This is a genomic window from Pseudomonas sp. GW821-FHT11G12, from assembly GCF_058808055.1.
In genome coordinates this window covers 225,519-281,430 of the sequence record NZ_JBXARH010000009.1, presented here as the reverse complement: position 1 = coordinate 281,430, position 55,912 = coordinate 225,519, and the positions used below count along the sequence as shown (strand labels likewise).

General features: G+C 60.6%; 55 protein-coding genes, 1 tRNA gene and 1 pseudogene (2 of these 57 only partly in view). 20 read left to right on the top strand and 37 right to left on the bottom strand.

All coding sequences use genetic code 11. The features are described from left to right. Positions 1-403: the 5' portion of a GNAT family N-acetyltransferase gene (locus AC1RR7_RS24560; RefSeq protein WP_096819359.1), read on the bottom strand. 722 nt of this gene lie to the left of the window's left edge; the window shows 403 of its 1,125 coding nt (coding positions 1-403); the start codon lies at positions 401-403; the stop codon falls past the left edge of the window. A gap of 280 nt (positions 404-683) precedes the next feature. Here AC1RR7_RS24560 and AC1RR7_RS24555 point away from each other — a divergent pair, with 280 nt between their 5' ends. After that, positions 684-2,015 carry a putative porin gene (locus AC1RR7_RS24555; protein WP_493158624.1) on the top strand — a complete coding sequence of 444 codons (1,332 nt, stop codon included), beginning with the start codon at positions 684-686 and terminating at the stop codon, positions 2,013-2,015. 135 nt (positions 2,016-2,150) lie between these two features. Here the strand turns inward: AC1RR7_RS24555 and AC1RR7_RS24550 are convergent, their stop codons facing one another. From AC1RR7_RS24550 to aceK, 5 genes are all read right to left on the bottom strand, one after another. Next, positions 2,151-2,387 (bottom strand): anti-sigma factor family protein, encoded by a 237-nt coding sequence (locus tag AC1RR7_RS24550; RefSeq protein ID WP_096819361.1) that lies wholly within the window; start codon positions 2,385-2,387, stop codon positions 2,151-2,153. After that, entirely contained in the window at positions 2,381-2,995 is a 615-nt protein-coding gene (locus AC1RR7_RS24545) for an RNA polymerase sigma factor (protein WP_102620240.1), read from the bottom strand. Before AC1RR7_RS24545 ends, AC1RR7_RS24550 begins: the two co-directional genes overlap by 7 nt. An 80-nt stretch (positions 2,996-3,075) precedes the next feature. Beyond that, complete coding sequence (locus AC1RR7_RS24540; protein WP_096819363.1) at positions 3,076-4,197, bottom strand: beta-ketoacyl-ACP synthase III; 1,122 nt, start codon at positions 4,195-4,197, stop codon at positions 3,076-3,078. A gap of 318 nt (positions 4,198-4,515) precedes the next feature. Further along, positions 4,516-8,427, bottom strand: a complete 3,912-nt coding sequence (gene hrpA, locus AC1RR7_RS24535) for an ATP-dependent RNA helicase HrpA (protein ID WP_493158623.1) — start codon at positions 8,425-8,427, stop codon at positions 4,516-4,518. 189 nt (positions 8,428-8,616) lie between these two features. Continuing rightward, positions 8,617-10,338 (bottom strand): bifunctional isocitrate dehydrogenase kinase/phosphatase, encoded by a 1,722-nt coding sequence (gene aceK, locus AC1RR7_RS24530; protein WP_102620238.1) that lies wholly within the window; start codon positions 10,336-10,338, stop codon positions 8,617-8,619. A 417-nt stretch (positions 10,339-10,755) separates the two neighbouring features. Between aceK and AC1RR7_RS24525 the strand changes: the two genes are divergently transcribed. After that, positions 10,756-12,381 (top strand): methyl-accepting chemotaxis protein, encoded by a 1,626-nt coding sequence (locus tag AC1RR7_RS24525; RefSeq protein WP_493158622.1) that lies wholly within the window; start codon positions 10,756-10,758, stop codon positions 12,379-12,381. An 84-nt stretch (positions 12,382-12,465) separates the two neighbouring features. Beyond that, on the top strand, positions 12,466-13,374 hold the full coding sequence (locus AC1RR7_RS24520) for a DMT family transporter (protein WP_096819367.1): 909 nt from the start codon (positions 12,466-12,468) through the stop codon (positions 13,372-13,374). A 57-nt stretch (positions 13,375-13,431) separates the two neighbouring features. On the opposite strand, the gene AC1RR7_RS24515 is transcribed toward AC1RR7_RS24520, so the two are convergent. Next, on the bottom strand, positions 13,432-14,295 hold the full coding sequence (locus AC1RR7_RS24515) for a DMT family transporter (RefSeq protein WP_493158621.1): 864 nt from the start codon (positions 14,293-14,295) through the stop codon (positions 13,432-13,434). Positions 14,296-14,630: 335 nt separating this feature from the next. Between AC1RR7_RS24515 and AC1RR7_RS24510 the strand changes: the two genes are divergently transcribed. Beyond that, positions 14,631-14,888 (top strand): hypothetical protein, encoded by a 258-nt coding sequence (locus AC1RR7_RS24510; RefSeq protein ID WP_493158620.1) that lies wholly within the window; start codon positions 14,631-14,633, stop codon positions 14,886-14,888. A gap of 59 nt (positions 14,889-14,947) precedes the next feature. Here the strand turns inward: AC1RR7_RS24510 and AC1RR7_RS24505 are convergent, their stop codons facing one another. Beyond that, complete coding sequence (locus AC1RR7_RS24505) at positions 14,948-15,886, bottom strand: aspartyl/asparaginyl beta-hydroxylase domain-containing protein (protein ID WP_096819371.1); 939 nt, start codon at positions 15,884-15,886, stop codon at positions 14,948-14,950. A 187-nt stretch (positions 15,887-16,073) separates the two neighbouring features. After that, entirely contained in the window at positions 16,074-17,048 is a 975-nt protein-coding gene (cysK, locus tag AC1RR7_RS24500; RefSeq protein WP_493071902.1) for a cysteine synthase A, read from the bottom strand. 128 nt (positions 17,049-17,176) lie between these two features. Here cysK and AC1RR7_RS24495 point away from each other — a divergent pair, with 128 nt between their 5' ends. Continuing rightward, positions 17,177-18,253 (top strand): DUF748 domain-containing protein, encoded by a 1,077-nt coding sequence (locus AC1RR7_RS24495; RefSeq protein WP_493158619.1) that lies wholly within the window; start codon positions 17,177-17,179, stop codon positions 18,251-18,253. 4 nt (positions 18,254-18,257) lie between these two features. On the opposite strand, the pseudogene AC1RR7_RS24490 reads toward AC1RR7_RS24495, so the two are convergent. Further along, positions 18,258-18,515, bottom strand: a pseudogene (locus AC1RR7_RS24490) (DUF2442 domain-containing protein); the annotation flags it as partial. 225 nt (positions 18,516-18,740) lie between these two features. Here AC1RR7_RS24490 and AC1RR7_RS24485 point away from each other — a divergent pair. After that, a complete protein-coding gene (locus tag AC1RR7_RS24485; RefSeq protein ID WP_007911294.1) occupies positions 18,741-19,586 on the top strand; it encodes an AAA family ATPase in 846 nt (281 codons plus the stop codon). A 12-nt stretch (positions 19,587-19,598) separates the two neighbouring features. Continuing rightward, complete coding sequence (locus tag AC1RR7_RS24480; RefSeq protein WP_007956512.1) at positions 19,599-20,777, top strand: vWA domain-containing protein; 1,179 nt, start codon at positions 19,599-19,601, stop codon at positions 20,775-20,777. Positions 20,778-20,881: 104 nt separating this feature from the next. Here the strand turns inward: AC1RR7_RS24480 and AC1RR7_RS24475 are convergent, their stop codons facing one another. The 4 genes from AC1RR7_RS24475 to AC1RR7_RS24460 all read right to left on the bottom strand — a co-directional run bounded on the left by AC1RR7_RS24475 (position 20,882) and on the right by AC1RR7_RS24460 (position 24,597). Further along, complete coding sequence (locus AC1RR7_RS24475) at positions 20,882-21,799, bottom strand: 5-oxoprolinase subunit C family protein (protein ID WP_493158617.1); 918 nt, start codon at positions 21,797-21,799, stop codon at positions 20,882-20,884. After that, positions 21,796-22,500, bottom strand: a complete 705-nt coding sequence (pxpB, locus tag AC1RR7_RS24470) for a 5-oxoprolinase subunit PxpB (RefSeq protein ID WP_493158615.1) — start codon at positions 22,498-22,500, stop codon at positions 21,796-21,798. The genes AC1RR7_RS24475 and pxpB overlap by 4 nt, the downstream gene beginning before the upstream one ends. Further along, positions 22,497-23,249: a 5-oxoprolinase subunit PxpA gene (locus AC1RR7_RS24465; RefSeq protein WP_096819376.1), complete on the bottom strand. Its 753-nt coding sequence runs from the start codon at positions 23,247-23,249 to the stop codon at positions 22,497-22,499. Before AC1RR7_RS24465 ends, pxpB begins: the two co-directional genes overlap by 4 nt. Positions 23,250-23,310: 61 nt before the next feature. Further along, complete coding sequence (locus tag AC1RR7_RS24460; RefSeq protein ID WP_096819377.1) at positions 23,311-24,597, bottom strand: MFS transporter; 1,287 nt, start codon at positions 24,595-24,597, stop codon at positions 23,311-23,313. 145 nt (positions 24,598-24,742) lie between these two features. Between AC1RR7_RS24460 and AC1RR7_RS24455 the strand changes: the two genes are divergently transcribed. Beyond that, the gene (locus AC1RR7_RS24455; protein ID WP_493158614.1) at positions 24,743-25,657 is read left to right on the top strand and encodes a LysR family transcriptional regulator; all 915 of its coding nucleotides are present in this window, start codon (positions 24,743-24,745) and stop codon (positions 25,655-25,657) included. A 4-nt stretch (positions 25,658-25,661) separates the two neighbouring features. On the opposite strand, the gene AC1RR7_RS24450 is transcribed toward AC1RR7_RS24455, so the two are convergent. The 3 genes from AC1RR7_RS24450 to AC1RR7_RS24440 are packed head-to-tail and all read right to left on the bottom strand — an operon-like array spanning position 25,662 to position 27,512. Further along, the gene (locus tag AC1RR7_RS24450; protein WP_493158612.1) at positions 25,662-26,204 is read right to left on the bottom strand and encodes a DUF2937 family protein; all 543 of its coding nucleotides are present in this window, start codon (positions 26,202-26,204) and stop codon (positions 25,662-25,664) included. A gap of 14 nt (positions 26,205-26,218) precedes the next feature. Then, the gene (locus AC1RR7_RS24445) at positions 26,219-26,995 is read right to left on the bottom strand and encodes a class II glutamine amidotransferase (protein WP_003222625.1); all 777 of its coding nucleotides are present in this window, start codon (positions 26,993-26,995) and stop codon (positions 26,219-26,221) included. Positions 26,996-27,011: 16 nt separating this feature from the next. Further along, positions 27,012-27,512, bottom strand: a complete 501-nt coding sequence (locus tag AC1RR7_RS24440; RefSeq protein ID WP_096819380.1) for an MFS transporter — start codon at positions 27,510-27,512, stop codon at positions 27,012-27,014. 99 nt (positions 27,513-27,611) lie between these two features. Between AC1RR7_RS24440 and AC1RR7_RS24435 the strand changes: the two genes are divergently transcribed. Together AC1RR7_RS24435 and AC1RR7_RS24430 are read left to right on the top strand one after the other, a co-directional pair. Then, positions 27,612-29,666 (top strand): S9 family peptidase, encoded by a 2,055-nt coding sequence (locus AC1RR7_RS24435; RefSeq protein WP_493158610.1) that lies wholly within the window; start codon positions 27,612-27,614, stop codon positions 29,664-29,666. A 108-nt stretch (positions 29,667-29,774) separates the two neighbouring features. After that, entirely contained in the window at positions 29,775-30,248 is a 474-nt protein-coding gene (locus AC1RR7_RS24430; RefSeq protein WP_096819382.1) for a cyclic nucleotide-binding domain-containing protein, read from the top strand. Here AC1RR7_RS24430 and AC1RR7_RS24425 read toward each other — a convergent pair. Next, entirely contained in the window at positions 30,245-30,529 is a 285-nt protein-coding gene (locus AC1RR7_RS24425; protein WP_096819383.1) for a hypothetical protein, read from the bottom strand. The genes AC1RR7_RS24430 and AC1RR7_RS24425 overlap by 4 nt on opposite strands. 79 nt (positions 30,530-30,608) lie before the next feature. Between AC1RR7_RS24425 and AC1RR7_RS24420 the strand changes: the two genes are divergently transcribed. From AC1RR7_RS24420 to AC1RR7_RS24405, 4 genes are all read left to right on the top strand, one after another. Continuing rightward, a complete protein-coding gene (locus AC1RR7_RS24420) occupies positions 30,609-31,295 on the top strand; it encodes a spermine/spermidine synthase domain-containing protein (protein ID WP_493158609.1) in 687 nt (228 codons plus the stop codon). Between the two features lie 49 nt (positions 31,296-31,344). Beyond that, complete coding sequence (locus AC1RR7_RS24415) at positions 31,345-31,716, top strand: YajD family HNH nuclease (RefSeq protein ID WP_007944009.1); 372 nt, start codon at positions 31,345-31,347, stop codon at positions 31,714-31,716. Between the two features lie 208 nt (positions 31,717-31,924). Further along, on the top strand, positions 31,925-32,395 hold the full coding sequence (locus AC1RR7_RS24410) for an RNA methyltransferase (RefSeq protein WP_007958066.1): 471 nt from the start codon (positions 31,925-31,927) through the stop codon (positions 32,393-32,395). Positions 32,396-32,476: 81 nt separating this feature from the next. Continuing rightward, positions 32,477-32,854 (top strand): YgaP family membrane protein, encoded by a 378-nt coding sequence (locus AC1RR7_RS24405; RefSeq protein WP_096819384.1) that lies wholly within the window; start codon positions 32,477-32,479, stop codon positions 32,852-32,854. 3 nt (positions 32,855-32,857) lie between these two features. Here AC1RR7_RS24405 and AC1RR7_RS24400 read toward each other — a convergent pair whose 3' ends face one another. Continuing rightward, positions 32,858-34,087 (bottom strand): hypothetical protein, encoded by a 1,230-nt coding sequence (locus AC1RR7_RS24400; protein WP_493158607.1) that lies wholly within the window; start codon positions 34,085-34,087, stop codon positions 32,858-32,860. A gap of 81 nt (positions 34,088-34,168) precedes the next feature. Further along, the gene (locus tag AC1RR7_RS24395; RefSeq protein WP_025110643.1) at positions 34,169-34,618 is read right to left on the bottom strand and encodes a YcgN family cysteine cluster protein; all 450 of its coding nucleotides are present in this window, start codon (positions 34,616-34,618) and stop codon (positions 34,169-34,171) included. 282 nt (positions 34,619-34,900) lie between these two features. Here AC1RR7_RS24395 and AC1RR7_RS24390 point away from each other — a divergent pair, with 282 nt between their 5' ends. Then, a complete protein-coding gene (locus AC1RR7_RS24390) occupies positions 34,901-35,494 on the top strand; it encodes a nitroreductase family protein (RefSeq protein ID WP_085605592.1) in 594 nt (197 codons plus the stop codon). 61 nt (positions 35,495-35,555) lie between these two features. Here AC1RR7_RS24390 and AC1RR7_RS24385 read toward each other — a convergent pair whose 3' ends face one another. From AC1RR7_RS24385 to AC1RR7_RS24370, 4 genes are all read right to left on the bottom strand, one after another. After that, entirely contained in the window at positions 35,556-36,488 is a 933-nt protein-coding gene (locus AC1RR7_RS24385; RefSeq protein WP_096819386.1) for a D-2-hydroxyacid dehydrogenase, read from the bottom strand. Between the two features lie 106 nt (positions 36,489-36,594). Continuing rightward, positions 36,595-36,888: a YcgL domain-containing protein gene (locus AC1RR7_RS24380; RefSeq protein ID WP_096819387.1), complete on the bottom strand. Its 294-nt coding sequence runs from the start codon at positions 36,886-36,888 to the stop codon at positions 36,595-36,597. Further along, complete coding sequence (rnd, locus tag AC1RR7_RS24375; protein WP_096819388.1) at positions 36,885-38,018, bottom strand: ribonuclease D; 1,134 nt, start codon at positions 38,016-38,018, stop codon at positions 36,885-36,887. Before rnd ends, AC1RR7_RS24380 begins: the two co-directional genes overlap by 4 nt. 131 nt (positions 38,019-38,149) lie before the next feature. Beyond that, positions 38,150-39,799: a phosphoethanolamine transferase gene (locus tag AC1RR7_RS24370; protein WP_493158605.1), complete on the bottom strand. Its 1,650-nt coding sequence runs from the start codon at positions 39,797-39,799 to the stop codon at positions 38,150-38,152. A 309-nt stretch (positions 39,800-40,108) separates the two neighbouring features. Between AC1RR7_RS24370 and AC1RR7_RS24365 the strand changes: the two genes are divergently transcribed. Both AC1RR7_RS24365 and AC1RR7_RS24360 read left to right on the top strand, forming a co-directional pair. Then, complete coding sequence (locus tag AC1RR7_RS24365; RefSeq protein WP_493158604.1) at positions 40,109-41,293, top strand: cyanate transporter; 1,185 nt, start codon at positions 40,109-40,111, stop codon at positions 41,291-41,293. A 212-nt stretch (positions 41,294-41,505) separates the two neighbouring features. Further along, complete coding sequence (locus tag AC1RR7_RS24360) at positions 41,506-42,441, top strand: LysR family transcriptional regulator (protein ID WP_096819391.1); 936 nt, start codon at positions 41,506-41,508, stop codon at positions 42,439-42,441. 3 nt (positions 42,442-42,444) lie between these two features. On the opposite strand, the gene AC1RR7_RS24355 is transcribed toward AC1RR7_RS24360, so the two are convergent. The 7 genes from AC1RR7_RS24355 to AC1RR7_RS24325 all read right to left on the bottom strand — a co-directional run bounded on the left by AC1RR7_RS24355 (position 42,445) and on the right by AC1RR7_RS24325 (position 49,287). Next, positions 42,445-42,810, bottom strand: a complete 366-nt coding sequence (locus AC1RR7_RS24355; RefSeq protein WP_096819392.1) for a 5-carboxymethyl-2-hydroxymuconate Delta-isomerase — start codon at positions 42,808-42,810, stop codon at positions 42,445-42,447. 53 nt (positions 42,811-42,863) lie between these two features. Then, positions 42,864-44,072, bottom strand: coding sequence for a low temperature requirement protein A (locus AC1RR7_RS24350; protein ID WP_493158603.1), 1,209 nt, complete (start codon positions 44,070-44,072; stop codon positions 42,864-42,866). A gap of 62 nt (positions 44,073-44,134) precedes the next feature. Further along, positions 44,135-45,055 carry a LysR family transcriptional regulator gene (locus AC1RR7_RS24345; protein WP_096819394.1) on the bottom strand — a complete coding sequence of 307 codons (921 nt, stop codon included), beginning with the start codon at positions 45,053-45,055 and terminating at the stop codon, positions 44,135-44,137. A 73-nt stretch (positions 45,056-45,128) separates the two neighbouring features. After that, positions 45,129-47,225, bottom strand: a complete 2,097-nt coding sequence (locus tag AC1RR7_RS24340) for a DUF6311 domain-containing protein (RefSeq protein WP_493158601.1) — start codon at positions 47,223-47,225, stop codon at positions 45,129-45,131. Further along, positions 47,222-47,605: a GtrA family protein gene (locus AC1RR7_RS24335; RefSeq protein ID WP_219737340.1), complete on the bottom strand. Its 384-nt coding sequence runs from the start codon at positions 47,603-47,605 to the stop codon at positions 47,222-47,224. The genes AC1RR7_RS24340 and AC1RR7_RS24335 overlap by 4 nt, the downstream gene beginning before the upstream one ends. Then, entirely contained in the window at positions 47,605-48,315 is a 711-nt protein-coding gene (locus tag AC1RR7_RS24330) for a class I SAM-dependent methyltransferase (RefSeq protein ID WP_493158599.1), read from the bottom strand. Before AC1RR7_RS24330 ends, AC1RR7_RS24335 begins: the two co-directional genes overlap by 1 nt. A 3-nt stretch (positions 48,316-48,318) precedes the next feature. Next, positions 48,319-49,287 carry a glycosyltransferase family 2 protein gene (locus AC1RR7_RS24325; protein ID WP_096819398.1) on the bottom strand — a complete coding sequence of 323 codons (969 nt, stop codon included), beginning with the start codon at positions 49,285-49,287 and terminating at the stop codon, positions 48,319-48,321. Between the two features lie 278 nt (positions 49,288-49,565). On the opposite strand from AC1RR7_RS24325, the gene AC1RR7_RS24320 reads away from it, so the two are divergent. After that, positions 49,566-49,757, top strand: a complete 192-nt coding sequence (locus tag AC1RR7_RS24320) for a YegP family protein (protein ID WP_064383113.1) — start codon at positions 49,566-49,568, stop codon at positions 49,755-49,757. Between the two features lie 87 nt (positions 49,758-49,844). Here AC1RR7_RS24320 and ppk2 read toward each other — a convergent pair whose 3' ends face one another. The 6 genes from ppk2 to dapA all read right to left on the bottom strand — a co-directional run bounded on the left by ppk2 (position 49,845) and on the right by dapA (position 54,560). Next, entirely contained in the window at positions 49,845-50,669 is an 825-nt protein-coding gene (ppk2, locus tag AC1RR7_RS24315) for a polyphosphate kinase 2 (protein ID WP_493091650.1), read from the bottom strand. 201 nt (positions 50,670-50,870) lie between these two features. Continuing rightward, a tRNA-Ser gene (locus tag AC1RR7_RS24310) sits at positions 50,871-50,960 on the bottom strand. 83 nt (positions 50,961-51,043) lie between these two features. Next, positions 51,044-51,757 carry a phosphoribosylaminoimidazolesuccinocarboxamide synthase gene (purC, locus tag AC1RR7_RS24305; RefSeq protein ID WP_025110658.1) on the bottom strand — a complete coding sequence of 238 codons (714 nt, stop codon included), beginning with the start codon at positions 51,755-51,757 and terminating at the stop codon, positions 51,044-51,046. Positions 51,758-51,785: 28 nt separating this feature from the next. After that, entirely contained in the window at positions 51,786-52,544 is a 759-nt protein-coding gene (locus AC1RR7_RS24300; protein ID WP_096819404.1) for an MBL fold metallo-hydrolase, read from the bottom strand. Positions 52,545-52,548: 4 nt separating this feature from the next. Further along, the gene (gene bamC / locus AC1RR7_RS24295; RefSeq protein WP_096819405.1) at positions 52,549-53,664 is read right to left on the bottom strand and encodes an NlpB/DapX family lipoprotein; all 1,116 of its coding nucleotides are present in this window, start codon (positions 53,662-53,664) and stop codon (positions 52,549-52,551) included. Positions 53,665-53,681: 17 nt separating this feature from the next. Continuing rightward, positions 53,682-54,560, bottom strand: a complete 879-nt coding sequence (dapA, locus tag AC1RR7_RS24290; RefSeq protein WP_096819406.1) for a 4-hydroxy-tetrahydrodipicolinate synthase — start codon at positions 54,558-54,560, stop codon at positions 53,682-53,684. 312 nt (positions 54,561-54,872) lie between these two features. On the opposite strand from dapA, the gene AC1RR7_RS24285 reads away from it, so the two are divergent. Then, the gene (locus AC1RR7_RS24285) at positions 54,873-55,433 is read left to right on the top strand and encodes a glycine cleavage system transcriptional repressor (protein WP_096819408.1); all 561 of its coding nucleotides are present in this window, start codon (positions 54,873-54,875) and stop codon (positions 55,431-55,433) included. A gap of 10 nt (positions 55,434-55,443) precedes the next feature. After that, on the top strand, positions 55,444-55,912 hold the 5' portion of the coding sequence (locus tag AC1RR7_RS24280; protein WP_096819409.1) for a peroxiredoxin. 5 nt of this gene lie beyond the right edge of the window; 469 of the gene's 474 nt are visible here — the first part of the coding sequence; it begins with the start codon at positions 55,444-55,446; its stop codon lies off the right edge, out of view.

The following is a 55,912-nucleotide window of genomic DNA, read 5'->3' as shown; positions in this document are numbered from 1 at the left end:
CTTCGATTTGCAGATAGCCCGGCAGGCTCTTGAGCAGTTCGAATCCGTCCTCGACGTTCGCCGCCAGCAACCGCGGACCACTGACCGGGCTGAAGGGCACGGCGCTCAGAAACTTGGGGTAGTAATCAATGCCGGCGCGGGCGCAGGCGTCGGCCCAGCCGTGATCGAACACGTATTCGCCGTAGGAATGCCACTTGCGGTAACCGGGCAGCGCCGCGATCAGACGACCGTCTTCGACATGCAGCAAATGCTCCGGCTGCCAGCCGGTGTGCGGGCCGACACTGCCGCTGTCTTCCAGCGCGCCGAGGAAGGCATGGCGCAGAAACGGCTGGTTGTCCGGCACCAGTGCATCCCAGAGCGCCGGTTCGATTTCCGACAGTTTTTGCAGGCGCTGCAACGGCATTTTCCTCTCCACATCCGGGCCTGAAAGCCTCGCGAGTATCGCCCATCGCCTTGATCTTGCACACGACCAATTGCGCGACAGCGCTCTAAATCAATAGTTCACGGAAGTTTTGTATCGTCATCAACCTGCCATCACCGTGCCACTGCTCTGTCATAAACCATCGCGATACTGGCGCCTGTTTTTAGAGCGCCGGGTTCTACCCGGACACAGTTTTCCGACGTTCAAATCGTCGGTTGTGCCCAGGATGGTTCAGCCATCCCTCTCATCTTCGGAGATTGCTATGCGTCTTGCTTCCACGAAAACTGCGGCAGCCCTGTGCGGTGGCCTGTTGCTGGCCATGAGTGTTCCGGCCAGTGCCGCAGTCGACGCCAAACTGCTCGAAATGCTCAAGGCCAACGGTTCCATTACCCAGGCGCAGTACGTAGAACTGCAAACTGAACTGGCCCAGGATCAGAAGGCCCAGCAAATCGCGCAGCAGGCGCAGCAAGAGACCAACGAGCAGATCGCGGCGACCGCGAAGAAAACCAACGAACTGAGCACCTTCGACCAGAAACTGGCCTGGGCTGCCAAGACCCAGTTCAAGGGTGACGTGCGTTTCCGTCAGGAAACCGTCAAGAACGATGGCGTACCGAACGCCAAGGACCAGGACCGTCAGCGCATTCGTGCCCGTCTGGGTGCCTACACCGAAATCAACCCGCAGGTGGACACCGGTATCCGTATCGCCACCGGCAGCAGCGACGACGCCCGCTCCACCAACCAGGACCTGAACAACTACTTCGACAAGAAGCAGATCTGGCTCGACCAGGGTTACGTCGACTACCACCCTGACGCCATCAAGAACCTGCACCTGATCGCCGGTAAAATGAACCAGCCTTGGGTGAGCATGGGCGACATCATCTGGGACAGCGACATCAACCCGGAAGGCCTGGCCGTCACCTACAAGTACCCGCTGAACGGCAGCGCCGAACTGTTCGGTAGCGCCGGTCACTACACCCTCAAGGACAACGTCGATGGCGAAGGCGTGCAGTTCAAGCACGACCTGCGTCTGTACGCCGGCCAGTTGGGCGGTCGTTTCGCACTGACCGACAGCCTGAAACTGACCCTGGGCGGCAGTATCTATTCCTACGACAACGACAAGGACAGTGCCTGCCCGACCTCCGGCACCGTGACCGCGCCATGCGCCCTGGCCGTCAACGGCAACAGCCCGAACGAAACCTTCAAACTGTATGAAGGCTTTGGTCAGCTGGACGTCGCCAACCTGCCAGTACCGCTGTCGATCTACGGTCAGTACGTCAACAACAACGACGCCAGCAACGACCAGGACACTGGCTGGCTGGCCGGCGTCAAGACCAAGGTTTACGGCTTCGGGATCGACTACAACTACCGCGACGTACAGCGTAACGCTGTGGTGGGTGCCTTCACCGACTCCGACTTCGCCAACGGCTACACCGGTTCGCGCGGCAGCAAGCTGAAAGTGAGCTACGAGCTGGACAAGAACTTCACCCTGGGCGCCACGTATTTCATGGCTAACTCGGACTACACCAACGCCAGCCTCAAGAAGACTGACTCCGACATCAACACCCTGCAACTGGATGCCGAAGCCAAGTTCTAAAACAGCAATGCCAGGCTTCAAGCCGCGAGTGAATGCCTCACTTGTCGCTTGAAGCTGCTTTTCTCCTACAGCCCGGCGCAGCAGCAGCGATCCCCATCATCCGTTCGCCGCTGTTGTGCCGGGCTGTTTTTTGCCTCAGGAATTGTCTTTTCGTCGCTGCTCGGCCAAGCGCTCGGCCAACGCGTCCAGATCCCCTTCCGGTTTCTCCGGCATCTTGCGCAACGTCGCCTGCATCAGCCGCATCTGGCGAATGAAACGCCGGCAATTGGGGCAGAACATCAGGTGATGACGCACCATCAGCTTCTCGCGAAAGCTCAACTGGCCATCGAGATAATCGCTGGATCGTGCCACTTGCTCCTTGCAGGTCAACATTCGCCGGTCTCCTCAAAATGTTCCACGGTCGCGAAGACCTTCAAGCGTGCCCGATGCAACAGCACACGGACATTGGAGAGCGAGATCTCCAGAAGATTACAGATCTCTTCCAGCTCCAGGCCCTGACGCTCGCGCAGCAACAGCACACTGCTTTGCAGTTCTGACAGGCTGAGCAGCGTGTGCTCCAGGCATTCGCGCAGTTCATTCTCGGTGAGCAGCGCTTCGGGCGTGTCCTGATGCCAGGCGAACGGTGCGACCAGCCAGTGACCGTCGCCGGGAGAAAAACGGTCGTCGTCGATGGTGCCGTGGGGCGACGGCAGATCATCCATCAGCACTTCCCGGCGATTCTGCTTGTAGCGACCCTTGGCCGAGTTGGCGGTGATGGTCAGCAGCCAGGTCTTGAGACTGGAGCGGCCTTCGAAGCTGCCGATATGGCGCACCACCGACAGCCAGGCGTCCTGCACCACTTCTTCGACGTGGCGCTGGCCGACAATCGCATAGGCCACCGCGCGCATGGCGCTCTGGTAGGTGGTGACCAGTTCCTTGAAAGCCTTTTGCTCGCCAGCCAGCAGGCGTTCGAGCAATTGAGTGTCATCCGTTGCAGCCATCGATACCTCACGGGCAAAAAAAATCGCAGCCTGCGACGGCTCCCGAAGAAGCGCGCAGGCTGCGATCTTTTAACACGGTCTCAGCGTTTGCGCAGAATCACGCTACCAATCGAATAACCGGCACCGAACGAGCTCAGTACCGCCAGCGAACCGGCCGCCAGATCGTCCTGGTACTTGTGGAAAGCGATCACGGAACCGGCGGAGCTGGTGTTGGCGTAGGTGTCGAGAATCACCGGCGCTTCTTCTTCGGTGGCTTCGCGGCCCAGCAACTTGCGCACGATCAGGTGGTTCATGCTCAGGTTGGCCTGGTGCAGCCAGAAACGCTTCACGTCGCCAACGTTGAGCTTGTTCTCTTCCAGATGCTCGCCGATCAGCTCGGCCACCATCGGGCAGACGTCCTTGAACACCTTGCGACCTTCCTGCACGAACAGTTTGTCGCGGGCACCGATGCCCTCTTCCGCCGCGCGGTTGAGGAAGCCGAAGTTGTTACGGATGTTGTTCGAGAACTTGGTCAGCAGTTTGGTGCTGACCACGTCGAACTGGTGTTTCGACGTCGCCGTATCGGCACGCTCGATGACGACGGCGGTAGCAGCGTCACCGAAAATGAAGTGGCTGTCGCGGTCGCGGAAGTTCAGGTGACCGGTGCAGACTTCCGGGTTGACCATCAGGATCGCCCGGGCCTGGCCCAGTTGCACGGTGTTGGCGGCTTGCTGGATGCCGAAGGTCGCCGACGAGCAGGCGACGTTCATGTCGAAACCGAAACCCTGGATGCCCAGTGCTTCCTGGACTTCGATGGCGATGGCCGGGTAGGCGCGTTGCAGATTGGAGCAGGCGACGATCACACCGTCGATATCGGCGGCGGTCTTGCCGGCACGCTGCAGGGCTTGTTCGGCGGCACCGATGGCCATCTGGCAAAGCACCGACCACTCGTCGTTGGAACGCTCCGGCAGGCGTGGCGCCATGCGCGCAGGGTCGAGAATGCCGTCCTTGTCCATGACGAAACGGCTCTTGATGCCTGAGGCTTTTTCGATGAACGCGGCACTGGATTCGGTCAGGGCCTGGATTTCACCGCTGGCGATGGCGTCAGCGTTGTCGGCGTTGAACTGCGCGACGTAGGTATTGAAAGACTGCACCAGCTCTTCGTTGGAGATGCTGTTGGCCGGGGTGTACAGGCCGGTGCCGCTGATGACGACGTTATGCATGGTCGTTTCTCTAATCTGTTCAGGCAGAAAGTGCTGGCACCGACGTGCCAACACGCAAAGGGTCTATTCCCATAGAGGGGACGCAAAAACCTGGCATCGCTTTATTCCGACCTCGCCCGCGGCTGACAAGGCTCAAAACCGCGGGGCCGGCGTTTATAGGCGCGAAGTTTGCCATAAACCTTGGCATTTGGCGCCTTTTGCTGATCGTTCCCACGCTCTGCGTGGGAATGCAGCCAGGGACGCTCTGCGTCCCAAAAGCGGACGCAGAGCGTCCGGGGAAGCGCTACCACGCAGAGCGTGGGAGCGATCAGGCACTCGCTAGGGTTCGACCTGTGTCCACTGTTTGTTCAGGCGCTTGTCGGAGATCGGCACTTTCGTCCCCAACTGCTGGGCGAACAGCGAAACCCGATACTCTTCCAGCCACCAGCGATACAGCTCGAGCTGCGGATCGCGTTTGCCTTCCTGCGCGTGTTTGGCCGCGCGCGTCTGGTATTGCGTCCAGAGCCCGGCGAGTTCGCCGCTCCAGACCCGATCCTTCTGCACCTGCGCGCCCAGTTTTTCGAAACGTTGCTCGACAGCCTTCAGATAACGCGGCAACTCCTTGAGCCACAGCATCGGCGTTTCGCGGACGAAGCCCGGATACACCAGATGGCTGAGCTGCAGCTTGATGTCGTTAAGCGCCACCGCCTGAGCCAGGTCGATCTTGCCCTTGAAGCGTTTTTGCAGACCGTGCCAGAGCTTGAGGATTTCCAGGGTCAGACGCGCCACCCGTTCGGCGTGCTCGGTCCAGCTGCCACGCTTGCGCTCGGCCAACGCGGCCAGCCCTGCGCCGTCACGAGGCAACGGATCTTCGCCATCAAGAATGCAGCTATCGAGGCTGGCCAGCAGAATGTCTTCCACCAGCGCATCGACCCGGCCCAGTTCGCGGTACAACAAGCCCAGTTCGGTCAGGCCCGGCAACTTGCCGCGCAGGAACTTGGCCGGTTCGGCCAGTTGCTGCATCAACAGTCGCTGCAAGGCGCGGCGATGCTGGAACTCGGCTTCGGCCGGGGTCGAGAAGCGACCTTCCTTGACCGTACCGCCCTCCTCCACCAGCGCCGGATAGACCGTCATCGACAACCCGGCAATCTTCTGCTGAGTCTTTTCCGCCACCGCTGCGAAGACCTTGGCTTCCACCGGTTGCTGGCTTTTCGCGCTCTGCGGCACAGCCAATGCAGCTTGGCTGGCTTCGGCGAAACGTGCCGTCAGCTCCGCCAGATCACGCCCTTCGCCAAGGAACTTGCCCTGGCCGTCGACGATTTCCAGGTTCATCCGCAGATGGCTTTCGACCTGTTGCTCAGCTTCCGCCCAGGCTTCGTCGCTGACCCGCGCACCGGTCATGCGCAGCAATTCACGGCCCAGCGCTTGCGGCAACGAACCTTCGGCAAAGGTCATGCGTTGCAGCGCAGCCTTGATGAAGTCCGGCACCGGCACGAAGTTCTTGCGCAAGGCCTTGGGCAGGTTACGCACCAGCGCAATGCACTTGGCCTCGATCAGCCCCGGCACCAGCCATTCCAGGCGTTCCGGCGGCAGCATCGGCAACAGCGGCGCCGGTACGCGCAGGGTCACACCGTCGCGCGGGTGATTCGGTTCGAAGTGATAATTCAGCGCCAGTTCCAGGTCGCCGATGTGCAGTGTGTCCGGGTAATGCTGGGCGGTGACTTCGCTGGCTTCGCGGGCCAGTACGTCTTCCTCGCGCATGATCAGCAGTTGCGGGTCTTTCTGGCTGTTGACGCGATACCAGCTGTCGAACGTCGCGGTCTGGTGGATCTCCGCCGGCAGTCGCGCATCGTAGAACGCGAACAGGGTTTCCTCGTCGGCCAGAATGTCCCGGCGGCGAGCCTTGGCTTCCAGTTCGTCGAGCTGTTCCAGCAGTTGCTTGTTGGCCGTCAGGCATTTGGCCCGGGACTGAATCTCGCCACGCACCAGGCCTTCGCGGATGAACAGCTCCCGCGAGACCACCGGATCCACCGGGCCGTAATGCACCGGTCGACGACCGACCACGATCAGGCCGAACAGAGTGATCTGTTCGAACGCGACGACCTGGCCGCGCTTCTTCTCCCAGTGCGGTTCGAAGTGGTTCTTCTTGATCAGGTGCCCGGCCAGCGGTTCGATCCAGTCGGCGTCGATCTTGGCCACCATCCGCGCATAGAGCTTGGTGGTTTCCACCAGTTCGGCGGTCATCACCCACTGCGGGCGCTTCTTGCCGATGCCCGACGACGGGTGAATCCAGAACCGCCGCTGACGGGCGCCAAGATAGTCGCCGTCCTCGGTTTTCTGACCGATCTGGCTGAGCAGACCGACCAGTACCGCTTTGTGCAGCTTCGGATAGTCCGCCGGCTCTTTATTGAGGCTCAGCTGCAAGTCGCGGCAGATCAGGCTCAACTGACGATGGGAATCGCGCCACTCGCGCAAGCGCAGGTAGTTGAGGAAATTCTTGCGGCACCAGTTGCGCAGCGGGCTGGCGGTCAGCGCCTGGCGCTGCTCTTCAAAACCGCGCCACAGATTGACCAGCCCGGCGAAGTCCGAATCGATGTCCTTCCACTGGGCGTGGGCCTGATCGGCCGCTTGCTGACGCTCCGGCGGACGCTCGCGCGGGTCCTGAATCGACATGGCGCTGGCGACGATCAGCACTTCCTGCAGACTGCCAAGCTTGGCGGCTTCGAGCAGCATGCGGCCCATGCGCGGGTCCACCGGCAGGCGCGCCAACTGGCGGCCGAGCGGGGTCAGCTGACTGTTGCGATCCACCGCCGACAGTTCTTGCAGCAGGTTGAAACCGTCGCTGATCGCCTTGCCGTCCGGCGGCTCGATGAACGGGAAATCCGTGATCTCGCCGAGGCGCAGATGCAGCATCTGCAGGATCACCGCCGCAAGGTTGGTGCGCAGGATTTCCGGATCGGTAAATTCCGGGCGACCGAGGAAATCCTCTTCGCTGTACAAGCGCACGCAGATACCCGGCTCGACCCGGCCGCAACGACCTTTACGCTGGTTGGCGCTGGCCTGGGAAATTGCTTCGATCGGCAGCCGCTGGACCTTGGCGCGGTAGCTGTAACGGCTGATGCGCGCAGTGCCGCTGTCGATCACGTAACGGATACCCGGCACGGTCAACGACGTTTCGGCGACGTTGGTCGCCAACACCACGCGACGGCCCGGGTGAGACTGGAAGATCCGCTGCTGTTCGGCCGGCGACAGGCGCGCGTACAGCGGCAGGATTTCGGTGTGTTTGAGCTGAGCTTTACGCAGCATGTCGGCGGCGTCGCGAATCTCGCGCTCGCCGGGCAGGAACACCAGCACGTCGCCGGGACTGCGACGCTCGCTGCGCTCATAGGCGGCGATTTCGTCGAGGGTGGCGAGGATCGCCTGATCCACGGTCAGATCGTCCTCGACGCGGTTGCCCTCTTCGTCCTGCTCCAGGGTCAGCGGGCGATACCAGGTGTCCACCGGGAAGGTGCGGCCGGACACTTCGACAATCGGTGCATCATCGAAATGCTTGGAGAAACGCTCCAGATCGATGGTCGCCGAGGTGATGATGACTTTCAGGTCCGGACGACGCGGCAGCAGGGTTTTCAGGTAACCCAGCAGGAAGTCGATGTTGAGACTGCGTTCGTGGGCTTCGTCGACGATGATCGTGTCGTAGCGTTCGAGGTAGCGGTCGTTCTGGGTTTCCGCCAGCAGGATGCCGTCGGTCATCAGTTTGATCAGGGTGTTGGAGTCGCTCTGGTCTTCGAAGCGCACCTGGTAGCCGACCAGTGCGCCCAGCGGCGTACCGAGTTCTTCGGCGACCCGGCTGGCCACACTGCGCGCCGCAATTCGACGCGGCTGGGTGTGGCCGATCAGGCCATGTTGGCCGCGACCGATTTCCAGACAGATTTTCGGCAACTGCGTGGTTTTACCCGAGCCGGTTTCGCCGGCGATGATCAGCACCTGGTGCTTTTCCAGCGCCTTTTTGATTTCGTCACGCTTGGCTGCAATCGGCAGGCTGTCGTCGTAACGGATCACCGGCAGGCTGGCCTTGCGCGCCAGCACCTGATCGCAGGACGCCTGCATGCGCGCCACCCACTGGGCCAGTTTGGCCTCGTCAGGTTTCTTGCGCAGCTCAAGCAACTGCCGCCGCAGCCGGTGGCGGTCGGCGAGCATGGCGTGATCGAGGTTTTTCAGCAGTTTGTCGATGGAGGGCGATTCGTCGGTCATCGGGTACGCAATTCGGTCGTCTAGTGGCGCAAGGACGCGATTGTCGCAGATTTGGCTTCTACTGTGGCGAGGGAGCTTGCTCCCGCTCGATTGCGCAGCAATCGCTGCCCGGACTGGCAGGTGGTTCCAGGGCTGCTTTGCAGCCCTGCGGGAGCAAGCTCCCTCGCCACAGAGTATTCGCTCGCAGAGTTATTCGTTATCGAGGCCCTTGCGCCGATACGGAAAGACGTCGATAACCTTTCCGGCCCGGATCGCCTCCTGCAAGCCCTTCCAGTAATCGGCGTTGTACAACTCGCCATGCAACTGATCGAACAGTTTGCGCTGCGCTGCATCAGCAAACAGGAACGGCGGAAACTCTTCGGGGAACACATCCAGCGGACCGATCGAATACCACGGCTCGGAAGCCATTTCGTCCTCCGGCGTGCGCGGTGCCGGGATATGACGGAAGTTGGCTTCGGTGAGAAAGCAGATTTCGTCGTAGTCGTAGAACACCACCCGGCCATGGCGGGTGACGCCGAAGTTTTTCAGCAGCATGTCGCCGGGGAAGATGTTGGCCGCCGCCAGTTGCTTGATCGCCAGACCGTAATCCTCCAGCGCTTCGCGTACCTGGGCTTCGTTGGCGTTGTCCAGATAGAGGTTCAGCGGGGTCATCCGGCGTTCGGTCCAGCAGTGGCGGATCAGCACGGTTTCACCTTCGAGCGACACCGTGGACGGCGCAACCTCCAGCAACTCCGCAAGGCAGGCCGGATCGAACTTGCTCAGCGGAAAACGAAAGTCGGCGAACTCCTGGGTATCGGCCATGCGCCCGACGCGGTCGACGCTTTTCACCAGTCGGTACTTCTCGATCACCGTGGCGCGGTCGACGTTTTTCGACGGCGAGAAACGGTCCTTGATGATCTTGAACACGGTGTTGAAGCCCGGCAACGTGAACACGCTCATGACCATACCGCGCACGCCCGGTGCCATGATGAATTGGTCATCGGTGTTGGCCAGGTGGTTGATCAGCGCGCGGTAGAACTCCGATTTACCGTGCTTGTAGAAACCGATCGAGGTGTACAGCTCGGCGATGTGCTTGCCCGGCAGGATGCGCTTGAGGAAGCCGATGAACTCCGCCGGCACCGGCACATCCACCATGAAATACGAACGGGTGAACGAGAAGATGATCGATACATCGGCTTCGTCGGTGATCAGCGCGTCGATCTGTATCCCCCGCCCTTCGCGGTGCAACAGCGGAATCACCAGCGGCCACTGATCGTCGTTGGTGTAGATGCGTCCGACCAGATAGGCACCCTTGTTGCGGTACAGCACCGAGGAAAACAACTCGACGCTCAGTTCCGGGTCCTTGCACACCCAGTCCGGCAGGTTCTCGCGCAGTTGCGCTTCCAGACGCTGCAAGTCGCGGGGCAAGTCGGCATATGCCTCGCTGAAACGGTAATCGGCAAAGATGCTCGCGAGCATGCCCGACAACTGCCCTTGCGGCTTGTAGGTACGGGTCTGCGCAGCCCGGGCGCGACGCAGGCTCGGCCGGGTGGTGTGGATGAACATGCAGCCGTCGCTGATCAGGTCGTGGCTGAACAGGCCGCAGAAAATCGAGTTGTACCAGGTCTCGGAGAGCTCATCGTCGAAGCGCAGGTCGATGATGCTGATGTAGGCGCTTTTCACCAACGGCCAGCAACTGACCTCCATCAGCGTGTCCGGCTCGAAATACTCGCGCAGGCGCGCGATGGTTTCGTTGACCTTGTCTTCGTAGAGGTTGATCCGCGCCGCCGACGCGGTTTGCGTCTCCTGCCAGCGCGCCTGCTCGAAGCGTTCCCGGGCGCCGTCGGTGATCCGCCGGAAATGCTCGCGGTAATCGTCAAAGCCATCGAGGATCATGCGGGCGATGTCGGTGGCTGGCCATTGCTGCGGCATAGATGAGACCTCTGCGGGAATTGAAGAATCTGCGCTCGAAGGCCTGAGCTTAGCCACGGAAGCGGGGGCAGGAGAAGTGCAATTTCTGCCAAATCCTCGACCGGGTTGTACAACGACACAGTTTTTATCAAAGTTTTTTGAATCGACCGTTCGGTCAGTAAACATCCCGAATGGCACTTCCCCCTGCACGGCGCCAGCCCGCGTTTTCTCTGGGTTTCGGATCCAATTTATCAACGACATCTCTAGTCCGCGCCTTTGCTCGACGTGTTCACGCCTGTCCACTCCTTGCGGCGTCGGTCAAAAACGGGCCTTACCAAGATACTGGCACTTTGATATACAGCCCGCCATCACCCGCCTCACAACAAGATCCTCGGCCCACGAGGACGACCTCTCCCCCAATGCCCAAGGAGCACATTGATGTCTATCCGGAATCTGCGCATAGGTTTGCGCGCCAGTTTGAGTTTTGCCGTTCTGGCCAGCCTGCTGGTGGTGGTTGGCCTGTTCGGCCTGGGACAGATGAAAACCCTGCGCGAGAGCGCGGCGGTGATTGAAGAATCGTGGATGCCCAGCATCGAAAGCATCCATGACGCGGCAGCGAACATCGCCAGCATCCGCCTCGAATCCCTGCGCCTGATCACCAGCACCCAGGCGGCCATTCGCGAACGAAGCAAAGGCATTCTCACCGCGCAACGCCAGGAATTGCTCAAACGCCTCGACGACCATAAAGCCCTGATCGCCAACGATCAGGAACGGGCGATGCTGGAAGGTCTGGGCGCCGACACGGCCAAGTACCTGAGCATCCTCGACCAGATCCTCAAGCAGATCGACGCCGGACAGAACGATCAGGCCTACGCGCGCCTGACCAATGAACTGGCGCCCCAGGGCACGGTGCTCGACAAGACGCTGGAGCAAATGATCAGCCTCAATCAGCAAGGTGCGGATGCCGCTGCCAGGTCTGCGGCGGCGATGTACCAGCAGGCGCTGTGGATCGTCGCCACGATCATCGTCATCGCCCTGATCGCCACGCTGCTGCTGGCCTGGCTGCTGACCCGCAGCATCACCGCGCCGATCAATCAGGCGTTGAACGTGGCACGACGCATTGCCTCGGGAGACCTCAGTGGTCGCATCGACAGCGAGGGCCGGGACGAAGCCGCGCAGTTGCTCAGCGCTCTGGCTGAAATGCAGGGCAATCTGCGCTCGACCATCCGCGGCATCAGCGAGTCAGCCCAGCAACTGGCCTCCGCCGCCGAGGAAATGAGTTCGGTGATGGAACAAAGCACCCGCGGCCTGCAACAGCAGAACGACCAGATCGAACAAGCCGCCACCGCGGTTACCGAGATGAGCACAGCGGTCGATGAAGTGGCCGCCAATGCGGTGTCCAGTGCCGAAGCGTCCGAAGCCTCGAACGAAGACAGCAAGCACGGGCACGTGCAGGTCAGCGAGACCATCAACTCGATTCAGGAACTGGTCAGCGCGGTGCTCGGCGCCTCCGAACAGGCCGAGGGCCTCGCGACCCAGGCTCAGGACATCAGCAAGGTGCTGGAAGTGATTCGCGGCATCGCCGGGCAGACCAACCTGCTGGCACTCAACGCCGCCATTGAAGCGGCGCGGGCCGGGGAGGCAGGACGTGGATTTGCAGTCGTCGCCGACGAAGTCCGTTCGCTGGCGCAACGCACGCAAAATTCCACCGAAGAAATCGAGCTGATGATCAGCAGCATCCAGCAAGGCACCGGCGCCACCGTCGGCGCGTTGCAAAGCAGCGCCGAACAGGCCAGCCAGACCCTGCGCCGAGCCAACAGCGCGGGCCATGCACTGGAGAAAATCACCGCGTCGATTTCGCAGATCAACCAGCGCAACCTGGTGATCGCCAGCGCCGCCGAACAGCAGGCGCTGGTGGCCCGGGAAGTCGACGAAAACCTGGTGACCATCCGCGACCTGTCGACCCAGACCGCCGCCGGTGCGACCCAAACGTCTGCCGCCAGTCAGGAACTGTCGCGCCTGGCCGTCGACCTGAACGGCCTGGTGACGCGCTTCGTGCTCTGACGGGAAAATTAAATGCCCGTTTAGCGGTTGCCATCGTCAGGGCGCTCGGCAACACTCTCGTCCCCATCAAGGAAGGAGTTGCCCGTGAGCCCTGTCGATATTTTCCGCATGTTGTCGCTGGCCGCGATCTGGGGTGCGAGCTTCCTGTTCATGCGCATCATCGCCCCCACGATCGGCACCGTTCCTACCGGATTTTTCCGGGTCTCGATCGCGGCGGTCGGTTTGCTGGTGATCCTCGGCCTGATGCGCATCAGCTGGGACTTCAAAGGCAAACTCAAGACCGTGATGCTGCTGGGCGTGATCAACTCCGGCGTTCCGGCCACCTTGTATTCCGTCGCCGCCCAGGTGCTGCCGGCCGGGTACTCCGCAATCTTCAATGCCACCACACCGCTGATGGGCGTGTTGATCGGCGGGCTGTTCTTCAGTGAAAGACTCACAGTGGCCAAACTGGCCGGGGTTTTCCTTGGCCTGCTTGGTGTGGGCGTGCTGACCCGCGCCGGCCCGGTCGCGTTCGACCTGCCGCTGTTGATGGGCGCTGTTGCCTGCCTGCTCGCAACGACCTGCTACGGCTTCGCCGGGTTCCTCGCTCGACGCTGGCTGGATCAGGCCGGCGGGCTCGACAGCCGTCTTTCGGCTTTGGGCAGTATGCTTGGCGCTACCCTGTTCCTGCTGCCACTGTTTGGCTACAGCGTCATCACCCAGCCGCCGGTGAGCTGGGGTGGCTGGAATGTCTGGTTGTCGCTGTTGGGCCTGGGTCTGGGCTGCACCGCATTTGCCTACATCATCTACTTCCGCCTGCTGAGCTCCATCGGGCCGGTGAAATCGATGACGGTGACCTTCATGATCCCGCCGTTTGGCGTGCTGTGGGGCGCGTTGTTTCTCGATGAACCGCTGTCGATGGCCCACGTGTATGGCGGGGTATTGATCGCGATTGCGCTGTGGCTGGTGTTGAAGCCGGCGGCGGTGAAACCGGTAGAAGTCGCGACTCGCTGATCGGCAGATGTAAAAAGGCCCGGGAGTTTCCTCCCGGGCCTTCTTCATGCGCGTTTCTTATGCCGATTTACGGAAGACAAATACCAGACCGACGATGATCAACAGCATCCCCAACACGCTCAACGCCGCCAGGCGATTGCCGAAGATCAGGTAATCCATCACCGCCGTCACCGCTGGCACCAGATAGAACAGACTGGTGACATTCACCAGATTGCCCCGGGCGATCAGGCGGTACAGCAGCAAGGTCGCCAGCACCGACACCACCAGTCCCATCCACAACACCGGCACGATGAAGCCGGCGCTGTGCTCGAAGTGAAAAGGCTGGAACGGCACGAAGATCCCGCACAACAACAGCCCCGCCAGATACTGCACCGGCAGCGTGCCGAGAGGATTGTCGGTGATGCGCTTCTGCATGATCGAGCCGAACGTCATGCTAGCCAGTGCCAGCAGACCGAACAGCATTCCCGCCAAAGACATCCCGGCCAGACCAATGCCCTGGTAAACCACCATGATCAGACCGGCCAGTCCCAGCAGCAGACCGAAAATGCGGCTCGCCGAGCGCTGACGCTCCATGATCACCACCGTGAGAATCGGTTGCACACCCATGATGGTGGCCATCACGCCGGGGGTGACCTTCAGGTCCAGCGCCAGCAGATAGAAGATCTGGTAAGCCCCCAACAACACCACTCCGGTGGCCATCGCATACAGCATCGGCCTGCCACCCTTGGGCAGTTTCAGCTTGAGCAACGGCACCAGCAGCACCAGCCCGCACAGGGCAATCACAAAACGGATCAGCAGAAAGGCAAAGGGCGAGGCGTGGGCCAGCCCCCACTTGGAGAAGATCGCCCCGCTGCTCCACAGCAGAACGAACAGGCTCGTGGACGCCGCCGCGAGCGCGGACTTTTTCGAAAGGACAAACATGAATACCACCTGTAGTCAGGCAAATAGCCAACTCAGCCGAAGCTGAAATTCAGTAGGTTTTTTCAGGCGGGCACAGGGGTCAGCAGAAAACGCTGATCAGCCCGAAACGCCAACGCCCGGCGGTGATACGACTGCGCACACCGGCGTGCTACTGACAGGTGGGGGGTAATGACTGATCTGCACAGGCTGCTGATTCCCGCACGGCACGACGCCAGCGTTGACCGCTGAATCGACTACCACGTTGATGAGGGATGCAGGCATTGGGCTGATCTTTTTTGAAGGGTTGAAAGGTGAGCCGTAGAACTCACGAGCGCCGACTATAACCAGCCCGCGACATGGATTGCAACGACTTGGGCAAAGGGCCGCTAGCGACGGATGGACAAGAGCTGAATAGGCTGTTGAGCAACGGCTACATCCACTACGAGGGCGGGCTCATGCGTAAATCTGTGAAAAAATCCCCCACTAAGAAAAGATCAATCAAAACGGATGAAAAGCTTATTTCCTCTGAGCCATCAACCAATCAGCAGCGCTTTCTTCAGCTACTGATTACGGGCATCGAAGACGAGCCCGACGTTCTCGCCGGACGGCGCTGACTCACAGACAATAAAAAACCGCTCACAAGGAGCGGTTTTTTATTGTCTGGGAGTCAGCCTCAACCAAACAGCCAATATCCCAGCAACGTCAACACCACCACCGCCAGCACCGGCCGCATTACGCGGTAGGCCTTTGGATTGCGGCGTTTCCACTGTTTGACCACACCGCTGAACCGGTCGCTGAAGTTCTTGGTCCAGGCATAAGCCTGGTTGATCCCGCCGACGCGTTCGTCGTCGAGGTTCTGCGGTGCGGTGGCGCGGCCCAGCCAGGCGCTGATGAAGCGGTTGATGCGTGTCATCAGGCGGTTGCTCAGCGGACGCTCGATGTCGCAGAACAGGATGACGCGGGTCTTTTCGGTTTCGTTCTTGACCCAGTGCACGTAGGTCTCGTCGAACATCACATCTTCACCGTCGCGCCAGGCGTAGACCTGACCGTCGACGAAGATCCGGCAATCGTCGGAGTTGGGCGTCGACAGGCCGAGGTGATAGCGCAGGGAACCGGCGAACGGATCGCGGTGCGGATTCAAATGGCTGCCGCCCGGCAACAGCGCGAACATCGCACCCTTGACGTTGGGGATGGCACTGACCAGTGCCACGGTTTTCGGGCACAGGGTTTCGGCCGATGGCAGCGGTTTGTCGTACCACTTGAGGTAGAAACGCTTCCAGCCCTTCTTGAAGAACGAGCCGAAACCGGCGTCGTTGTTCTTCTCGGCGGCGCGGATGTAGCCCTCGTCGAACAGGTGCATCGCTTCGTCGCGGATGGTTTCCCAGTTGTCGCGCAGCACGTCCAGTTCCGGGAATTTGCTGCGATCCAGATAGGGCTTGGACGGCACGCCGGAGAACAGGTACATCAACGCGTTGTACGGAGCGAACAGCGCCGAATGGTTGACGAACTGACGCAGCACCGGCAAACGCGCCTTGCCGCGCAAATGCACGTAGAGGATGCTGCCCACAAACAGCAGCAACACCGACACCTTGGCGGCTAACGAAAAGGTCATCAACAACTCCTTGAAAAAAGACAACGCCACGCAATGTCATTTACCCGACATGGCGGCCGGCCATGATAAACACTACCGGCTCCGGGAAAAACCCGCCCGACCCAAGATTCAGTGTTAAGAATTGCGCAACAAAGCATTAATTAACATAACGGTCCTGAACCCTGGCTGACCTGAATCAACGGGACGCTTACTGCTGGTTTTCCTGATCGGTGAACAGATCGCTGAACAGCATGCTCGACAGATAACGCTCACCAGAGTCCGGCAGCACCACCACAATGGTCTTGCCCTGCATTTCCGGGGTTTCCGCTAGGCGCACTGCAACGGCCATCGCGGCACCGCAGGAAATGCCGCACAAAATCCCCTCTTCCTGCATCAGGCGCAACGCCATGACCTTGGACTCTTCATCGGTCACGCGCTCGACCCGGTCGACCATCGACAGATCCAGGTTCTTTGGTACGAAACCGGCGCCAATGCCCTGAATCTTGTGCGGGCTCGGCTTGATCTCTTCGCCGGCCAGCGCCTGAGTGATCACGGGCGAAGACACCGGCTCCACCGCCACCGACAGAATCGGTTTGCCCGCCGTATTCTTGATATACCGCGATACACCGGTGATGGTTCCGCCGGTGCCGACGCCCGCCACCAGTACATCGATCGCACCGTCGGTGTCGTTCCAGATTTCCGGACCGGTGGTTTTTTCGTGGATGGCCGGGTTGGCCGGGTTGTCGAACTGGGACGGCATGAAGTATTTGCCCGCGTCGCTGGCGACGATCTCGTTGGCCTTTTCGATTGCGCCTTTCATGCCTTTGGCGGGCTCGGTCAACACCAGCTCGGCACCCAGCGCCTTGAGCACCTTGCGCCGCTCGATGCTCATCGAGGCCGGCATGGTCAGCATCAATTTGTAACCGCGAGCGGCCGCCACAAAGGCCAGGCCGATGCCGGTGTTGCCCGAGGTCGGCTCGACGATGGTCATGCCCGGCTTGAGTTTGCCGCTGCTTTCGGCGTCCCAGATCATGTTCGCGCCGATCCGGCACTTCACCGAATAGCCCGGGTTGCGACCTTCGATCTTGGCCAGGATGGTCACGCCACGAGGCGCAATGCGGTTGATCTGCACCAGCGGCGTATTGCCGATGGAATGGGCGTTGTCAGCAAAAATGCGGCTCATGGCTGGGTCCTTATGCAGCGTTGAATTCAGCTCTCCAAGGTAAGCCTGTTGCTCCTGCCAGTCCAGTCGGGTCGAACGTCTGCTACAGGCGGCAGTCCATCGCTTAACACCGTTCGGGAATTGCCGCCATGAAGCGTCGCTACCGCTGGCCGTTGTGGATCCTCGCCACTGTCGTTGTGCTACTGATCGCCCTGCACATCGCCCTGCCCTTTCTCGTGCGCGACTATCTGAATGACAAGCTGGCCAACATGGGCGACTACCGTGGGCAGGTCACCGATGTGGACCTGGCCCTGTGGCGCGGTGCGTACAAGATCAACGGACTGAAGATCGTCAAGGTCGACGGCAAGGTACCGGTGCCGTTCGTCAATGCACCGTTGATCGATCTGTCCGTCAGTTGGCATTCGCTGTGGTACGACCACGCGGTAGTAGCGCAGGTGAAGTTCTTCAGACCCGAAGTCAATTTCGTCGATGGCGGTGCCAACAAACAGAACTCCCAGACCGGTAAAGGCACCGACTGGCGCGCGCAGTTGGGCAAGCTGCTGCCGATCACCCTCGACGAAGTGCAGATCAACGATGGTCGCATCAGTTTCCGCAACTTCAACTCGAAACCGCCCGTGAACATGAACGCTACGAACGTCGAAGCGAGCATTTACAACCTGACCAACGTCGTCGACACCCAGGGCAAGCGTGATGCCCGCTTCGAAGGCAAGGCCCTGCTGCTGGGCCAGGCGCCACTGGAAACCTCCGCCACCTTCGACCCGCTGAGCAACTTCGAAGACTTCGAGTTCCGCCTGCGTGCCCGCGACCTCGAACTCAAGCGCATGAACGACTTTGCCTCGGCCTATGGCAAGTTCGACTTCAGCGCCGGCCACGGCGACGTGGTCATCGAGGCCCAGGCCAAAAAAGCCCAGCTGACGGGCTACATCAAGCCGTTGCTGCGCGCCGTTGAAGTGTTCAACTGGCAACAGGATGTGGAAAACAAGAACAAAAGCATCTTCCGCTCAGTCTGGGAGGCCCTGGTCGGTGGTACCGAAACCGTGCTGAAGAACCAGGCCAAAAACCAGTTCGCCACCAAGGTCGAACTCAGCGGCAGCGTCCATCAGCAAGATATCAGCGCGTTCGAAGCGTTTTTGCAGATTTTGCGCAATGGATTCATCCAGGCATTCAATGCCCGGTATGAGCGTCCGAAGCCGGATGCGGGTTAGGTCTTTGCACGAGCGCATCCAGATACAAGGTATCGGCGCCGAGCTGAATATCCGGATCCAGCCATTCCACGGTCCACCCCTCATTTCCGAGGTTTGCTGCACAGAATACCTTTGGATCAAGTAAGGGCTTGAGGCCTGGATACCTTTGAAGATCCTGGCTCAAATCGACACGCAACTGCTGACCATCAACAAAGGTCAGCGCCAGACAAAAATCTTCCGAAGGTTGTACAGACGATAAACGAGGGCGTTTCCTGGGTAGCATCGGTTCAGATCCTCTATCAGAGATGTTCAGCAGGCTACTTCCAAACCGATGATCACTGAATGCTGGCTTTGCGCCGAAACTGAGTCAACATGTGACGCCCCATTCAGAGACTGAATAAGCCGTCTGCGTTCACAGTCGACCGGGCCGCGCGTTATAGTCGGGCATCCGATTATTTCGCCCCCGCCCTGCCCGTTCAGGTCGGCGTTACCGTTCGAGGATTAGCAGATGAAGTTCGAAGGCACCCAGGCCTACGTCGCCACCGATGACCTGAAGCTGGCGGTCAACGCCGCCATCACCCTGGAGCGGCCGCTGCTGGTCAAGGGCGAGCCGGGCACCGGCAAGACCATGCTCGCCGAGCAACTGGCCGAATCGTTCGGCGCCAAGCTGATCACCTGGCACATCAAGTCCACCACCAAGGCCCATCAGGGCCTGTACGAGTACGATGCGGTCAGCCGTCTGCGCGACTCGCAACTGGGCAATGAAAAAGTCCACGACGTGCGCAACTACCTGAAGAAGGGCAAGCTCTGGGAGGCGTTCGAGTCTGAAGAACGCGTGATTCTGCTGATCGACGAAATCGACAAGGCTGACATCGAGTTCCCCAACGATCTGTTGCAAGAACTCGACAAGATGGAGTTCTACGTTTACGAGATCGACGAGACCATCAAGGCCAAGAAGCGTCCGATCATCATCATTACCTCCAACAACGAGAAAGAGCTGCCGGACGCTTTCCTGCGCCGCTGCTTCTTCCATTACATCGCGTTCCCCGACCGCACCACCCTGCAGAAAATCGTCGATGTTCACTACCCGGACATCAAGAAGGACCTGGTCAGCGAAGCGCTGGACGTGTTCTTCGACGTGCGCAAGGTGCCGGGCCTGAAGAAGAAGCCGTCGACCTCGGAACTGGTGGACTGGCTGAAACTGCTGATGGCCGACAACATCGGCGAAGCGGTGCTGCGCGAACGCGATCCGACCAAAGCCATCCCGCCGCTGGCCGGTGCGCTGGTGAAGAACGAACAGGACGTGCAACTGCTTGAGCGCCTGGCGTTCATGAGCCGTCGCGGCACCCGCTAAGAGGCTGACGCCATGTTGCTCAACCTGTTCAACGAAATGCGTGCAGCCAAGGTGCCGGTGTCGGTGCGCGAGCTGCTCGACCTGATCAACGCGCTGAAACAGCGCGTGACGTTCGCCGACATGGACGAGTTTTACTACTTGTCCCGGGCGATTCTGGTGAAGGACGAACGGCATTTCGACAAGTTCGACCGTGCGTTCGGCGCCTACTTCAACGGCCTGGAAAAACTCGACGACCACTTGCAGGCGCTGATTCCCGAAGACTGGCTGCGCAAGGAGTTCGAGCGTTCGCTGACCGACGAGGAACGCGCACAGATCCAATCCCTCGGCGGCCTGGACAAGCTGATCGAAGAGTTCAAGAAGCGCCTGGAAGAACAGAAAGAACGCCACGCCGGCGGCAACAAATGGATCGGCACCGGCGGCACCAGCCCGTTCGGCTCCGGCGGTTTCAACCCGGAAGGCATTCGGGTCGGCGACGCCGGCAAGCGCCAGGGCAAAGCGGTGAAAGTCTGGGATCAGCGCGAGTACAAGAACCTCGACGACTCGGTGGAACTGGGCACCCGCAACATCAAGGTCGCCCTGCGCCGCCTTCGTAAATTCGCTCGTCAGGGCGCGGCGGAAGAGCTGGATATCGACGGCACCATCGACCACACCGCCAAGGACGCCGGCCTGCTGAACATCCAGATGCGCCCGGAACGGCGCAACACGGTGAAGCTGTTGCTGCTGTTCGACATCGGCGGTTCGATGGACGCCCACGTGAAGATCTGCGAGGAACTGTTCTCGGCCTGCAAGACCGAGTTCAAGCATCTGGAGTACTTCTACTTCCACAACTTCATTTATGAATCGGTGTGGAAGAACAACATGCGCCGTACCTCCGAGCGCACCTCGACCCAGGATCTGCTGCACAAGTACGGCGCCGACTACAAAGTGATCTTCATCGGTGACGCTGCAATGGCGCCCTATGAAATCACCCAGGCCGGCGGCAGCGTCGAGCACTGGAACGAAGAGCCGGGTTACGTGTGGATGCAGCGCTTCATGGAGAAGTACAAGAAGCTCATCTGGATCAATCCGTACCCGAAAGACACCTGGGGCTACACCTCGTCGACCAATATCGTGCGGGATTTGATCGAGGATCAGATGTATCCGCTGACGTTGCGCGGGCTGGAAGAGGGGATGCGGTTTCTGTCCAAGTAAGCGGATCGTTCCCATGCTCTGCGTGGGAATGCATCAAGTGACGCTCTGCGTCACTGGGACGCGGAGCGTCCCGGGCGGCATTCCCACGCGGAGCGTGGGAACGATCAAGTAAAGCGCTGTAGATATTCGATATGTTCCCGGTGTGCAACTTCTTGTACCACCGGGCGCAACCTGACCTTCGCCCCCGGCAGACACTGCGCCAGGCGTGCCAGCGCCAACGGCGTCAACGCTCCCAATCGCGGATACCCGCCAATGGTCTGCCGATCATTGAGCAACACGATCGGCTGCCCGTCCGGCGGCACCTGCACCGCGCCCAGCGGGATGCCCTCGGAAATCATCGGCTTACCCTGATACTGCAACGCCGTCCCCAACAGACGAATGCCCATGCGATCGGCACGGCTGTCCAGCGTCCAGGCACTGTTGAATGCATCGAACAGGCTCTGCCCGCTGAACTGACCGATCTGCGCGCCAAGCACCAGATCGAGCGGCGCGTCGAGGCGCAGATCCGGCCGATGCTGTGCCGAAACCTCACGCACCAACAGGGTTTCGCCCTGATAACTCAGCGAAGCACCCTTGGCCAGCGGCAAGCCAAAACTATCGAGGCCGCCGAGCTCTTCGCGCACCACCGTGGCACTGCTGCCCAACACTTTCGGCGCAGTGAAACCACCGGGCGCCGCCAGATAGGCCCGAGCCCCCAACAACGGTTGGGGGAACTTCAAGGTCTGCCCTTTGCGCAGTTTGAAACTGCGCCACGGCGCCAACATTTCACCGTCAATCTGCGCGCCAAGATCGGCGCCAGCCAACGCCAGCAGACAGTCGTCCTCCGCCACCACCGCAAACCCGCCAAGGGTGATTTCGATCACCGGCAAATCCAGGCCATTGCCCAGCAGCCAGTTGGCCCAGGCCATCGACCGCCAGTCCGCCGCGCCGCCCTGGGTCACACCCAGATGACGCACGCCGAATCGTCCGGCGTCCTGCAACAGACACAGCGGTGTGCTCGCTTCAATTGTCAGTCGGCTCATGCCAGGGCCTCCAGAGGCGTGTCGTCACCGCCGAGACGGATGAACTCGGCGTGGCTCACTGCTTCGAAACGCACGGTATCGCCGGGCTGCATCAGGCTGTAGCCCTCGCGTTCACGGTCGAACAGTTTTGCCGGCGTGCGACCGATCAGGTTCCAGCCACCGGGAGACACCACCGGATACGCGGCAGTTTGCCGTTCGGCTATGCCGACGCTGCCGGCGGCGACTTTCTTGCGAGGTGTGTTCAGACGCGGGGCCGCCAGGACTTCGTCCACCAGCCCCATGAAGGCAAACCCCGGTGCAAAACCCAGGGCGAACACCTGATATTCACGCGCACTGTGACGGCGGATCACTTCTTCCACCGACAAACCACTGCGCTGCGACAGCAGGCTCAGTTCCGGGCCGACACTCAAGTCGTACCACACCGGCAGCACGTGACACTGGCCGCCGGTTCGCGCATTGGGCGAAAGGTCGACCAAGGCTTCGGCGATCAACTCCCGGGCCTGACTCGGGCTCAATGCCGTCAGGTCGTAATGCACCATCAACGTGGTGTACGACGGCACCAGATCAATCAAATGCTCGCCGAACACCGTGCGCAACCGCTCGCTGGCGGCGAGCATCCACGGCATGTTGGCTTCGGCGATTTCATCGAACAGGCGCAGCATCAGGCAATCCAGTGCCACCACTTCCACCCGCGGATTCATGGCGCGCTCTGCTCGTTCAAGGCCTGACGAATGCGTTGCACGGCCGCCACTGAACTGGCGTTGTCGCCGTGTACGCACAAGGTGTTGGCTTGCAAGTGCAGCGCGCTGCCGTCGCTGGCGGTGAGGTTGTCGCCCCGGGCGATGGTCAGTGCTTGCCCGATGATGGTTTCGGCGTCGTGATGCACCGCCCCCGGCAGTTGCCGCGAGACCAGTCGGCCGGCGCTGTCGTAGGCGCGGTCAGCGAAGGCTTCGAACCACAGGGTCACGCCGTATTCGTCTCCGAGCTGTTGCGCCGCCGTGTTGTCGCGGGTTGCCATCAGCATCAGCGGCAAGCTGCGGTCGTAAGCTGCGACTGCCTGGATCACCGCCCGCAACTGCGCCGGGTTGGCCATCATGTCGTTGTACATTGCGCCGTGGGGTTTGACGTAACTGACTTTTCCACCCTGGGCACGGCAAATGCCGTCGAGGGCGCCGATCTGGTAATGCAGGATGTCTTGCAGTTCCTGGGCGGTGTACGCCATGGAGCGCCGACCGAAACCCACCAGATCCTGATAGGCCGGATGCGCGCCGATCTGCACGCCATGACTCAAGGCCAGGCTGACGGTCTTGCGCATGATGCTCGGGTCGCCGGCGTGGAAACCGCAGGCAATGTTGGCGCAATCGATGAAGGGCATGACCTCCGCGTCCAGACCCATGGTCCAGTTGCCGAAGCTCTCGCCGATGTCACAGTTCAATAGCAGGCGGCTCACGGTGAACACTCCTGTAGCTGTTATCTTTTTATGCTGTAGGACAGTTGTCGCAGGTTATCAGTTACTGCGCGTCCAGTTGCTTGCCACGGGTTTCCGGCAGGCTCAATGCCGCAAGAATCACCACGCCGTAGGACACTGCCGCAAAGGCACCGATGCCTACACTCAGCGGCACCTTCTGGCTGAGCAGCCCGATCAGCAGCGGGAACAACGCCGCCAGCGCCCGGCCGATGTTGTAGCAAAAACCCTGCCCCGAACCGCGAATCCGCGTAGGGAACAGCTCGGTGAGAAACGCGCCCATGCCGCTGAAAATCCCCGAGGCAAAGAAGCCCAGCGGGAAACCCAGCCACAGCATCACGCCGTTGCTGACCGGCAATTGGGTGTAGAGCAGAACGATGGTGAACGAGCCGACCGCGAACAGGATGAAGTTCTTCTTGCGCCCCAGCAGGTCGGTCAAATAGGCGCTGATCACATAACCGACGTAGGAACCGACGATCACCATCGCCAGATAACCGCCGGTGCCGAGTACGCTCAAGCCGCGTTCGTTCTTCAGAAAAGTCGGCAGCCAGGAGGTGATCGCGTAATAGCCGCCGAGGGCACCAGTAGTCAGCAACGAAGCACGGATCGTGGTGAAGAGCATGCCGGGGGCGAAGATCTCGTAGAACTTCGACGGGCTTTCCGGGGTTTGTCTGGCCTTGGCTTCGCGGTAGATCTCCGGATCTTTCACCAGACGGCGGACGAAAATCACGAACACCGCCGGCACGATGCCGAGGATGAACAATGCGCGCCAGGCATCTTCCGGCGGCAGCACCGAGAACAGCAGCGCATACAGAATCGCTGTCAGGCCCCAGCCCAACGCCCAGCCGGATTGCACCATGCCCACCGCCTTGCCGCGATCCTTGGCCCGAATGACTTCACCGATCAGCACCGCGCCGGCGGTCCATTCGCCGCCGAAACCGAAACCCATCAGGGTGCGGGCGATCAGCAATTGCTCGTAGTTCTGGGCGAAGCCGCAGAGGAAGGTGAAGAAGGCGAACCACAACACCGTCAGTTGCAGGGTGCGCACGCGGCCGATGCGGTCGGAGAGAATCCCCGCTACCCAGCCGCCGATGGCCGAGGCGATCAACGTGCTGGTGTGAATCAACCCGGCCTGACCCGTGGTGATGCCCCACATCGCGATCAGGGTCGGCACCACGAAGCTGAGCATCTGGGTGTCCATGCCGTCCAGACCGTAGCCGATCTTGCAACTCCAGAAGGTGCGACGCTCCTGCTGATTGATGTTGCGATACCAGTCGAACGGTCCGGGACGGGCCGTGGCCTTTGACAAAGGGAGGGTGTCGGGAGCACTCATGGCAAATCTCCGCAATTATTATTGGTCTTGTTCGTAGCCCCGACGACGCCTATCGTGGGGACCGGATGCGTCGATTTTTGGGTGCGTCACCCGGTCGCGTCCAACGAATAAAAACCCGCCCAAGACATAAGAAAAATTTGTTGCCATGAACCTGAAGTTTCTCGAGACCTTTGTCTGGGTCGCCCGGCTGAAGAGTTTTCGCCTGACCGCTGACAAGCTGTTCACCACCCAGGCTTCGATCTCCAGCCGGATCGCGGTGCTCGAGGGCGAGCTTGGGGTGAAGCTGTTTCTGCGCGACTCACGCGGTGTCAGCCTGACCCCCGAAGGCCTGAAAGTGCTGGAATACGCCGAGCAGATGCTCGACACGATGCAGGCGCTGAAGCAGTCGATCGAAACCCGATCGAGCAAGGTCGGCCGGGTGCGCATCGGGGTGATGGACACGGTGATTCACACCTGGCTCAGCCCGCTGGTGGCGCAGATGACCGATCTGTATCCACGGGTGGAAATCGAGCTGGTGGCGGATACGTCGCTGAACCTCTGCGATCAGCTGCAAAAAGGCTTTCTCGATCTGATCCTGCAAACCGATCTGGTACGCCATGAAAGCGTGCGCAGCCTGGAACTGGCCAGTCACCCCATCGGCTGGATCGTCGCCAGCAATTCGATCTACAACCGCAACTACCAAAGCCTCGCCGACCTGGCGCAGGAACGGATCATCACCTACTCGAAAAACTCCCGGCCACATCAGGACATTCTGGCGCTGATGCAGGCTGCGAGTGTGCTGGCGCCACGCTTGAACTGTGTGAATTCGGTGTCGGCGATCACCCGGTTGTTGCGTGACGGTTTTGGTATTGGCGCGCTGCCACCGGTGCTGGTGGCCGAGGAACTGGCGCGGGGCGAACTGACCCTGCTCGACATCGAACAGCGCCCGCCGAACCTGCAGGTCGTGGTGTCGTGGCGGGTCGGTGTGGAATGGGTCGAGGAGATTGTGACGCTGTGTCAGCAAGTGCTGGAGGGGTACGCGCAAAAAATGGGCGAGAACTACGTCGTCCTCGCCCCTTGATCAGTTACAGCCCGCGCACATCCCGGTCTTCGATCGGCCGGCTCTGGCGCAGGCGCTTGCCGCCCAGCACCACCCAGTCGATCAGACGGAACAGGCATTCGAGACCGAACGACAGCAACAACGCGCCACTCATGCCCCAGATCATCGCTTCCGGCGTCAGCAGAATCTGATAGCTGTAGCCGTTCCAGGTCTCCTTGCGGATGTCCGGATCAGCGGCCAGCGCCACTTGCAGCACACGGATGTACCACGGGCCCTGCATGGCCTGGAACTGCTTATCCAGCGCGGTCTGACGCGCGAGCAAAGTGCTCACGCTGTCGGCATCGCTGCGAAACACAGGGTCTTCACTGGCGCGATAATGAGCGACCAGCGCCTGAATATCACCTTTGAAAAACTGCTCGGCAGTGCCCTGGAAGCCGCGCAGACCGGTCTGCGCCTCGATCAGATGCGCTTCGACCCGTTTGGCGTAATCGTTGATGAATCCCGGCACCTGGACACCGATCAACAGGCCCGCCGCAAACAACACCAGCCGTAGATAACTGAGCAACATCGGGGAGAGATCCTTTATTCGGTCGTGCCCTGGCTTACGCATTCGCCGCGTCGCCACAGGCTCCATTGGCCCGGTTCGTAGCGGGTCCAGGTTTCATTTTCGGTCAAGGGTTCGGTGGCAATCACCGTAACCACGTCGTTGGGCGTGGTTTCGGCCTGGAAGTCGACGATCACATCGACGTCCTTGAGCCGCGCCGGGCCGAACGGTGCGCGACGGGTGATCTGCGCAAGTTTGGTCGAGCAATAGCAGAACAGCCAGTCGCCGTCGCTGAGCAGGCAGTTGAACACGCCTTTGCTGCGGTATTCGGCGCAAGCGGCGACCAGATCCGGCAGCAGCACTTCTATATCGACCGGTTCCGGAAACGCTGCACGTACACGGTTGAGCAAATCGCAGAACGCCGCTTCGCTGTCGGTATCGCCGACCGGGCGGTAGAAACTCTTGATCGGGGTGAAGTCGGCGAGCTGGCCATTGTGTGCGAAGCACCAGTTGCGCCCCCACAGTTCGCGGACGAACGGGTGGGTGTTGGACAGGCAGACCTTGCCGACGTTGGCCTGGCGAATATGACCGATGACCACTTCGCTCTTGATCGGATAACGCTGCACCAGATTGGCGACTTCCGACTCGCAGCTGGCCGCCGGGTCCTGGAACAGCCGCAACCCGCGACCTTCATAGAACGCGATGCCCCAGCCGTCGCGGTGCGGGCCGGTGCGACCGCCGCGCTGCATCAGCCCGGTGAAGCTGAACACGATGTCGGTCGGCACGTTGGCGCTCATGCCCAATAGTTCACACATGTGCGGACTCTCGTGATTACAGACGCGGCTCGACGCGCATGCGCTGCGGATTGTTCGGCAGCGGTGGACGGCCATAACGATCATCGCCGGCGGCGCCGAACGGTTGATCGCCGTCGCGTTCGTCGTCGGCACGGGCGGCAGCGCGGGCGGCCTCGGCCTGTTCCTTGCGAGCCTTCGAAGCGCGTTCGATCGGGAAGCGGATCAGCACGAAAATCAGGTACAGGCCGAACGCGATCATGGCGTACATGAGCAGTTCGGAAATCGCACGAAAGGCGTTGTTGCCCACCTTGAACGCCAGATCCAGCGCCGTGATGGCAATGGACGGGGCGAATTTTTCCTTCACCGGGTCGATGATGGTCGGGCTGAACAGCAGCACCGCCATCAGCACACGCAGCGGTTCGCGCAGCCAGCGCCACATCCAGCGGGTCATGCGCATCCACACCAACAGGCAGCCCACGGCGGCAAAGGCGTAGAGGCCCCAGGCGATCAGATAGTCGTTCTCGGTCATGGTGTCCATGGCAAGGCAGGCAAAGAGGCGCTTATAGTAACGACTTTTCGCACATCAGGCTTCCCCGCCGTCCGTGCGGTCCTCATTTGTCATGTTCGAGAGCCCTCCATGCCCGTATCCGCCAACGTCACCAGCGCCCCGATTGCCCGCAAGGATGCCGGTCACGACCCGTATGCCTGGCTGCAGGAACGCGACACCGACGCGGTGCTCGACTACCTCAAGGCCGAAAACGACTACCAGCAGGCGCAGACCGCCGATCAGACCGGACTGCGCGAAACCCTGTTCGAAGAGATCAAGGGCCGGATTCTCGAAACCGACCTGTCCCTGCCGTCGCCATGGGGCCCGTATCTGTATTACACGCGCACCACGGCCGGTGACGAATACCCCCGCCACTACCGCTGCCCGCGTCCGGCCGACGACAGCCTGACCCTCGACGAAAGCCGCGAACAGTTGCTGCTTGACCCGAACGCCTTGGCCAATGGCGGCTTTTTCTCCCTCGGCGCGTTCAGCATCAGCCCGGATCACCAGCGTCTGGCCTACAGCGTCGATGCCTCGGGCGACGAGATTTACACGCTGTTCGTGAAGGAACTGTCCAGCGAGCGTGTCAGCGAACTGGAATTCCAGGACTGCGACGGCAGCATGACCTGGGCCAACGACAGCCTGACGCTGTTCTTCGGCGAGCTCGACGACACCCATCGTCCGCACAAACTGTTCCGCTACCGCCTCGACGGCACTGCCGCCGAAGAGGTGTTCCATGAGCCGGACGGGCGTTTCTTCCTGCATTGCTACCGCGCCAGCTCCGAGCAGCAATTGCTGCTGTCCCTGGGCAGCAAGACCACCAGCGAAGTCTGGGCGCTGGACGCCAATCAGCCGCACCTGCCCTTCGCTTGCCTGGCGCCTCGGGTCGAGGATCACGAATACGACGTCGACCACGGCAAACTCGACGGCGAATGGACCTGGTTCATCCGCACCAACCGCGACGGCATCAACTTCGCCCTGTATCAGGCGCCGGACACCGGCATCGCGCCGAGCGAAGCCGACTGGCAGAACCTGATTCCCCACAGCGATTCGGTGATGCTCGATGGCGTGACCCTCAACGCCGAAGCCCTGACCCTGAGCCTGCGTGAAGGCGGTTTGCCGATCATCGAAGTTCGCCCACACGGTCTGGCGCCTTATCGCGTGCAATTGCCGGACGCGGCCTACAGCCTCTATGTGCAAAACAGCCTGGAATTCGAAAGCGACCGTATCCGCCTGCGCTACGAGGCGTTGAATCGTCCGGCTCAGGTTCGGCAACTGATCCTCGCCAACGGCGCGCAGGAGGTGCTCAAGGAAACCCCGGTACTCGGTCCGTTCGACGCCGACGCCTACGTCAGCCAACGCCTGTGGGCCAGCGCACCGGACGGCACGCTGGTACCGATCAGCCTGGTGATGAAGCGGGAAATGGTCGGCAAACCGGTGCCGCTGTACCTGTACGGTTACGGCGCCTACGGTTCGAGCCTCGACCCTTGGTTCTCCCATGCACGCCTGAGTCTGCTGGATCGTGGCATGGCGTTCGCCATCGCCCACGTGCGCGGCGGCGGTGAACTGGGCGAAGCCTGGTATCGCGCCGGCAAGCAGGAACACAAGCACAACACCTTCAGCGACTTCATTGCCTGCGCCGAGTTCCTGATCCTCAACGGCATCACCACCGCGCCGCAACTGGCAATCAGCGGCGGCAGCGCCGGTGGCTTGCTGATCGGCGCGGTGCTTAACCAGCGCCCGGATCTGTTCGGCGTGGCGATTGCCGAAGTGCCGTTCGTCGATGTGCTCAACACCATGCTCGATCCGGATCTGCCACTGACCGTCACCGAATACGACGAGTGGGGCAATCCTGAAGAGCCGGAGGTGTACGAGCGGATCAAGGCCTACGCACCGTACGAAAACGTTACCGCGCAGGCTTATCCCGCCACCCTGGTGATCGCCGGCTACAACGACAGCCGCGTGCAGTACTGGGAAGCGGCCAAGTGGGTGGCGAAATTGCGCGCGACCAAGACCGACGACAATCCGTTGCTGCTCAAGACTGAACTGGGCGCCGGCCACGGCGGCATGAGCGGGCGTTATCAGGGATTACGTGACGTAGCCCTCGAATATGCATTTGTTTTCAAGGTTCTGGGTATCGCCTGAGGAACTCCGCCGGTCAGTCAGGTCTTAATTCCCGACGCCGGGCGCCGATAATCAACTCGGCGCCCGCTCGCGAGCCTGCAAACCGACACAACAAAAAGACCGCACGACATGTCAGAACCAACCCTGCTGAACAACGAAATCCGCGACTGGCTGATGGACTGCGGCCTGTTCGATCAATTGCAACTGGCGGATTTCGCCGCCGCATCGGGCTACTTCAGCATCAGCACCGTGGCTGAAGGCGAAGCGATCTTTCGCGAAGGCGATGCCGGCAGTTTCATGTGCATCATCCACACCGGCCAGGTGGCCGTGCAGAAAACCGGCAGCGACGGCCAGGTCGTGACCATGGCCACCCTGCGCAGCGGCCGCGCGTTCGGCGAAATGGCGGTGCTGGATGGCGAACGCCGCTCAGCGACCTGCGTGGCAGCGAGCAACTGTCAGTTGCTCAACCTCGGCAAGGATTCACTGGAAAAAATGCTCAACGACGCGCCGAAAATCGCCGCCAAGATCATCCGCGCCCTCGCCGTATCCCTGTCCAAACGCCTGCGCATGGCCGACGGCCAACTGGCGGCGCAACAGATCTAGCCGCCGGGGGATTTGCTCTTGCCGTCGTTCTGTTCGAGGCCCGGCAATGGCTGATCCTTGGACGGCGGGCTGGGCATCTCGATCGGCACCAGCGGTGGCCCGCCACTGCCGGAACCAGTCTTGGGAATCGGTACCGGGCTGATCTGCGGATACGGGGTTGGCGTCGCGGTGCCGGGCGAACCCGGTTGCGGCGTCGGGCTGACGGGAATCGTCTGTTGGGCCTGCACTGCAGTTATCGAGAGCGCGGCCAGGGTAATGACCGTTAGAATGGTGCGCTTCATCAAGGGCTCCGTTGGCCTGAAGTCTGCGTTCAGGCTACTCCCAACGCGCCTGCTTGCCTCCCCCTCTTTAGAGATTTCCATGAAACGTTTCGTTCTGCTCGACACCACGCCGATCCCTGACAACGGCGGAGCCCTGTGCCTGTTCGAGTATGGCGAGGACTTTGTCATCAAGATCCAGGGCGGCGACGGCGGGCAATTGATGAACACCCGCATGCACGGTTCCGAAGACGCACTGGCCGAGATCCCGTGCCGCAAGGTTGCCGGCCGACCGAACTCGCGCGTGCTGATCGGCGGCCTGGGCATGGGCTTCACCCTCGCCTCCGCGCTCAAGCATCTGGGCAAAAGTGCCGAAGTGGTGGTCGCCGAACTGGTGCCCGGCGTCGTTGAATGGAACCGCGGCCCGCTCGGTGAAAAGTCCGGGCGCCCGCTGCTCGACCCACGCACGGTGATCCGTCAGGAAGACGTGGCCAAGGTGCTGCAAAGCGAGCCGAACGGTTTCGACGCGATCATGCTCGACGTCGACAACGGCCCCGAAGGCCTGACCCAGAAGGCCAACAGCTGGCTGTATTCCGCCGCCGGCCTGGCCGCGTGCGCCAAGGCGATGCGGCCCAGAGGCGTGCTGGCGGTGTGGTCGGCCAGCGCCGACCGGCAGTTTTCCGACAAATTGAAGAAGGCCGGTTTCAAGGCCGAGGAAGTGCAGGTCTTCGCCCACGGCAACAAGGGCACCCGCCACACGATCTGGATTGCCGAGAAGCTCAAGGGCTGAGCTAAACTTGCGTCATAACCGTCATTAGTCTTTCTACAAAGGTGAACCCATGAGTTCGTCCACCCCGACCAACACTTCGAAGCTGGATCGCATCCTCGCCGACAACCAGCGCGACAAGGAAATGGGCTACCGTGACAAGGCCCTGAAGATGTACCCGCATGTGTGCGGCCGCTGCGCCCGTGAGTTTTCCGGCAAGCGCCTGAGCGAGCTGACCGTGCATCACCGCGACCACAACCACGACAACAACCCGCAGGACGGTTCCAACTGGGAACTGCTGTGCCTGTACTGCCACGACAACGAACACTCGCGCTACACCGACCAGCAGTACTTCGGCGAAGGCTCGCTGAGCACGCCGAAAATCGCCAAGGCCACGCACAACCCGTTTGCGGCGCTGGCCGGGTTGATGAAGAAAGAAGACTGAGTCCACCACTCTGATCGTTCCCACGTCGAGGCGTCGAACCGTCCGCGTGGGAACGCCTCTTCGGACGCTCCGCGTTCGGCTTTGAAGGGGACGCGGAGCGTCCCGGGCCGCATTCCCACGCGGAGCGTGGGAATGATCTGTCCTGAATCTGCCCGCCCTCCCCCAATCCCCGTATAATCGCCCTCTTTTTCCCGAAGGCACCCCGCTCGTGGCAGACAAACGGTACAGCTGCATTGGTTTGTATAACCCCAAATCACCGGAAAACGTCGGTTCGGTGATGCGCGCCGCAGGCTGTTACGGCGTGTCGACCGTGTTCTACACCGGCAAGCGCTATGAACGCGCCGCCGATTTCGTCACCGACACCAAGCGCGTGCACTACGACATCCCGCTGATCGGCATCGACGACCTGAAAAAGATCCTGCCGCTCAATTGCGTACCGGTCGCCGTGGAACTGGTCGACGGCGCCCGCCCGCTGCCGGAATACACTCACCCGGATCGCGCCCTGTACATCTTCGGCCCCGAAGACGGCTCGCTGGATCAAGAGATCCGCGACTGGTGCGAAGACGTCGTGTACATCCCGACCACCGGTTGCATGAACCTCGCCGCCACAGTCAACGTCGTGCTTTACGACCGCATGGCCAAAGGCTTGAACACCCGTTCCGGGCCGAAATTCCGCTGAACCGCCGCACATCCGATGGAACGAGCTGACCGCCCACGCAGTCAGCTTGTTTATCCATTACTCAATGCCTGGAGAAAGATCATGACCGAGCTCAAACGCGTCGAGCGTATCGAATCCACCCCATTCCAGACCCGTTCCGAGCAGAACGTCGAAGGCTGGGAGCGCATCGGCTCGCTGGCCGGCGGCGTGATCATGGTTGGCAAGGGGCTGCGCCGTGGCGGCGTGTTCGGTCTGATTCAGGTGGCGATTGGCGGCGTGGCCATGGCCCGTGGCATCACCGGGCACAGTTCGGTGAAAAGCCTGCTGGAGAAAAGCCGTCAGGACATGAACAACGTGCGCACGAAGATCGAGCGGGCCGGTGAAGAACTGAGCAAGCTGAAAGCCAATGCCGAAGCGGCGACCAAAACCGCTACCGTGACCGGCAATGATTCGGTGAAGTCGCCGAAGGCCGGGGTCTGATCGCTACTGAAGCAAACCGCTATCAAGCACCTTGGACGACTCGCCGATGACACTCTCGGCGAGTTGCACAAACGCCTTGGTATCCACCGTCCCCAGATGCATCGCCCCGCGCAGCACATCATCCAGCGACCGTTTGTTGCGGGTCTTCAGACGGATTTCGCGATCCAGTTCCTGTAACAGCAGAACCGCTTTGGAGACCTGCGCCGAGCTGATCTGCTCACCACGCAGTGTGCTGACCTTCTGGCTGTCCTTGGCCAGTTTTACCTGCAATGCCTGATAACGCTCGTCGCTCATACCGCCAGCACGACGCACCAGTTCGACGGCGTAATACTCGGCGAAACCTTCTTTTATCCAGTCACTGCGCTGCTCGTCGTTGATCCGTCCGAACACCTGCGCCAGCTCGCGGACCAAGGGGCTGCTGCCGCTTTCGCTGACCAGCGGCAACCGCGTGTTGAGGTAGATCGACTCCCGCGCCGCCAAGCTGCCGCGCCACATCGGGTCGTTGGCACCGACGATCAGCAGTTTGGTCGGATGGCGGGGAAACACCGCTTGCACCTGCGGCCAGACAAACGTCAGCAATGTCAGCACGTCCATCCGGCGCATGCCCTGCCCCTGCGGCGAAGCCACCGTCACTTCGGTTTCCCCCAGCCGCGTGCGGCGGCTGCCGAGGTGCCCGGCGAGCATCCAGCCAGTGGGCCGGTCGAACAGACGGGACGGATTGTCGATGCGGAATTTGTTCTTGCCGATGCGCGGCCAGGCAGTTTCGACGCTTTTCCAGCCGTCGGGCAGATCGAAGTGCAGGCGCGAGACCAGTTCGATGCCGTCCTGCTGATCGAGCCTGGCTGGCGGCACCAGTTCATCGCCGCGCATCAACACCCAGGTCGGGGTCATGCGCGTGTCGAAGCTGCCGTTCTTGCGGCCGTGGCTGATGCGTACGCGGTAGGTCAGGCTGGCCTTGTCCGCCGTCGGGCGCCATATGCCGCGCGCCTGCTGGCCCGGCGTCAATTGCCATTGGCCGTCGGCCTTGAAGTCGCTGTAGTGGCTGCCGTCGCCGAGGTCGAAATCCAGACTGCGCACGGCCTCGCCTTTGGCAAGGGTCAGGCGCACTTCCGCCTGATCGCTTTGCGGCAACAGACGCACGTGGTAATCCAGATCGACCTTCTTCGCCGCCCACACCGGCGCGCTCAGCATCAGCAGTCCGACGATCAGCGTCCGGCGCAATCCCACAGCCATACACACTCCTTGTTGAAACTTGAATCCTCGGCGGGGCTTACTCCTCAGAACTTAACTCCTCAGAACTTAGCCCCTCAGAACTTAGCCGGCCCGGAAAATCAGGTGATCTTCCCAATCGTCTTCCGGCACGCTGCCTTCGGCGAGCATGCGCCCGGACTGGGAAATCCGTTCGTGGTGCACGGCGTCGCGATCACCGCAGACCAGGTGGTGCCACAACGGAAGATCCTTGCCCTCGCTGACCAGCCGATAACCGCAGGTCGGCGGCAGCCATTTGAACTCTTCGGCCTGGCCCGGGGTGAGCTGGATGCAGTCCGGGACAAACTTGATGCGGTTCGGGTAATCGCTGCACTGGCAGGTTTTCAGGTCCAGCAGTTTGCAGGCGATGCGCGTGTAGTAGACGCTGTTGTCTTCTTCATCCTCGAGCTTCTGCAGGCAGCACAGGCCACATCCGTCGCACAGCGATTCCCATTCCTCGTGATCCAGTTGATCGAGGGTTTTGCGTATCCAGAACGGTTCGACTTTGGCGGCCATGGCTCAAGCATCTACATCAGGTGGTGAAAAGGCCGCCAGTCTAGTGCCCAAGGCCCCGTGGGCCAAGCACTGGCGACTGCCGGTTGTGCGGGGCTTGTCAGTTTTTGCGCGGCCAAGTAGCTTTGCCAGTCTCAAGAAGCCCTGGCTGGGTGCCATTAACGCTCGACCGCGTTGCATTCCGGTGAACTGCACGGCTTCAGATACAGCCCCCATCGTTCAGCCCAACTGATCCCGCCGGGTTTTGCTTCAAACCTATCCTCAAACGTAGCAAGGAATCTCTCGATGAGTGCCAACCCTCGCGTTGCCGAATACGCCATTCACCCGCAGTTCACCGATCGCTGGTCGCCCCGCGCCTTCACCGGCGAAGCGATTTCCGAGGAAACCCTGCTGAGCTTCTTCGAAGCCGCGCGCTGGGCGCCATCGGCGTACAACTCGCAGCCGTGGCGTTTTCTCTACGCCCGTCGCGACACGCCGAACTGGGAGCGTTACCTGGGCCTGCTCAACGAATTCAACCGCAGTTGGGCGCAGCACGCGTCGGCGCTGGTGATCGTGATTTCGAAAACCACCTTTACCGCACCGGGCGCCACCGAAGAAACGCCGGCACTGTGGCACACCTTCGACACCGGTTCCGCGTGGGGCCACCTGGCGCTGCAAGCGAGCCTGAGCGGCTGGCACACCCACGGCATGGCCGGCTTCGATCAGGAGCTGACCCGCAAGGAGCTGAACATTCCGGAAGGTTATGCGCTGCACGCCGCTGTTGCGGTAGGCAAACTGGGTGACAAGGCAACCCTGGCGGATTACCTGCAAGCGCGGGAAACACCGAGCCCGCGTCGTCCGCTGAGCGAGCTGGCGGCTGAAGGGGATTTCACCCTCTAAAGCTTCACCACGTGATCGTTCCCACGCTCTGCGTGGGAACGATCTCTCACGATCTTCGTAGTCAGTAACCGCGTGCGAAATCCACTTCCCCACGCAACGTTTCGCCCGCCTGATATGCCCGCAAGTTATCCAGAAACAACTGCACCATCATCGGCGGCGATGTCGGTGCCGAGCTGTGCCCGGTCAACAGCAGGCCCCACGCGGTCCAGAACGGATGACGTTGCGGCAACGGCTCCTGGCGGCAGACGTCAATCACCGCGCCGGCCAGATGGCCTTCCTTCAACGCTTCGACCAGATCCGCATCGACGACGGCCACACCGCGCCCGGCGTTGATGAACAACCCGGTCGGCTTGAATTGCTTGAACAGCGCCGCGTCGTAGATGTCGTGGGTGTGCTCGGTGTTGGGCAGCAGATTGACCACGTAATCCACCTCGCCCACCAGCCGTGGCAGGTCCGCCATCGAACCGACTTCGACAAACGGCGCCTGCTCCCGGGCGCTGCTGGCGATGCCGTACAACTCGACGCCGAACGGCAGCAGAAACTGCGCCACGCTCTGGCCGATGTCACCGGTGCCGACGATCAGCACCTTGCGCCCGACCAGACTCTGGCCGGTGCGACTGTCCCACTTGCGCTCGACCTGGCTGACCAGCCGGGCCAGCACTTCGCGCTCGTGACCGAGCATGTAGGTCAGCACGTACTCGGCCATCACCTGACCGAAAATGCCGACCGCCCGGGTCAAGCGGTAATCCCGGCGCAGGCCGTCGGCCAAGAGCGGCGTGATGCCGGCCCAGGTCGATTGCAGCCATTGTGGCTGATGGCCCTGACGCAGCAGAGTCGCCAACAGATCCGGCTGACCGAGCCACACCGGGCAATCGACTGCCTGGCGAGCCAGCTCGGCAGAGTCGCCGCTGGTCAGCACTTCAAGCTCCGGGGCCGCCTGACGCAGCAGTCGGGCATATATCGCGTGGTCGTGTTCAGCAATCAGAACGCGCATGTTCAAACCTTTCGCAAACCGTGCAGACGGCCGCCCACTTCGTGGCGGTCGTCGCCGTAAAAACAGTTCCAGGGATTACAGGAGGCCCAGGACAGGGCCTCGCAGGTCAGACCGGGTCGTTGCGTCGCAGCAACTCTTCGGGCAAGTGTTCGATGTACTCGTCCTCGGCCGGCGGCATTTGCAGGTGGTAACCCTGCTTGTCGAGGTTTTCCAGCACGACGACGATGTCTTCACTGGCCAGCTTGCGCTCGGGAGTCAGCACCAGATCGAAGGAGTGCCTGGCCTTGCCGAACGCCAGCATCAAGGCTTCCGGCACACGCTCCAGCGCATCGCTCTTGAGCACGTAAAGGTACATGCCGCTGCGTTTCGAACTTTGGTAAATCGAGCAAATACGTTTCAAGGCTGTTCTCCGGCGGTGGCCAGGCTGTCGAGCAGCATCTGGCCCATCAATTCGCGGCGCCAGCCACGCAGCGAATCAGGCAATTGGTAAGGCCCCTCGGGGAAGCCGCTTTTGACCAGCGCTTCGAGGGTTTTCTTGCGCAGCATCAGTTCCGGCGCGATGCTCAGGCGTTCAGCTTCGGCCTGACCGAGCGCCCGCAGCTGTTTGATCAGCGCAGCGGCTTCGATCGGCAGCGGCTCCGGCACGGCTGGCGGCCACTGATCTGGCCCCACACTGCCAGAGCGTTTGATCAGATCAAGCAGAAACTCGCCGTCCTGACGCACGGTACGCGGGTGCATGTCTTCGATCTTGCCCAGCGCGCTGAGGTTGTCCGGTTGCGTGCGCGCCAGTGGCCACAACGAATGCTCACGGACGATGCGGTTGCGCGGCAGATTGCGGGCACGGGCCTCGCGCTCACGCCAGGCGCACAGCTCGCGCAAAACGGCGAGTTGGGCGCGGGACAGTTTCCACGCCAGCTTCGCCTCGCGATACACCTCGTACGGATCGGTCTCACGGCGCAGGTTGGCGACCAGTTCGGCGCCGTCCTCCAGCACCCAGGCGTATTTGTCGTCGGACAGCTTCGGACGCAGTTGTACGAAAACCTCCGCCAGATGCACGGCATCTTCAGCGGCATAGCTGATTTGCGTGTCGGACAACGGACGCTGCAACCAGTCGGAACGGGTTTCGCCCTTCGGCAGTTCGATGCCGAGCACTTCCTGCACCAGACGCGAGTAACCCATCGAGAACCCGAGGTTCAGGTAGGCGGCGGCCAGTTGCGTGTCGAACAGTGGCGCCGGCAGGCTGCCGGTCAGGCGCAGCAGGACTTCGAGGTCTTCGCTGCACGCGTGCAGGACTTTGAGCACCGCCGGGTTTTCCAGCAACGCCGCCAGCGGTTGCCAGGCGTCAATGGTCAGCGGGTCGATCAGATAGGCGCGTTTGCCGTCGCCGACCTGCAACAGGCCGGCAATCGGGTAGAAGGTGTCGACCCGCATGAATTCGGTGTCGAGGGCAACGAAAGGCAGCTGCTGCCACTCGGCGCAAAACTGCGCGAGGCTATCGTTGTCGCGAATCCAGTGAATATCGATGGCCACACGGCTCTCCCTTCAAGAATGGCGCGCAGTATATATCGCCACCGGCGCTTTCTGCGCCTCCGCAGGGCAAGTGCTTTGATGAAATCTCCTGCTGGATAGCAAGAATAGTCTTACAGAAAGATTCCGCAGGCTCAGTCCTTGGCCAGAACCCCGTCGATGACCGCACCGCGGCAACCGGCAAACATGTCCAGATCGTGCTGATAGACCTGGCTCTGCACTTCCAGCAAACCGAGCATCGAATGGAACAGGTTGTCCTGACTCAACGGTTTGTTGCGGCTCAATTGCAGGCAATGGGTGTCGACCGAGTAGGACTTCTGATAGCTGTCGGAAAACCAGGCCAGCATCGCCACATGTTTCTGTTGTTCCGGCGCCAGCATGTAAGGCGTGCCGTGCAGGAACAGGTTGTACTCGCCCAACGACTCGCCGTGGTCGGAGAGATACAGCATGGCGGTATCGACTTTTTCCTGATTGCTGCGCAAGACATCGATCAGGCTCGACAGCACATGGTCGGTGTACACCAGCGTGTTGTCGTAACCGTTGACGATGCTGTCGCGGCTGCAATTGTTCAGTGCGTTGCTTTCACACACCGGGGTGAAGTGTTCGTATTCCTTCGGATAACGCTTGAAGTATTCCGGGCCGTGGCTGCCCATCTGGTGCAGGACCAGCACGGTGTCCTTGTCCAGGTGATCGATGAAGCTCTGCAGGCCTTGCAGAAGGATTTCGTCGCGGCATTCGCTGTTGGCGCACAACGCCGGATCTTTCAGGTTGCTCACGTCCTGCTGGGTGACGCGATCGCAGGTGCCTTTGCAGCCTGACTGGTTGTCGCGCCAGATCACATCGATGCCAGCGCGCTTGAGCACGTCCAGCAGCCCTTCTTGATTCTTCGCCTTGCTGGCGTCGTAATCCTTGCGGCCCATGTTGGAGAACATGCACGGCACCGACACGGCCGTTTCAGTGCCGCAGGAATGCACGTCGGTGAAGGCGATCAAACCGGCTTCCTTGTCCAGTTTCGGCGTCGTATCACGTCCGTAACCGAGGATGCCGAAGTTCTCTGCCCGGGCACTTTCGCCCACCACCAGCACGGTCAGCGACTTGTGCGGACGGTTTTGCAATACAGGGTTGCGCTGGGCGTCTTCACCGATCTTGATGAACGGTTGCTGGGCGGAAACCACCTGTTCACGCAGATAGCCGGCCGACGCGCCGATGTAATTGCTCGGCACCAGCATCAGGCGCAATTCATGGTGGTTACGAAACAGCGAGGACAGGCCCTGATAGTTGGCTAGTGCCACACCGCCAATGACGGCGACCGATGCTGCACACACCACAACTTTGCTTAATAACTCTCGGTGCCAGCGACGATAGTTGACGGGCAACTTCCACAATAACCAGGACGGCAAGACACCCAGGAACACGATATAAGCGAACAACTTCAACGACAGTAGATCGCGAACTTCCGTGGCATTGGTTTCAGCGAAGTTTCGAAACATGCCGGCGTCTATCATCACGCCATATTGGCTCATGAAATAAGCCACGCCGGCACTGATCAGAAACAGTACCGTCAACACCGGTTTCAATACCGGGCGAAAGCTCAGAAACGTCAGCACGATGTTGTACGCCGCGAAGATCATCACCCCGAACGCAATGCGCATGGCGATGCCCTTGCCGTCGGCCGCGGTGATCTCGAAAAGGTGTTCCCAGAGTACGAAATTGAATCCGGCCAAAAGAAAGGCGCTGGCAAACAACGTCACCCATTCCGGGCGCACGGCTTTTAACTTGAACATGATGAAGAGGCGATTTCCTGAAAAGAAGCGCCTTCGCCAATTGTGAAAATTTCATTGACTAAGGCGACAAAAACTCTACGCAGAAAACCATCAATATTTTGTGAAAAAGAAGCCAACGATTAGTTAGCTCATGAAATAACCATGAAACTTGAAAATGCGTCAGGCCTGATTCAGTAAAAAATCGCTGCTGGCTTGCGCTGAGGGCTCGGGAGACGTATCGACTTTTTAAATACCCCTCGGGATTTTCTGATTTGCCGCTCCTCGCACCACACCGGCCTAATCGACAGCCTCTGATTCAAAGGTCTGAAGATGGAAAACGTTCGCGCCACTGCCCGCCCCGCCGTCTGGCTGATGCTCGGTATCGTCCTTGTCGCCCTTAACCTGCGCCCGTCGATGGCCGCCGTCGGGCCTTTGCTGTCGGCGATTCGCGGCGACATACCGTTGAGCTTCAGCCTCGCCTCGCTGCTGACCATGCTGCCGGTGATGGCGATGGGGCTGGCGATGTTTTTCGGGATCGGCATCAGCCAGCGTCTGGGCGAACGGCGCACGGTGGTGCTGTCGTTGCTGATCATCGGCCTGGCAACCCTGTCGCGGCTGTTTCTCGACTCGGCGGCACAACTGATCGTCAGCGCCGTGCTTGCCGGGATCGGCATCGCGCTGATTCAGGCGTTGATGCCAGCCCTGATCAAATCGCGTTTTGCCGACAACGTGTCGCTGTGCATGGGGCTGTATGTCACCTCGATCATGGGCGGTGCCGCGCTGGCCGCCTCCTTTGCGCCACGGGTGTTGCTCGACACCGGCAGTTGGCGGGCAGGTCTGGCGATCTGGGCGGTACTGGCGTTGCTCGCGCTGCTGTTCTGGTTGTTGCGAAGCAACGACACAGCGCCTGTCACAGCCACCAAGGCAAAGAAAGAAACCTTCTTCACCCATTCCCGCGCCTGGCTGCTCGCAATCTTCTTCGGTCTGGGGACGGCGTCCTACACCTGCGTATTGGCGTGGCTCGCGCCGTACTACGTGGAAAACGGCTGGAGTGAACAGAACGCCGGTCTGCTGTTGGGTTTTCTGACGGCCATGGAGGTGATTTCCGGCCTGGTGGTTCCCGCTATCGCCAACCGCAGCCGTGACCGACGCCGGGTGCTGGGCGCCCTGCTGGTGCTGATCATTGGCGGTTTTTGCGGCTTGATCCTCAGCCCGCAACACTTGAGCCTGCTGTGGCCGTGCCTCTTGGGTCTGGGGATTGGCGGGTTGTTCCCGATGAGCCTGATCGTCTCCCTCGACCACCTCGACAATCCACAGCGAGCCGGCGGTCTGACCGCCTTCGTGCAAGGCATCGGCTATCTGATTGCGGGCCTTTCACCGCTGCTGGCAGGGATGATCCGCGATCGACTGGGCAGCTTCGAATGGGCCTGGTGGTCACTGACAGCCATCATGGTGCTCATGCTGTTGATCGTGTGGCGCTTTGACCCTCGGCATTACGCCCGGCACTTTCGCTGATCGGGCGTTGTGCACGGGGCTCACCCCTCTAGCTAAAGGCTTCTGGCCATCTTTGCCAGGTTTGATTCGACACGTCGTATTCCTAAAACTTTCTGTCCCACAACTGTCCGTGAAAAATCCTACAGGGCTTTCTCCTGGGACCATCGTTCCGTTACGATCATGCGCACACGTTTGCGCGGATTCAGCGCAAGGAGCACAGCGAGACAGAACGGATGCTGAACAGTAACTTGCTTAGAAAGCTCGACATGCAGGATCTCATGGTGTTTGTCGCCGTGTATGAGCAAAGCAGCGTCACCGATGTGTCGGAGGCGCTGTTTGTCAGTCAGTCCACCGTCAGTTACTGCCTGAAAAAACTGCGCACCAGTTTCGAAGACGAATTGTTCGTCAACACCCGCACCGGCATGCGCCCGACCTACAAGGCCAGCAGCATGTATGGCCATGTGCAGAAGATCCTCGAAAGCATCAACCTGTGCCACGCCGGCGCCCCGACCTTCGACCCGATGGCGCAACCGGTGACGTTCAACATCTGCGCACCGGAATACTTCGAACAACTGATCCTGCCGCGGCTGTTGAAGCGTTTCGACTTCGACGATCTGCCGGTGATGGTCAACATGCACAAGTTCGAAACCGACGTGCCGGCTGAAGAACTGCGCGATGGCAGCCTCGACCTGGTGGTCTGTTTCGGCCCCAACTTCCATCGCAGCCATACCGATCTTAAATCCCGGATGTTGCTGGAAGATGACCTGGTCTGCGTCTTCGACAAACGCGCCACGCCGCTGGAGCCACGCCTCAGCCTGCAAGCCTTCACCGAACGCCGGCATGTGTTCCCGACGCCCTGGACGTCCACCACCAACATGGTCGATGGCTGGCTCGCGCGTCAGGCGCAGAAGCGCCAGATCGTCGCCCGTTCCAACAGCTACAGCGCCGCGTTGAAGATGATCACCGGCACCGATTTCATCCTTACCCTGCCCCGGCGGATCCAGCGTTTGCTGACCAACGACGCGGTGTTCAATCACTGCGAGGCGCCGAACGGCCTGCCGGGTTTCACCCTCGACATGCAGTGGAGCCACAGCGTCGATCAGGACAGCGCCAATCTGTGGCTGCGCGAGCAGGTCATCAAGACCTGCGCGGAGCTGGAGGCGGCCTGAGTCTTACACGCCGATGGCGACTTTGCTGTAGGACTCGCGATCGATGTCGAGCAGTTCCACACTCAACTGCACTTCGACACCGGCCGGCCATTCGCACAGGTCCTGCAGCACCGCCAACAGGTTTTGCGAGAGTTGTTTCTTGATCTCCGGGGAACGACCGCTGAGCAGCGCCAGCCTCACCGCTACAAAGGCACGCTCGCTCATGGCGGTACCGACCTTGAAGGATTCCACCTTGACCGCGCGGCTCTTGATATCGAACTCCGCCGCGAACTGACCGGAACCCACCAGGGTGTTGTTGAGCCGGATCAACGCCACGTCGGCGTTCAGTTGCGGCAGGTTGGCGGTGTATTCCATGTGCAGGTGTGGCATCGGGAGACTCCAGTCAGTCGGCAGAAAGGTCGTACATATAACACAGCCCCGCCCTACTCTCCTGCGGCTTTTTCCGACGCGGGAACCGGTAGCGCCCGACGCAGCGCCAGGGTTTCCCAGATCGCCACCAGCACCACGGCGGCTGTGGTCAACGCACCGAGCGCCAGCGCCGAAAACCAGTGATTCAGTGCCAGCGGCAACAGCAGCGTTAGCGCTATCAGCCCGACCACATGCGATAACGGTGGAAACGGTCGGTCAGCCATGACCCACTTGAACAATGCATTGCCGAGCAGGAACAACCACGGCCCGGCAACGATCACGACGATGCCGGCGTCGCTGGCATGATCCGGATGCACCAGCACCAGTTCATCGGCCACCGCGCTGACGATGACCCCGGCGACGATCAGCACATGCAGGTAGGTGTAGGCGATTCGCGCCTGTCGCCCGGGGTCGGCGGAATGGGCGATACGGTGGTGCGCGCGCTCCGCACCACTGTCGAAGTACACCCACCACATGGCGATGCTGCCCAGTACCGCCACCAGAAACGCCAGCAGTCCATCGCGGCCCGGGGTCAGCTCGGCGAAGGTCGCGCCAGTCACCAGCAACGATTCACCCAAGGCAATGATCACGAACAGCGCGCAACGCTCGGCCATGTGATTGCCTTCGACGTTCCAGTCACTCAAAGACGATCGGCCCAGTCCCGGCACCCAGAAATACAGCGACGGCGAAATCAGTTCGATCAGCAGCGCCAGCGCCCAGCAGAACAGCCGCTGTTCGCCTTCGACAAACGCTCCGCCGATCCAGAACACCCCGGACAACGTCAGCCACGCGAGGATGCGCTGAAAGTTGCGGGTCATGTTCAATGACTCCCCGCGAACCGCCCAGATCGCGAACGACGTGCGCCCGACCTGCATGAACACGAACGCGGCCGCGAACATCAGACCGCGCTCGGTGAACGCCTTGGGGATCGAAGACGAAAGCAGCAAACCGGCGATCATCAGGCCGAACAGCCCGAGGCGCACCGGCAGCTTTTCCGGGTCGAGCCAGTTGGTGATCCAGGACGTGAAGATCCACACCCACCACACGGCGACCATCAGCAGCGCCACGTGTACCGCGCCCTCGATCGACAGGTGCGCGAGCAGCGTGTGCGATAGCTGAGTCACGGCAAACACGAACACCAGGTCGAAAAACAGCTCGACCATGCCGACCTTGCCACTGTCGAGACTGCCGCGCCCACGCAGCAAACCACGGGAAATGCTCATGGGTGGAGGCTCCGCCGAATTCAGGTGTACTCAGCAAAGCAGCCGGACAACGGGTCGGCAAGTCAGAACGGCGCGTGCGGTCGCTCGCTCATGAATTGCTCCAGCCGCGAACGCAGCCAACGCTCGGCCGGGTCACTGTCGACATGGCTGAGCCAGACCATCGACAGGTCGAGGGTCGGGGTCTTGAACGGGAACGGTTCCTTGAACAGCAGGCCCGAGGCAGCCATGGCTTCGGCGGCGTAGTCCGGCAGGCTGGCGATCAGGTCGGTGCCGGCCAGCAGCGCCGGCAACGAACTGTACTGCGGCACCGACAGCACCACCTGACGGGTGCGACCGATGTCCGCCAGCCACTCATCGGCATAACCACTGACATTGGCGGTGTGAGAAACCAACACATGGGGGCGTGCGCAATATTCATCGAGGGTCAGCGGCGTGTCGGACTTGTCGGCGCGCAGGATGCTCGGCTGGATATGCCGCAGCAGTTTGCGCTTGGCATTGGCGGGCAGGCCACGGGTCTGACTGATGCCGACGGTGATATCGCCAGCCGCCAGCAGATCGGGAATCCGCCAGTAATCGACGTGCTGTACCACGAACACCACGTTCGGTGCTTCCTGGCGCAAGGCGCGCAACAGCGGCGGCAGCAGACCGAATTCGACATCATCCGACAGACCGATGCGAAAGGTCATGGTACTGACGGCGGGATCGAAATCACGGGTCAGGCTCAACGCCACCGACAACGAGTCCAGCGCGGGTTTGAGATGGCGATAGATGTCTTCGGCGCGGGCCGTCGGTTCCATGCGGTGGCCGACTCGGATAAACAATGGATCGTTGAGCATGGTGCGCAGGCGATTGAGCGCCGAACTGATGGTCGGCTGGCCGAGAAACAGCTTCTCGGCGGCCCGGGTCACGTTGCGCTCGAGCATCAAGGTTTCGAACACCACCATCAGGTTGATGTCGGCCTTGCGAAGTTCATTGCGATTCATCCCTTGCCCCCCGGTCCCCAGATTGTGGGCAGTGTAGAAAGGCTGCCGGGGCAGCGTCCATCAAAACGGTGCGTCATTGCACCGTCAACGTCTTCAGGCCCATGCCCATGACCCGCGAATCATCGTTGATCCCCAATTGCTGAGGGCTGATGGCATCCGGCAGCTGCAATTCGATATCGAGTCTGTCATCGCGCACGAGGCTCTGACTGAGCGAAGCACTGATTGGAATTTCCAGGCGATTACCCTGGAACTGCGTCAAGCTCGTGCTCAGCACCTGCTCGCCGTTGAGGCTCACGATCACTCGCTGGGAAGGATGCTGTGGCAGTATGAACGCCAATGTGTCGAGTACGATCGAACGCGCCTGCGGCAACACCCGCATTTCGATTTTCGCCTGCCGCCCCTCCGTCCACGTCCCCCAGCTTTCCGCCGCCGACCAGCCGTTGGCCAATTGTCGACTCCGGTAGTTGAACGTCAGCGTTTGCCCAGGCCCAGAGAGGGGAATCACGGACATCCGCCGCCCCTCATCCCGCATCGACAGACACTGCGCGCAGCGCTTCCACCCCGGCGCAAGGACCACCAATCCATCCACCCGGGTCAACAGATCGGTTTCACTGTTGATGCTTTTTGCGGCGTCCGCCAGGACATCGTCGCTCAGGATGTACAACGAATCCGCGTCGTATTGCCCCGAGTCGAGCATGCGTCGGGCTTTCTGCTGTGCCAGCGCCAGTGCTGAAGAACTCACTCGCGCAAGATAGACAGTGTCGGTCTTCATGCCGTGAGCCGCTGCAAATCCGGCAATCATTTGCCAGCGATCGTTCTGATTCTGCGGCATCAGGCCGCGTACATTCGCGTATCGTCCGCCAGCGCTTGTCCAGAACGGATCGCGCAGCGGGCTGTTCCAGGCCGCCGATGGCGCAACCATTTTCCCCTGTCTCAGGCCAAGCCAGCCGGCTCGAGTGTCGGCGACCTGAACCACCAGCGCTGTAGCGAGCAAAAAAATCACAACGCGCGGGCGATAACCGCGCACCACCATAAAAATCATGGCCAGGATGAGGGCATACAGCACCGGCCAGAACATCCGCCCCGAGGCGCGGAAGACATTGGCCAGGCCGATGATCATCTTCGGCAGCGGATAGCCGACGGTCGTTGCACCGATTCCGATCTGATTCGACAGCGCAAAAAGCCATAGCCCGAACAAGGCCATCAACAGCCATGGTCGAGCGCGCAACTCGTCCTTCAAGGGTTGCCTGTTTCCAATCCAGGCAATCAGCGCCAGCGGCACCAGCAAGAGAACGCCCAGCCCCATGTAGTTGAAGCCTTCATAGTCGCCCTCACCCTTGGGCAGACTGGGCAAGATCCGGGACCAGCCTGCCGGATCGACTGGAGACAGCAAATTCATCCGGTACAAACCGAAACCGCCGGACGCCGCGCCGTCGGAAATGCTGAAATAACCCGCCTGCCAGCAGCACACACTCACCAGCGCAAACAGCAATCCACCTTCAATCAGCGCCTGACGCCGGGTCAATTGTCGGCTGAATGCCTTGCCCAGCAAGTCCGCCAGCCAGATCAGGGCCACCATCGCCAGCAAGTACGCGTGCACCCATGACGTCACCGCCAGCAACGAGCCCCAGGCCCAATGGCGTCGACGCAGGTCTGGCACCAGCGCCAGATACAACGCTGCCAGAATCAGGAAATGCCCCGCCAGAGAAAGGTGCCCGCCCATGCGCAGAAACATCGGCGGCGAGAACACCAGCAGCCCGGCTCCCAACAGACGAATCACAGGATTGCCGGTGATCAGCCCGAGCAGTTTCCAGCCAAACCAGGCTTGCAGGACACAACACGCCAGTAGCCACAACCCGAAATACTGGAAGGTATCCGGCAACCACGCACTGAAGGGTTTGAACAACAGCGCCAACAGTGGATTGGAGTCGGAAAAGATGATCGAACTGCTCAACTCCATGCCATAGAACGGGTTGAGCCCGACTGGAAATGTCCAGGGCGAATGTCGGAAGAATTCCCAACCCAGGTAATGCGTCGCCGGATCACCTTGTTCCAGCCAGGCAATGTTTTGCGGATTCAGCGCTTGCGGCCCGATCGCCAGAAAAAACACCAGCGCCCCCAACAGCAGCGGCAGTAAAAATAGTGCCGGGTGCTCTCGCGAATCCTTCATCGATATGTCCAGAAATTGTGTAGTACGAAAGTGAATGCCGGAATGGTCAACGAGACGGCCACAATTCCCAGCAGATAGTGCAGACCGGCCATCTGGGCAGCCCAGGCCACGAACATCGCCAACACGAATCCTCCCGCCGAGACCATCAGGAAGCGCAGCAGGGTCCGGCCGTGCAACCTTGCGGAAAAACTCCAGGTGGTATTGATCACGTAGGACACCACCGTCGCCACGACGAATGCCACGCCATTGGCCAGCGGAGGTTGAGGGCTCACGAAGTTGATGAACAACACCGCCACCAGCGCATGCAGGGCCGTGACAAACAACCCCGTCACGGCAAAGCGCAAACCACGCTGGATCAGTTCGGACCGTTGCGTCGCCATCACGGTTTGCGCGCCAGCACGAAAACACTCAGGCCGGCCAGGCGGTTCATGCCCATCAAAGGCAGCTCAAGGCGACACAGGGTTTTCAGCAGCGAATTGACCAGCGGGTGGTGTTTTTTCAGCTGCGAACGTGGCGCCGAACCGCGTGAACCGCCGGGTATCAGGCGCGACGCAACGGCAATCGGAAACACCGCTCCGAAGTAATAGGCGCCCCGCTCGACCGTCAATCCGGCCTTTTGGGCCAGGGTTTCGAACTGCCCGAGGGTGTAGCGACGTTTGTGTTCGAGGAAATCATCGTGCCCGCTCCACATGAACTGGAACGCCGGCACAGTCATCAGGAACCGACTGCCGGACGGCACTTTGTCGACGTAGGACTTGAGCAGGCCGAGGTCGTCGTCGACGTGTTCCAGTACATCCATCAGCAACACCAGATCGGCGTCCACGGTATCGATCGAGCGGCGGTAATGCACCGGTTTGCCGGCGGTGGTGACGCTGGAGTCGGCCGGGTAACTGATGTCCACGCACCATGCTTCGCGCGCCGCCGTATGGGTCAATAAATGATGGGAAAAGAACCCTGAACCGGCACCGACATCGAGAATTCGCTTGATCGGTGCTTCCCCCAGCAACCGACGGGTCGCCGCTGCTTTGGAACAGTAATACCAATGCTCGCCGATGCTGTCGCCGAGGATGTCGGTTTCCTTGAGATCCATGCTTCAGTCCTTGGATTCGTAAATGCGGCGCACCAGGAAAACCGGCCGGCGCTTCGCTTCGATATAAGTGCGGCCCAGGTACTCACCCAGCACGCCGATGCCAATCAGTTGCAAGCCGCCGAGAAAGGTCACCGCGACCATCAGCGAGGCATAACCGGGCATGTCGACACCATGGATCAGTGTGCGCACGACAATGAACATGGCAAAGGCAAACGACACCAGAGACACCATCGCCCCCAGGTACGTCCAGATCCGCAAGGGTTCGGTGCTGAAACTGGTGATGCCTTCGAGCGCGAAATTCCACAGCCGCCAGCCATTGAACTTGCTGTGCCCTGCCGCTCGCTCCGGGCGCTCGTATTCGACCTGGGTGGTACGAAACCCGACCCAGGCAAACAGGCCTTTCATGAACCGCCGCGATTCCGGCAGCGTCAGCAGCGCGTCGACCACGCAACGATCCATCAGCCGAAAATCGCCGACGTTTTCCGGCAATGTCTGTTCGGCAATCTTGTTGTGCAGGCGATAGAACCAACTGGCGGACGTCTGTTTGGCCCAGGAGTCATTGCGGCGGCTGATGCGGTGACCAAGCACCACTTCGTAACCTTCACGCCAACGCTCGATCATCTGCAGAATGACTTCGGGCGGGTCCTGCAGATCGACATCGATCGGCACCACGATCTGCCCCGTGGCAATCTGCAAGCCAGCGGAAAGCGCTGCCTCCTTGCCGAAGTTGCGGCTCAGATCGACGATACGTATCGTCGAATCGCTCTGCTGACAGCGCAGCAGGCGCTCCAGCGTCGTATCGGTGCTGCCGTCGTTGACGAACACCAGTTCAAGGCTGATCTGCGCCTCACGCTCGAACACCTGACGAATGCGCAGGAGAAAGCCGTCGAGGCTGTCCTCTTCATTGAATACGGGAACCACCAGCGACAACGTCACCGGCCCCGCGTGTTGCGTTCCATGCGAGTGGGTCAATGGACTGCTCTTTCTTATAGTGTTTGTCGGTCGTCGAACGAAATTCGACGCCATGAGCCGCACCGTATTAAGCAGCACCACCGAAGGTCATGCAAGGGTGAAAAAAGGACGTACTTGCCAATCAGAAGGCCGATCCCGACGCTCTGCCCCGCGTGTCGCAGAAACATTAGCCAACGATTGGAAACACATCCCCGATAGCCAAATGACAAGGCTCCGCTAGGCTTGCGACCATGCGCCAAACAGGTTGTCGCAATATCCCATCGCATGGAGCGAACTGAATGTATTTCGAGATTTACAGGCAATCCAAGGGCACCCCGAGCACCGGCAAGGGCCAATGGCGCTGGCGCCTGCGGGCGGGAAACCATGAGACGGTTGCCAGTGGGGAGTCGTATGTGAACAAGGCGGATTGTCTGCACGTGATCGAGTTGATCAAGGGTGTGCAGGGGGATACGCCGGTCAAGGAGATTTGAGGGCTGGCTGACACCCCTGCAGAAACGAAAAAGCCCCGCGGATTTTCATCCACGGGGCTTTTCCGAGACTAACGCGAACACCCGTCTTCAGAATTTCTCGGGGATGTGCCGGAAGGGATAATCCGATTCCTTGTAGCCCCCGGGCTTCTGCCGCTTGGGCAACTCAACCTTCTCGCGCGAAACACTCTTGTACGGAATGCGGCTGAGGAGATCGGAGATGATGTTCAGGCGCGCTCGCCGCTTGTCATTCGAGTCGGCCACCAGCCAGGGTGCATATTCGGTATCGGTCGCCTTGATCATGTCATCACGCGCCCGCGAATAGTCATACCAGCGGCTGTACGACTTGAGATCCATGGGCGACAGTTTCCAGATTTTGCGACCGTCCTTGATACGTTCTTCCAGCCGCCGCGTCTGTTCTTCCTGACTGACGTTCAACCAGTACTTGAGCAGAATCACCCCGGAATCGACGATGGCATGTTCCACCAGGGGCACCGTCTTGAGGAACTTTTCGACCTGATTCTCGGTGCAGAACCCCATCACTCGTTCGACACCGGCGCGGTTGTACCAACTGCGATCGAAGATCACCACCTCGCCGGCTGCCGGCAGATAAGGCAGGTAGCGCTGCAGATACATCTGGCTCTTCTCACGCTCGCTCGGGGCCGGCAATGCAACCACCCGAAAGACCCGCGGGCTGACCCGATCGGTAAGCGCCTTGATCGTCCCGCCCTTGCCCGCACCATCACGCCCTTCGAAAATCACGCAAACCTTGATGCCCTCGGCCCTCACCCATTCCTGCAGTTTGACGAGTTCAACGTGCAGTCGACGCAGTTCGGCCAGATAGTCTTTGCTCGACAGTTTCGGGCGATCCGCGGGGGTGTCTTTGGGCGAGTCTTTCTTCTTTCCCTTTGCCATGACCGAACCTCATGCATTGAAGGGGGTGACCGCCGGATGGCTGGCGGCCCATGAGCTGGAATGCAGGAGTTTAGTCAGTTAATTCGGAATGTGAGCGGCCTGGATACGTTGGAGCATTGCGCTCCGTACATTGGTGCAGGGTGGACTGATCAGAAACAAAAAAGCCCCGTAGCTTCTCAGCTACGGGGCTTTTTCTATGTATGGCGGAGAGATAGGGATTCGAACCCTAGGTACCGGTGAAGGTACAACGGATTTCGAATCCGTCCCATTCGGCCACTCTGGCATCTCTCCAACGGCGCGCATCATAACAACACTTTTACCGAAAGCAAACCCTCTTTCGAAAATTTCTTCGTGCTATCAGATGCTTGCGTCGATTAAAGCGGTACGCCCAGACGGTTGGCGACTTCTTCGTAGGCTTCGATGACGTCACCGAGGCCCTGACGGAAGCGGTCCTTGTCCATCTTCTTCTTGGTGTCCTTGTCCCACAGACGGCAGCCGTCCGGGCTGAACTCGTCGCCCAGGACGATGGAGCCGTCGCTGAACACGCCGAATTCAAGCTTGAAGTCCACCAGCAGCAGGCCGGCGTCGTCGAACAGTTTGCTCAGGACTTCGTTGACCTTGAGCGACAGTTCTTTCATGCGCGCCAGTTGCTCGGCGGTGCCCCAGCCGAATGCCACGACGTGGGATTCGTTGATGAACGGGTCGCCTTTGGCGTCGTCCTTCAGGAACAGTTCGAAGGTGTAAGGGTTGAGCTTCAGGCCTTCTTCAACGCCCAGACGCTTGACCAGGCTGCCGGCGGCGTAGTTACGCACGACGCACTCGACCGGAATCATGTCGAGTTTTTTCACCAGAACTTCGTTGTCGGCCAGCAGTTTGTCGAACTGGGTCGGAATGCCGGCCGCTTCGAGTTTCTGCATGATGAAGGCGTTGAACTTGTTGTTCACCATGCCTTTGCGGTCGAGCTGCTCGATGCGCTTGCCGTCGAACGCCGAAGTGTCGTTGCGAAACAGCAGGATCAAGCGGTCAGCGTCGTCGGTCTTGTAAACCGATTTGGCTTTGCCGCGGTAGAGTTCTTCACGTTTTTCCATGATGGGCTCCGCTTGCTAAGTAGATGGGCTAGGCGATGTGGCGCCAGTCGAGCCCTGAATCTTGATCGGCCAGTTGCAGCCAGTCCGGGTCGCACCCGAGGGTGTCGACAAAACATTGCCGGGCCAGCTGCGGCAGGTTGTTCTTGCTGCTCAGATGGGCCAGGACCAGGTGTTGCAGGCCTTGCCAGCCCAACTCGGCCACCAGGAATGCCGCCTGATGGTTGTTCAAATGTCCCAGCTCGCCGCCCACCCGCTGCTTGAGAAAGTACGGGTAATGACCACGGGCCAGCATGTCGCGACAATGATTGGACTCGATCATCAACGCATCGAGGTCCCGATAACCGTCCAGCACCCGCTCACAGTATGAACCCAGGTCGGTCAACAGGCCGAAACGCCGCTCACCATCGCTGAATACATATTGAGTCGGTTCCTGCGCATCATGGGCCACGGCAATGACCCCGATGTCCAGAGCACCGATCTGCAGCTGCTCGCCGCCGGCCACGAAGCCTGCGGGTTCAATCGGTTTGCGCATCCCGCGCAGTGTGCCGCGACTGAGGTAGACCGGTAGATTGTAGCGCCGAGACAGTAAACCCACGCCATGCACGTGGTCGGCATGTTCGTGGGTTACGAGTATCGCGCTCAGTTGCGCCGGGTTCACACCCAGGCGCAGCAGGCGTTTTTCGGTTTCCCGCAGGGAAAAACCACAATCCACCAGCACATACGTATCAGCACTGGCGATCAGCGTGCCGTTCCCTTGGCTACCGCTGCCGAGAACGGCAAAACGCATTGGATCAGCCCAGGTTGTCCTGAATTACGCTCAACACTTTGCGGGCCACATCGGCCGGGGCAACGGTGTTGATGTTTTTCTCGACGGTGACCTGAACGTTGTCGCCAACCTTGCTCAGGCGAACCTGATAACGCTCGGCACGGGCTTCAACTTCTTCCTTGGTCGGCGCACTGCCGAACAGGCTGCTGAAGAAACCAGGCTTCTCGTCTTTCTTCTCGGCTTTTTCGGCCAGGTTGATGTAGTACAGGCCCAGGCTGCGGTTGATGTCTTCAACGCGCCACTGACCTTGCTCCAGCGCACGACCGACGCTCGACCAGGCACGGTCCAGATCCGAACCGACGTTCAATACCGGGTTGCCGCTGCCGTCTTCGCTGAGGCTGACACGGCTCGGGGTATCGAAATCACGCGAAGCCAGCATCGACACCGAACCGCCCTTCTCGGAGGTACGGCTCATGCTCGCGAGCATGTCGTCGACCAAGGCAGCGTCCAGGCCAGTGTTGACCGAACGGTTGGTGAAATCGACATTGGCGGTGCTGCCGGCAGGACGCTCGGCGCTGACCACGTAGATTTCACTGGTATTGCGCTGCACGCCCGGCTCGATGCGTACCCGCACGCGGGTTTCGCTGTCGGCACCGACGCCGGCGGCGCTCAGGCGCTTGGCCATGGCGGCGGACAGTTCGTCGGAATGCTGCCAGGTGGTGGTGAATTCGCCGGTTTGCGGACGCTGTTCATCCAGACGGAAACCGTTGTCCTGGAAGAACTGCACAGCCACTGGCCAGACTTCGGCCGGTGGATGCTGGCCCATGACCCAGCGCGAATCACCGCTCTTCTGCAGCGAGTAGTCGCTGGCGTCGGCAATCGCCGACAGCGGTTGAGGACGCGGAACAACGTATTCGCCGGTGGCGGTGTCGTCGGCTACGTTACGCGGGATCGGCAGCAGCGGATCCAGGCGCTTGGAGGTGCTGACATCCGGTGGCAATTGCATCGGTGCAGTCTGTTTCGCTTCCAGGTAGTCGCTACCACGGTCACGGAAATAACCTTCCGGGCCCCAGATCCATCCGCAGCCACTGGTGCTGGAGATAATCAAGGCAAGTGCGGAAAGTCCGGCCATTCGCTTCATGCGTTGTACTTCCTCAATTAAACCAGGACGCTGCACTGGCGCAGGGCCGAGCGCAACGTTTCATGACAAGGAGCGCTCAGCCAGGTCAGCGGCAGGCGGATGCCTTCGTGCATCAGGCCCATTTCGACCAAAGCCCACTTCACCGGAATCGGGTTGGCTTCGATGAACAGGTCCTTGTGCAGCGGCATCAGTTTTTCGTTGATGGCCCGTGCGGTCTCAGCGTCGCCCTTGAGCGCGGCCTCGCACAGGTCGGCCATTTCGCGCGGGGCGACGTTGGCGGTGACGGAGATGTTGCCTTTGCCGCCCAGCAGGATCAGCTCGACGGCGGTCGGATCATCGCCGGACAGCACGATGAAGTCTTTGCTCACGCCGTCGAGGATTGCCTTGGCACGCTTCAGGTCGCCAGTGGCTTCCTTGATACCGATGATGTTCGGCACGGTGGACAGACGGATCACGGTCTCGGCCTGCATGTCGCAGGAAGTGCGGCCAGGCACGTTGTAGAGGATCTGCGGAATGTCGACCGCTTCGGCGATGTGCTTGAAGTGCTGGTACAGGCCTTCCTGGGTCGGCTTGTTGTAGTACGGGACTACCAGCAGGCAGGCATCGGCGCCGGCCGCCTTGGCGTTGCGGGTCAGCTCGACGGCTTCGCGGGTCGAATTGGCGCCGGTACCGGCGATGACCGGAATGCGACCAGCCACCTGTTTGACCACGGCTTTGATGACGGCAATGTGTTCTTCTACATCAAGGGTTGCCGACTCGCCGGTTGTACCGACCGCGACAATGGCATGGGTGCCGTTCTTGAGATGGAAGTCCACGAGTTTGCTGAGGCTGTCCCAGTCAAGACGCCCTTGTGCATCCATGGGTGTGACCAGTGCCACCATACTGCCCGCAATCATGAAACCGCTCCTGCCGGAAAAAGAGAGCGGTAATGGTACTGGCGCCAAGATGCTTGCACAAGCGAAGTACTGCGCCGCCATTCCCCTTGGCGCCGCTTTTCGCTACCCTTCAGACTTTGATCGGTACTGATCAGCTTGTACGCCGGGTTCCAGCCCCCCGTTTCGGCCTCCCAGGCCCCGTTCCAGTGTCGCCGCCTTACGCTTCCTTATTATTGGAGCCGTAGCGATATACGAATCGGGCCTTCCGGACAGGTATGTCCCGGCACTCAACGCCCTCACCCTACCGACCGCTCATCGCTTTAGGAATGCTGCATGTCCACCCCCACAGTTCGCGAACAATTCCTTGTCGTCAGTGCCCTCGGCGCCAATCCCATGGAGCTGACCAACGTCCTGTGCCGCGCCAGCCATGAAAACCGCTGCGCGGTCGTCACCTCCCGCCTGACCCGTCACGGCGAGTGCAGCGCGCTGATCCTCGAGATCTCCGGCAGCTGGGACGCCCTGGCGCGCCTGGAAGGCAGCCTGCCGGGCCTGGCCAAGAAGCATGCTTTCACCGTAAATGTCGTGCGCAGTGCCGCCCTGGAAAACCGTCCTCAGGCCCTGCCGTACGTGGCTTACGTGTCCTCGGCCTATCGCCCGGACATCATCAACGAGCTGTGCCAGTTCTTCATGGATCACAACGTCGAGCTGGAAAACCTGACCTGCGATACCTATCAGGCTCCGCAGACCGGCGGCACCATGCTCAACGCCACGTTCACCGTGACCCTGCCGGCCGGCACTCAGATCAGCTGGCTGCGCGACCAGTTCCTGGACTTCGCCGACGCCATGAACCTGGACGCACTGATCGAACCGTGGCGCCCACAGAACCCAATGTAAGGAAGCTTTCATGGCCGTAGCTATCGATCAACCGGTTGCCGATTTCGAAGCGCCCGCCACCAGCGGGCAGACCGTCAGCCTTTCGGCCCTCAAGGGCAAGCAAGTGGTGATCTACTTCTACCCGAAGGACAGCACCCCGGGCTGCACCACCGAAGGTCAGGGCTTTCGTGATCAGTACGCGGCGTTCAAGGCTGCCAACACGGAAATCTTCGGCATCTCCCGCGACAGCCTGAAGTCCCACGAGAACTTCAAGTGCAAGCAGGAGTTTCCGTTCGAGCTGATCAGCGACAAGGACGAAGCCGTCTGCCAACTGTTCGACGTGATCAAGCTGAAAAAACTCTACGGCAAGGAATATCTGGGCGTGGATCGCAGCACATTCCTCATCGACAAGAATGGCGTACTGCGCCAGGAATGGCGCGGCGTGAAGGTGCCGGGCCACGTTGACGCAGTGCTGGCCGCGGCTCAGGCACTGAACAAGG

Bases quoted from the DNA above. Each gene is read 5' to 3' on its own strand.
- AC1RR7_RS24300 (WP_096819404.1), bottom strand. From the start codon at position 52,544: ATGCGTTTTGCCGTTCTCGGCAGCGGTAGCCAAGGGAACGGCACGCTG.
- AC1RR7_RS24515 (WP_493158621.1), bottom strand. From the start codon at position 14,295: ATGTTTGTCCTTTCGAAAAAGTCCGCGCTCGCGGCGGCGTCCACGAGC.
- AC1RR7_RS24435 (WP_493158610.1), top strand. From the start codon at position 27,612: ATGCCCGTATCCGCCAACGTCACCAGCGCCCCGATTGCCCGCAAGGAT.
- AC1RR7_RS24420 (WP_493158609.1), top strand. From the start codon at position 30,609: ATGAAACGTTTCGTTCTGCTCGACACCACGCCGATCCCTGACAACGGC.
- AC1RR7_RS24340 (WP_493158601.1), bottom strand. From the start codon at position 47,225: ATGAAGGATTCGCGAGAGCACCCGGCACTATTTTTACTGCCGCTGCTG.
- bamC (WP_096819405.1), bottom strand. From the start codon at position 53,664: ATGAAGCGAATGGCCGGACTTTCCGCACTTGCCTTGATTATCTCCAGC.
- AC1RR7_RS24390 (WP_085605592.1), top strand. From the start codon at position 34,901: ATGAGTGCCAACCCTCGCGTTGCCGAATACGCCATTCACCCGCAGTTC.
- ppk2 (WP_493091650.1), bottom strand. From the start codon at position 50,669: ATGGCAAAGGGAAAGAAGAAAGACTCGCCCAAAGACACCCCCGCGGAT.
- AC1RR7_RS24360 (WP_096819391.1), top strand. From the start codon at position 41,506: ATGCTGAACAGTAACTTGCTTAGAAAGCTCGACATGCAGGATCTCATG.
- purC (WP_025110658.1), bottom strand. From the start codon at position 51,757: ATGGAAAAACGTGAAGAACTCTACCGCGGCAAAGCCAAATCGGTTTAC.
- AC1RR7_RS24350 (WP_493158603.1), bottom strand. From the start codon at position 44,072: ATGAGCATTTCCCGTGGTTTGCTGCGTGGGCGCGGCAGTCTCGACAGT.
- AC1RR7_RS24285 (WP_096819408.1), top strand. From the start codon at position 54,873: ATGTCCACCCCCACAGTTCGCGAACAATTCCTTGTCGTCAGTGCCCTC.
- AC1RR7_RS24345 (WP_096819394.1), bottom strand. From the start codon at position 45,055: ATGAATCGCAATGAACTTCGCAAGGCCGACATCAACCTGATGGTGGTG.
- AC1RR7_RS24355 (WP_096819392.1), bottom strand. From the start codon at position 42,810: ATGCCACACCTGCACATGGAATACACCGCCAACCTGCCGCAACTGAAC.
- AC1RR7_RS24430 (WP_096819382.1), top strand. From the start codon at position 29,775: ATGTCAGAACCAACCCTGCTGAACAACGAAATCCGCGACTGGCTGATG.
- AC1RR7_RS24545 (WP_102620240.1), bottom strand. From the start codon at position 2,995: ATGGCTGCAACGGATGACACTCAATTGCTCGAACGCCTGCTGGCTGGC.
- AC1RR7_RS24405 (WP_096819384.1), top strand. From the start codon at position 32,477: ATGACCGAGCTCAAACGCGTCGAGCGTATCGAATCCACCCCATTCCAG.
- AC1RR7_RS24320 (WP_064383113.1), top strand. From the start codon at position 49,566: ATGTATTTCGAGATTTACAGGCAATCCAAGGGCACCCCGAGCACCGGC.
- AC1RR7_RS24485 (WP_007911294.1), top strand. From the start codon at position 18,741: ATGAAGTTCGAAGGCACCCAGGCCTACGTCGCCACCGATGACCTGAAG.
- AC1RR7_RS24540 (WP_096819363.1), bottom strand. From the start codon at position 4,197: ATGCATAACGTCGTCATCAGCGGCACCGGCCTGTACACCCCGGCCAAC.
- pxpB (WP_493158615.1), bottom strand. From the start codon at position 22,500: ATGAATCCGCGGGTGGAAGTGGTGGCACTGGATTGCCTGATGCTGCGC.
- AC1RR7_RS24330 (WP_493158599.1), bottom strand. From the start codon at position 48,315: ATGGATCTCAAGGAAACCGACATCCTCGGCGACAGCATCGGCGAGCAT.
- AC1RR7_RS24550 (WP_096819361.1), bottom strand. From the start codon at position 2,387: ATGTTGACCTGCAAGGAGCAAGTGGCACGATCCAGCGATTATCTCGAT.
- AC1RR7_RS24365 (WP_493158604.1), top strand. From the start codon at position 40,109: ATGGAAAACGTTCGCGCCACTGCCCGCCCCGCCGTCTGGCTGATGCTC.
- AC1RR7_RS24525 (WP_493158622.1), top strand. From the start codon at position 10,756: ATGTCTATCCGGAATCTGCGCATAGGTTTGCGCGCCAGTTTGAGTTTT.
- AC1RR7_RS24400 (WP_493158607.1), bottom strand. From the start codon at position 34,087: ATGGCTGTGGGATTGCGCCGGACGCTGATCGTCGGACTGCTGATGCTG.
- cysK (WP_493071902.1), bottom strand. From the start codon at position 17,048: ATGAGCCGCATTTTTGCTGACAACGCCCATTCCATCGGCAATACGCCG.
- AC1RR7_RS24510 (WP_493158620.1), top strand. From the start codon at position 14,631: ATGGATTGCAACGACTTGGGCAAAGGGCCGCTAGCGACGGATGGACAA.
- AC1RR7_RS24450 (WP_493158612.1), bottom strand. From the start codon at position 26,204: ATGTTGCTCAGTTATCTACGGCTGGTGTTGTTTGCGGCGGGCCTGTTG.
- AC1RR7_RS24460 (WP_096819377.1), bottom strand. From the start codon at position 24,597: ATGAGTGCTCCCGACACCCTCCCTTTGTCAAAGGCCACGGCCCGTCCC.
- AC1RR7_RS24425 (WP_096819383.1), bottom strand. From the start codon at position 30,529: ATGAAGCGCACCATTCTAACGGTCATTACCCTGGCCGCGCTCTCGATA.
- hrpA (WP_493158623.1), bottom strand. From the start codon at position 8,427: ATGACCGACGAATCGCCCTCCATCGACAAACTGCTGAAAAACCTCGAT.
- aceK (WP_102620238.1), bottom strand. From the start codon at position 10,338: ATGCCGCAGCAATGGCCAGCCACCGACATCGCCCGCATGATCCTCGAT.
- AC1RR7_RS24335 (WP_219737340.1), bottom strand. From the start codon at position 47,605: ATGGCGACGCAACGGTCCGAACTGATCCAGCGTGGTTTGCGCTTTGCC.
- AC1RR7_RS24505 (WP_096819371.1), bottom strand. From the start codon at position 15,886: ATGACCTTTTCGTTAGCCGCCAAGGTGTCGGTGTTGCTGCTGTTTGTG.
- AC1RR7_RS24445 (WP_003222625.1), bottom strand. From the start codon at position 26,995: ATGTGTGAACTATTGGGCATGAGCGCCAACGTGCCGACCGACATCGTG.
- AC1RR7_RS24495 (WP_493158619.1), top strand. From the start codon at position 17,177: ATGAAGCGTCGCTACCGCTGGCCGTTGTGGATCCTCGCCACTGTCGTT.
- AC1RR7_RS24555 (WP_493158624.1), top strand. From the start codon at position 684: ATGCGTCTTGCTTCCACGAAAACTGCGGCAGCCCTGTGCGGTGGCCTG.
- AC1RR7_RS24455 (WP_493158614.1), top strand. From the start codon at position 24,743: ATGAACCTGAAGTTTCTCGAGACCTTTGTCTGGGTCGCCCGGCTGAAG.
- AC1RR7_RS24440 (WP_096819380.1), bottom strand. From the start codon at position 27,512: ATGGACACCATGACCGAGAACGACTATCTGATCGCCTGGGGCCTCTAC.
- AC1RR7_RS24415 (WP_007944009.1), top strand. From the start codon at position 31,345: ATGAGTTCGTCCACCCCGACCAACACTTCGAAGCTGGATCGCATCCTC.
- AC1RR7_RS24395 (WP_025110643.1), bottom strand. From the start codon at position 34,618: ATGGCCGCCAAAGTCGAACCGTTCTGGATACGCAAAACCCTCGATCAA.
- AC1RR7_RS24480 (WP_007956512.1), top strand. From the start codon at position 19,599: ATGTTGCTCAACCTGTTCAACGAAATGCGTGCAGCCAAGGTGCCGGTG.
- AC1RR7_RS24385 (WP_096819386.1), bottom strand. From the start codon at position 36,488: ATGCGCGTTCTGATTGCTGAACACGACCACGCGATATATGCCCGACTG.
- AC1RR7_RS24475 (WP_493158617.1), bottom strand. From the start codon at position 21,799: ATGAGCCGACTGACAATTGAAGCGAGCACACCGCTGTGTCTGTTGCAG.
- AC1RR7_RS24370 (WP_493158605.1), bottom strand. From the start codon at position 39,799: ATGTTCAAGTTAAAAGCCGTGCGCCCGGAATGGGTGACGTTGTTTGCC.
- dapA (WP_096819406.1), bottom strand. From the start codon at position 54,560: ATGATTGCGGGCAGTATGGTGGCACTGGTCACACCCATGGATGCACAA.